The 43,732-nt window shown below is 67.2% G+C and carries 29 protein-coding genes and 1 tRNA gene; 25 read left to right on the top strand and 5 right to left on the bottom strand.

Annotated features, from left to right (window positions below):
* Positions 1-609 precede the first annotated feature (609 nt).
* The 5 genes from KHZ24_02200 (at position 610) to KHZ24_02220 (ending at position 7,339) form a co-directional block, all read left to right on the top strand.
* A complete protein-coding gene (locus tag KHZ24_02200; GenBank protein ID MBS5450014.1) occupies positions 610-1,095 on the top strand; it encodes a (2Fe-2S)-binding protein in 486 nt (161 codons plus the stop codon).
* Positions 1,092-2,660, top strand: a complete 1,569-nt coding sequence (locus tag KHZ24_02205; protein MBS5450015.1) for a DUF1667 domain-containing protein — start codon at positions 1,092-1,094, stop codon at positions 2,658-2,660. Before KHZ24_02200 ends, KHZ24_02205 begins: the two co-directional genes overlap by 4 nt.
* 67 nt (positions 2,661-2,727) lie before the next feature.
* Complete coding sequence (locus tag KHZ24_02210; protein MBS5450016.1) at positions 2,728-4,230, top strand: ABC transporter substrate-binding protein; 1,503 nt, start codon at positions 2,728-2,730, stop codon at positions 4,228-4,230.
* The gene (locus KHZ24_02215) at positions 4,230-5,537 is read left to right on the top strand and encodes a hypothetical protein (GenBank protein MBS5450017.1); all 1,308 of its coding nucleotides are present in this window, start codon (positions 4,230-4,232) and stop codon (positions 5,535-5,537) included. The genes KHZ24_02210 and KHZ24_02215 overlap by 1 nt, the downstream gene beginning before the upstream one ends.
* A gap of 287 nt (positions 5,538-5,824) precedes the next feature.
* Entirely contained in the window at positions 5,825-7,339 is a 1,515-nt protein-coding gene (locus KHZ24_02220; protein MBS5450018.1) for an aldehyde dehydrogenase family protein, read from the top strand.
* A 104-nt stretch (positions 7,340-7,443) separates the two neighbouring features.
* Here KHZ24_02220 and KHZ24_02225 read toward each other — a convergent pair whose 3' ends face one another.
* The gene (locus KHZ24_02225) at positions 7,444-8,901 is read right to left on the bottom strand and encodes a helix-turn-helix transcriptional regulator (protein MBS5450019.1); all 1,458 of its coding nucleotides are present in this window, start codon (positions 8,899-8,901) and stop codon (positions 7,444-7,446) included.
* A gap of 443 nt (positions 8,902-9,344) precedes the next feature.
* On the opposite strand from KHZ24_02225, the gene KHZ24_02230 reads away from it, so the two are divergent.
* The 3 genes from KHZ24_02230 to KHZ24_02240 all read left to right on the top strand — a co-directional run bounded on the left by KHZ24_02230 (position 9,345) and on the right by KHZ24_02240 (position 12,741).
* Positions 9,345-11,006, top strand: a complete 1,662-nt coding sequence (locus KHZ24_02230) for an FAD-binding protein (protein ID MBS5450020.1) — start codon at positions 9,345-9,347, stop codon at positions 11,004-11,006.
* A gap of 213 nt (positions 11,007-11,219) precedes the next feature.
* Complete coding sequence (locus KHZ24_02235) at positions 11,220-11,699, top strand: helix-turn-helix domain-containing protein (GenBank protein ID MBS5450021.1); 480 nt, start codon at positions 11,220-11,222, stop codon at positions 11,697-11,699.
* A 379-nt stretch (positions 11,700-12,078) separates the two neighbouring features.
* On the top strand, positions 12,079-12,741 hold the full coding sequence (locus KHZ24_02240; protein MBS5450022.1) for an HAD family phosphatase: 663 nt from the start codon (positions 12,079-12,081) through the stop codon (positions 12,739-12,741).
* A 658-nt stretch (positions 12,742-13,399) separates the two neighbouring features.
* Here the strand turns inward: KHZ24_02240 and KHZ24_02245 are convergent.
* Together KHZ24_02245 and KHZ24_02250 are read right to left on the bottom strand one after the other, a co-directional pair.
* Positions 13,400-13,486: transfer RNA gene (locus KHZ24_02245), tRNA-Leu, on the bottom strand.
* Positions 13,487-13,609: 123 nt separating this feature from the next.
* Positions 13,610-14,368, bottom strand: a complete 759-nt coding sequence (locus tag KHZ24_02250; protein MBS5450023.1) for a hypothetical protein — start codon at positions 14,366-14,368, stop codon at positions 13,610-13,612.
* Between the two features lie 338 nt (positions 14,369-14,706).
* Here KHZ24_02250 and KHZ24_02255 point away from each other — a divergent pair, with 338 nt between their 5' ends.
* The 6 genes from KHZ24_02255 to pknB all read left to right on the top strand — a co-directional run bounded on the left by KHZ24_02255 (position 14,707) and on the right by pknB (position 25,460).
* Positions 14,707-16,815 carry a serine/threonine protein kinase gene (locus tag KHZ24_02255; protein ID MBS5450024.1) on the top strand — a complete coding sequence of 703 codons (2,109 nt, stop codon included), beginning with the start codon at positions 14,707-14,709 and terminating at the stop codon, positions 16,813-16,815.
* A gap of 3 nt (positions 16,816-16,818) precedes the next feature.
* Positions 16,819-17,733 (top strand): DUF3662 domain-containing protein, encoded by a 915-nt coding sequence (locus KHZ24_02260; protein ID MBS5450025.1) that lies wholly within the window; start codon positions 16,819-16,821, stop codon positions 17,731-17,733.
* Between the two features lie 3 nt (positions 17,734-17,736).
* On the top strand, positions 17,737-18,150 hold the full coding sequence (locus tag KHZ24_02265; GenBank protein MBS5450026.1) for an FHA domain-containing protein: 414 nt from the start codon (positions 17,737-17,739) through the stop codon (positions 18,148-18,150).
* A 797-nt stretch (positions 18,151-18,947) separates the two neighbouring features.
* Entirely contained in the window at positions 18,948-20,267 is a 1,320-nt protein-coding gene (locus tag KHZ24_02270; GenBank protein MBS5450027.1) for a Stp1/IreP family PP2C-type Ser/Thr phosphatase, read from the top strand.
* Between the two features lie 3 nt (positions 20,268-20,270).
* Complete coding sequence (locus KHZ24_02275) at positions 20,271-23,057, top strand: FtsW/RodA/SpoVE family cell cycle protein (protein ID MBS5450028.1); 2,787 nt, start codon at positions 20,271-20,273, stop codon at positions 23,055-23,057.
* Between the two features lie 60 nt (positions 23,058-23,117).
* The gene (gene pknB / locus KHZ24_02280; GenBank protein ID MBS5450029.1) at positions 23,118-25,460 is read left to right on the top strand and encodes a Stk1 family PASTA domain-containing Ser/Thr kinase; all 2,343 of its coding nucleotides are present in this window, start codon (positions 23,118-23,120) and stop codon (positions 25,458-25,460) included.
* Positions 25,461-25,674: 214 nt separating this feature from the next.
* On the opposite strand, the gene KHZ24_02285 is transcribed toward pknB, so the two are convergent.
* On the bottom strand, positions 25,675-26,403 hold the full coding sequence (locus KHZ24_02285) for a hypothetical protein (GenBank protein ID MBS5450030.1): 729 nt from the start codon (positions 26,401-26,403) through the stop codon (positions 25,675-25,677).
* 404 nt (positions 26,404-26,807) lie between these two features.
* Here KHZ24_02285 and KHZ24_02290 point away from each other — a divergent pair, with 404 nt between their 5' ends.
* From KHZ24_02290 to KHZ24_02300, 3 genes are all read left to right on the top strand, one after another.
* Positions 26,808-29,015: an FAD-binding protein gene (locus tag KHZ24_02290; GenBank protein MBS5450031.1), complete on the top strand. Its 2,208-nt coding sequence runs from the start codon at positions 26,808-26,810 to the stop codon at positions 29,013-29,015.
* Between the two features lie 267 nt (positions 29,016-29,282).
* The gene (locus tag KHZ24_02295; GenBank protein MBS5450032.1) at positions 29,283-30,671 is read left to right on the top strand and encodes a hypothetical protein; all 1,389 of its coding nucleotides are present in this window, start codon (positions 29,283-29,285) and stop codon (positions 30,669-30,671) included.
* Positions 30,672-31,184: 513 nt separating this feature from the next.
* On the top strand, positions 31,185-32,561 hold the full coding sequence (locus tag KHZ24_02300) for an MATE family efflux transporter (protein ID MBS5450033.1): 1,377 nt from the start codon (positions 31,185-31,187) through the stop codon (positions 32,559-32,561).
* A 386-nt stretch (positions 32,562-32,947) separates the two neighbouring features.
* Here the strand turns inward: KHZ24_02300 and KHZ24_02305 are convergent, their stop codons facing one another.
* A complete protein-coding gene (locus KHZ24_02305) occupies positions 32,948-34,576 on the bottom strand; it encodes an FAD-binding protein (GenBank protein MBS5450034.1) in 1,629 nt (542 codons plus the stop codon).
* 276 nt (positions 34,577-34,852) lie between these two features.
* On the opposite strand from KHZ24_02305, the gene KHZ24_02310 reads away from it, so the two are divergent.
* The 8 genes from KHZ24_02310 (at position 34,853) to KHZ24_02345 (ending at position 43,712) form a co-directional block, all read left to right on the top strand.
* Positions 34,853-35,692, top strand: coding sequence for a creatininase family protein (locus tag KHZ24_02310; protein ID MBS5450035.1), 840 nt, complete (start codon positions 34,853-34,855; stop codon positions 35,690-35,692).
* A gap of 1 nt (position 35,693) precedes the next feature.
* Positions 35,694-36,554, top strand: coding sequence for a creatininase family protein (locus KHZ24_02315; GenBank protein ID MBS5450036.1), 861 nt, complete (start codon positions 35,694-35,696; stop codon positions 36,552-36,554).
* Between the two features lie 13 nt (positions 36,555-36,567).
* A complete protein-coding gene (locus KHZ24_02320; protein MBS5450037.1) occupies positions 36,568-37,362 on the top strand; it encodes a creatininase family protein in 795 nt (264 codons plus the stop codon).
* 44 nt (positions 37,363-37,406) lie between these two features.
* Positions 37,407-38,489: a M42 family metallopeptidase gene (locus KHZ24_02325; GenBank protein MBS5450038.1), complete on the top strand. Its 1,083-nt coding sequence runs from the start codon at positions 37,407-37,409 to the stop codon at positions 38,487-38,489.
* A gap of 460 nt (positions 38,490-38,949) precedes the next feature.
* A complete protein-coding gene (locus KHZ24_02330; GenBank protein ID MBS5450039.1) occupies positions 38,950-40,521 on the top strand; it encodes an ABC transporter substrate-binding protein in 1,572 nt (523 codons plus the stop codon).
* A 243-nt stretch (positions 40,522-40,764) separates the two neighbouring features.
* Positions 40,765-41,718, top strand: a complete 954-nt coding sequence (locus tag KHZ24_02335) for an ABC transporter permease (GenBank protein MBS5450040.1) — start codon at positions 40,765-40,767, stop codon at positions 41,716-41,718.
* A complete protein-coding gene (locus KHZ24_02340; protein ID MBS5450041.1) occupies positions 41,715-42,605 on the top strand; it encodes an ABC transporter permease in 891 nt (296 codons plus the stop codon). The genes KHZ24_02335 and KHZ24_02340 overlap by 4 nt, the downstream gene beginning before the upstream one ends.
* A gap of 12 nt (positions 42,606-42,617) precedes the next feature.
* Complete coding sequence (locus tag KHZ24_02345) at positions 42,618-43,712, top strand: ABC transporter ATP-binding protein (GenBank protein MBS5450042.1); 1,095 nt, start codon at positions 42,618-42,620, stop codon at positions 43,710-43,712.
* Positions 43,713-43,732: the final 20 nt, after the last annotated feature.

Here is a 43,732-nt window from a genome sequence, read left to right on the forward strand (position 1 = left end):
GCTCTTGAGCCACGCCTCTCGCCCGGAGTCATCTCGGCGATGCTCGCCCCCTCAACCGGCATCGTCTCGCCCTTTGAGCTCGTGCTCGCGCTTGCCCAAAACGCCCAGGCAAACGGCGTCTCCTTCAGATTCGGGGCAAACGTCGTCTCGATCAGCCGGCTCCCCGCGGACGATCCCGAAGGCCCTCGCTGGAGTCTCTCGCTCGATGACGGCACGACCGTGCAGACACGCTTCGTCGTCAACGCGGCCGGCGACCAGGCCGAGCTACTCGACTCCTTCGTTCATCCCCAGGACTACGTCGTTCGCCCTCGCGCCGGAGACTTCGTCGTGTTCGACAAGCAGGTGCCCAAGACGGCGATTCGCCACGTCATCTACCAGGCAGGAGAGCATGACGAGGGAGGGGTGCTGCTCGCTCCCACCGTCTCCGGCAATCTGCTCGCCGGCCCGACGTCACGCAACGTGCGCTCGTTCTCAGATACAGGTGCCTCGCCCGAGGGCTTCGCCCACGTCCTCTCCGTAGCTCGCCATCTCATCCCCTCTCTCGATACGAGGCGCGTCATCACGGGGTTTGCCGGTGTGCGCACCAACATCACCAACGTCAGCAAAGAGATCAAAGACTTCATCGTGCGCACGTCTGCCCCCGGCTTCGTGAGCGCGCTGGGCATCAAGAATCCGGGGCTCACGGCCTCCCCCGCCCTCGCCAAGCGCGCAGTCGCCCTCTTGCGCGAGGAAGGCCTCGTCGCACGCGAACGCACGGGCTGGCTCCCCCAAAGGACGCGCTACGTACCCTTTCTCTCCCGTAGCGAGGAGGAGCAGGCCCGCCTCGCGCGAGAAGACCCGTCGTTCGACCACGTCATATGCCGTTGCGAGCTCGTGACCGAAGGAGACGTGAGGGCCGTCATGCGCGGGCCACTGCCGCCCTCGACCATCGCCGGCATGCGCCGCAGGCTGCGCTGCGGAATGGGCCGCTGCCAGGGCGGCTTCTGTCTGCCTCGCGTCCTGGCCATCATGGCCGACGAGCTGGGCGTCCCTGCCGAACAGGTCCCCTGGGGAGAGGGCGGCGCATCGCTGTCCTCTCGAAAGGTCAAGCGATGAGGGCGGAGGAGGCCGCCATGGCCACAGACGCAAGCATGGACGCAATCGATGTCGTCGTCATCGGCGCAGGCCCGGCGGGGCTCGCCGCAGCGGTTGCCGCAAGGGAGGCGGGGGCACGCGACGTGCTCGTCCTCGAACGAGACGACGCCCCGGGAGGCATTCTCACCCAGTGCGTCCACGACGGCTTTGGCCTGCACCTCTGTCGGCGCTCTCTCACCGGCCCGGAATACGCCGCCCTCTGGGAGGCCCGGGCGCGCGACGCGGGCGCCCGCATCGCCCTGCGCTCCCTCTGCGTCGGCGTCAGCCGCCTTGGCGACGGAAGGCTGTGCGTGGAGGCGGTGGGCCAGGCGCTCGGCGGCCACGTGCGTCTTGTCGCGCGCAGCGTGGTGGTGGCGACGGGGTGTCGCGAGCGCACGCGCGGCCAGCTGCTCATCCCCGGGACGCGTCCTGCCGGCGTCCTGACGGCGGGGTCTGCCCAGCGCATGGTCAACGTCGAGAACCAGCTGCCCGGAGACAAGGCAGTCATCCTTGGGGCCGGCGACATCGGCCTCATCATGGCGCGCAGGCTCACGCTGGAGGGGGCGCAGGTGCGCCTCGTGCTCGGACAAGCCCTCACGGGGTTGTTACGCAACCAGATCCGCTGCGCCCAGGACTTTGGCGTGCCCGTGCTTCCCGGCTGGGGCATCGCCCGCATCCACGGATCCGGCCGGCTCAGCGGTGTCTCCATCGCCCCCATGAGAGAGGACGGCAGCCTCGACCTCGCCCGGCGGCGCTACGTCCGCTGCAACACGCTGCTGCTCGCCTGTGGCCTGATCCCCGAGACCGAGGTGCTGGACGCCTTGGGCGACAGCGATCGCGAGGGCGTGTTCCTGTGCGGCAACGCCGCCGGCCCGCGCGACCTCGTCGACCAGGTGACGCAGCAGGCCCTGCTCGCCGGGGTGCGTGCCGCCGTGCACGCGCGGCCCGAAGCTGCCCGGACATCGGAAGGCGGTACGCCCGGTGCCCTCTCCGACGCGCAGCTTGCCCATCTGCTGCCAGAGGCCGACGGCCGCGCTGCCCTTATGGACATCCCCGACCCCACGGGACGCGCTGGAACCTACCTTGAAGAGAGCGAGGGGCGTCCCCTTTCCCAGCCTGGAGAAACGGGCCCCCGCCCCAGCCCCGGCATAGTCCATGTTCCCTGCACGGCCTGCCCCCGAGGCTGCGTCATCGACGTCCGCCCGGCGACGGCGGGCGAAGAGGCTCAGGTGCTCGCAGGCGCCGGCTGCCCACGAGGGCACCGGGAGGCCCTGAGGGAGCTGACAAACCCGCTGCGCACGTTCACCGGGACAGTGCGGCTCATGGGATCGAACCGACCGCTTCTGTCCGTACGCACCGCGCAGGACGTACCGCGCGAACTTCTGCTTCCCATCGCCCGGGCGTGCCGGCGCATCCGAGCGCACGCCCCCGTACACATCGGGGACGTCGTGAGGGCGGACGTGGCGGGCAGCGGAGTCGACCTCGTGGCGACAGCCGCTGCAGACGAGGTGCCGTCCCGTCCTGAAAGCGGGCCGTCGGGCGCATGACAAACGCGAGGCCCACCGCCCCGGAAGCACCAAACCCCATTCGCTGGTCATACAGAAAGGATGGACAATGAGCATCACGCAATCGAGAGAAATCGTCGGAAGCTCCGTGGGCATCGGGGGATGCGCGAGCGACGGCATCCCAGCTGCCCGCCTGACGCGTCGAAGCCTGGTCAAGTTCGCCGCCGCCATGGCGGTCACGGGGCTTGGCATCGGCGGCCTGGCGCGCGCAGCCGAGGCCTCGTCAAGCCAGCTCGACAAGCAGGCACGCGAGCTCACCGACTACCGCGGACGCACGGTCAGCGTCCCCGCCGAGGCACAGCGCATCGCCATCCTCGACTCGTTCTCGGGAGAAGTCGCCGTCATGATCGGGGTTGCCGAGCGCATCCTCGGGCTCCCGGGAGGCGTCGTCTCGGACAAGATCCTGCAGACAATCTATCCGGGACTCTCCGACGCCACCACGTACTCGGGAGGCTCGGTCAACGCCGAGGACCTCGTCGCACGTGGATGCGACCTCGCCATCGTCCGCGACGCCATGAACGACGACGAGAAGGCCCAGCTCGACCGTGTGAACATCCCCTATGTCATCGTGGGCTATGCCACGGTCGACGAGCAGCTTGACGCCATTCGACTCGTCGGTGAGGCGTGTGGCGGAGACGCTCAGCAGCGCGCCCAGGATCTTGCGACGTTCTATGCCCAGGTTGCCTCTGATGTCGAGGGGCGCGTCGCCGGCCTCGCACAAGACGAGCGCGCAAGCGTCTACCACAGCATCAATGACCCGCTGCTCACCGACGGCAACGAATCGCTGGGCGTCGACTGGATCACGAGGGCGGGGTGCCTCGACGTCTCTGCCGACGAGCCCTCGGGGTCGAACGGGGATTACACCACGACGATCGAGCAGCTCTATATCTGGGAGCCGGACCTCATCGTTTGCAACGAGGCGGAGGCTGCCCAGGAGATTCTCTCTTCCGACGCGTGGGCCGGCCTGGGCGCCGTGTCCCGGGGCGAGGTCCACGTCATCCCGACGGGGGCGACGCGCTGGGGCCAGCGCGGAAGTGCCGAGACGAGCCTTGGCATGCTCTGGCTCGGGTGCACCGTCTACCCCGACCTGTTCGCCGACGTCGACCTGCAGGCCGTCGTGACCGACTACTACGCGAAGTACCTGGGCGTAACGGTTGATGACGCCCTCTATCAGCAGATGATCTCCGGCCAGGGCATCCGCTCGGGAGGCGGCGGGAACGGAAGCGGCAACGGGAGTGGTAATGGCGGCGGGAACGGCTCCGGCGGCGGGCGCGGTAACGGGTCCGGCGGCGGCAACGGAGGCGGTAACGGCTCGGGTGGTGGTAACGGCTCCGGGAACGGAGGAGGCAACGGCTCGGGTGGTAGCAACGGGTCTGGCGGCGGACGGGGCGATGGTTCCGGCGGCGGGAACGGCTCGGGCAACGGAGGCGGGAACGGCTCCGGTGGCGGAAACGGATCGGGGCGCGGTAACGGCTCCGGTGGTGGTAATGGCGGGGGCAACGGCTCCGGCGGTGGCAATGGCGGCGGGAACGGCAACGGAGGCGGAAACTAATGACATTGCCCGGTGGCGATAGTCCTCGCAACTGCGGGAGAAGGAGCGCGGCGGGTGGCGCCAAGAGGGGAGGGGGACGCGACAGCCTCCTGTTCGACCAATCGGCCCGTCCCGACCCCGCCGATGCCCTGCGCGTAATCTGCTGTGTCGACGACACCGACGACCTGTCAGCGACGACGTCGACCGGTGCAGTCGCCGAGGAGATCGCTCGTCTGCTGCCCTCCCTCGGCGGGCGCGTCATGCTCGGCATTACACGCCACCAGCTCCTTCTCGCCCCGGGCGTCCCCTATACCTCGCACAATTCGGCGATGTGCTTTGAGGCACTGATGCCAAGGAGCTCATACGAGCGGTTCATCCCCCAGGCCGAGAGCATTATCCGCACAATGAGCGTCGAGGGCTCCGACCCCGGGATGTGCCTCGTGTGTCGAGATCGCCTGACGTCAGCGATTCCATCCCCCGCGCTTGAAGCGCCAGGGACAGACATGGATGCGATGGACTCCGCGGCCGCCTGTCCGGCCGAGGGGCCCACCGCCCTGGGCGTCGAAGACTTCTTGGCATTCGGCCAGGCCGCCAAGCGTCGCCCATGCACGAAAGAGGAGGCCTACGCCATTGCCGCAGCCTCCGACGCCATCCTCCTGCGCGAATACGGAGGGACCGGGGACGGTGTCATCGGCGCCCTTGCCGGGGCCGCCCTGCGCCTCGCCGGAAACGACGGGCACTTCCGCGGCATGTGGAACCTGGCCGAGCTGTGCGCAACGCCAATCTCCCAGAGCAACGTAGACGGGCGCCAAAAAGGTGCCCAGGCAGCCGCCCATTCGCACTCCGCCCCCGCCATGACGGGGGCATCGGCAGCAACGCTGCCCGCCCTGCTCGTAATCGAGGCGCTTGAACCCCTCGTCGGAGGCCCCGTCGACGTCATCGACCGCAGCGGATCGCCGCTGCCGAGAGAGGTGCCCGTCAGCCTCGTCAAGCGCGCAAAGCCCGTCCTCGCCCACTCGAAGCTCTCATTCATGTGCCGCGTCGAGAATGGGATCGCCTTCCCTCTCGAGAAAGCCGGCCTCGACGACATGGCTGCCTCGAACATCGACGAGCGACTTGGGCTCGACTGCCCGCTATTCGAGCCCGACAACGACCCGGAAGAGCGAGAAATTCGAACTGGCACCGAAGCTGCGGGGTGCATGGGTTGCCTGCATCGTCGCTGGACGGCGAACGGGTTCTCCTGCCTCGCCAAGCCCGGCTCTCACGACGAAGGCCCCTCCCTTGGCGCCCCGAGCCGGCCTGCCGACACCCAAGCGCCCGACTGGTAAGACGCGCCAATCAAGGTGTATCCCCGATACGACGCGAGTCTATTCCTCATGAGAGAAAATAAGACATTGTATATACAAATTATAATCTCTCTAACATAATTTCTTCTCACCTGTGATTGTTATAAGAAAGGAATGTCTTAACGATCAATTAAGGATCACAAGGCTAACTTTTGGGGATATCAGGGGTCAGAGCGCGGGGCAAGCTCGCGCATTCCCATCATCGCGGCGCGCCGCCCGCCTTCTCCACACGCGGCACCGGCGCGTCCTACCCCAGAAGGAGGCCCCCCATGACCGCATTCGCATCCAACCCTGTCGCCCAGGCCCTCGTCGACCGCATCCCCGGCAAGCTCTACATCGGCGGCCAGTGGGTCGACGCCTCCGACGGCGCCACGCTCGACGTGTTCACGCCGGCAACTGGCGCCAAGATCGCCGCAATCGCCGACGCCACACGCGATGACGTCGACCGCGCCGTCGACGTGGCCTGGCAGGCCTTCGAAACGTGGGGCGCCACGGACAAGGCTGAGCGCGCCCGCATCCTCACCCGCGTCGCCGACGTCATCGAGGAGCACGCCGAGGAACTCGCTCAGATCGAGACATACGACAACGGCAAGCCCATCCGCGAGACGCGTGCCATCGACGTCGCCTTCGCGGCCGATCACTTCCGCTACTTCGCCGGGGCTCTACTCGCCGAGACGGGCGAGGCCGACGTGCTGCCTGGCAACATGCTCTCGCTCGTGCTGCGCGAGCCCATCGGCGTCGTCGGCCAGATCGTGCCGTGGAACTTCCCGTTCCTCATGGCGGCGTGGAAGCTGGCGCCCGTGCTGGCCGCCGGCGACTGCACCGTGCTCAAGCCGTCCTCGACGACGAGCCTCTCCGTGCTCGAACTCGCCCGTCTCACGCAGGACATCATCCCCGCCGGCGTGTTCAACGTCGTGACGGGCAGGGGCTCGAAGTCCGGCCAGTATCTGCTCGAGAACAAGCGCCTCTCCAAACTCGCGTTCACCGGCTCCACCGAGGTCGGGCGCACCGTGGCCGAGGCCGCAGCCGACCGGCTCATCCCCGCAACGCTCGAACTGGGCGGCAAGAGCGCCAACATCATCTTCCCCGACGCGAAGTGGGACATGGTGCTCGACGGCGTACAGCTCGGCATCCTGTTCAACCAGGGCCAGGTATGCTGCGCCGGCAGCCGCATCTTCGTGCACGAGGACGTCTACGACAAGTTCATCGAGGACATCGTGCCCGCGTTCCAGAAGGTCAAGGTGGGCTTGCCCTGGGAAGACGACACGCAGATGGGCTCGCAGATCGACGAGCGCCAGCTCAAGAAGATCCTCGGGTACGTCGACATCGCAGTGCAGGAAGGCGGCCGCGTGCTGACGGGCGGGCATCGCGTCACCGACGATGCTCTCGGGGATGGCGCGTTCATGGAACCGACGCTCATCGAGGTGCCGAACAACTCGTGCACCGTGTGCCAGGAGGAGATATTCGGGCCCGTGGCCGTCGTGCAGAAGTTCAGCTCCGAGGACGAGGTCATCGCTCTGGCCAACGACTCCGAGTACGGCCTGGGCGGCGCCGTGTGGACGCGCGACATCAACCGGGCGCTGCGCGTGGCCCGCGGCGTGCGCACGGGACGCATGTGGGTCAACACGTACAACCAGATCCCGTCGGGCGCGCCGTTCGGCGGCTACAAGGCGTCGGGCATCGGGCGCGAGACGCACAAGATGCTGCTCGACAGCTACTCACAGGTGAAGAACGTGATGATCAACCTGAATGAGGAGCCGAGCGGGTTCTACCCGGCAGAATAAGCGACGAGCCAGGGCACGTGACGCGCGGGGTGGCTTCGGGGATCGACTCCGGGGCCACCCCGTGCCCTTTTATGCAAGCGCCCCATCGCGGACGCGGGCCCGCGTCACCTGCCGCGCGTCATGTCGATGAGCTCCTGGCGCGAGTGGATATCGAGCTTGCGGTAGATGCTCTTGACGTGCGACTGCACCGTACCCATCGATATGCTGAGCAGCTCGGCGATCTTGCGCTGGCTGTTGCCGTCTGCCAGCAGCCCCGCCACGGCCAGCTCGCGCTCCGACAGCCCGAATCGCCCGAGGCCGTGCGCGCCTTCCGACCCGCCTCGCTCGGCTGCCTCACCCGCAACGCCAGCAACCTCCGCAGTTCCCGCCTCTCCAGAGAGGTGAACGGGGGCATCTCCCTCCCCCAGCTCCTCGGCCCCAAACGAATGCCCGAAGAACAGCACGGACGCCACGATGAGCGTGAACGCGACACCGCTCGAGAGGACGGGCACGAGGCCGGCCGGCTCGATACCCAGCGCGTTGAGCACGAGCGGCACCATGACGTAACCCAGCAGCGACGACACGGCGTCCACCACGACGAACACCGCGCCGAACGCGCCCACGATCGACATACGCCCGTCGCGCGCCACGTCGACAAGCACGATCCACAGCAGCAGGTCAAGGCAGGTTCGCCCGATGATCACGACCTGCGAGCCCAGGTCGTTCGGCCCCCAGCCCGTCCCGGACAGCAGGAGCAGACCCGCAAAGAACACGATGGTCGCCGCAGGCCAGATGCCCTGCAAAGCCGCCCGGCTCGACGAGCGAAAGAACGTATAGGCAAACAGTAGAGCCGCAAACGCCACGGACAGGGCGTCTTGCGTGCTCATGGCAGGAGCGAGGGGCGCGCCGTTCACATAGCCCGACACGAAGCCGCGCACAACACCGCCCAGGACGAGACAGATCGCAAGTACGGCGATGAGACGGACGGGCAGAGGACGCCGAAAACTCACCGAGTCAGGAGCGTCCCCCGACGTCAGGGGCACCGCCATCCCGCGCGCGGCTGCGAGCCAGCACACAAGGCTCACCAGCGGCAGGCAAGCATTTACGACGAGCCCTGCCGGATCGGGAAGGAACATCACCATGCGCGTCGCCAGGCTCACGATGAACGAGCCCAGGGCCACGAGCGCCGCCGTGCGCGAGCGCATCGACACGTACCACGCCGCCCACAGATAGGTCAGCAGCACGAACACGACGGCGTAGAGCGTCGTGTCGACCAGGGACACGACGAACCCGAGCGCGCTTCCGAGAGATGCCAGCACCTCGATAATCTTCAGAGCAGCCTGTGCGCAAAACACGGCGAGCAGGGGCGCGGCGACGCGCGGGCCTGCCGGTCGCGCCCTGCGCGTCGCAAGCGCGCGACTCCCCACCACGACGAGAAGCGCGCACGCCAAGTAGACGCTATACCATGCGACGGACTCCCCCGTCGTCGCATCGTGTCCCGCCAGGCTGTAGAACAGCGCATTGCGGCGCAGCAACGGCCAGTACAGAGCCGCGCCCATAAACGCAGCGACTGCTGCTGCCATACGCATCGGAGCGCGCGCGGACACCGCGGAACTCCCGCCGACCACACGCCTCTCGCGGCCCGTGCTATCCGGCTCGTCCACCTCGCCCACGCCCGTTTCCCTCATCCTTGATCCCCCGTACAAACTTGGTCCTGAGCTGGGATAACGAATGCAATACCTTGTTTTATAGCATTGCGGCGACGCGGCGCCTCCCACAAATCCCGCGAATTATGGGGGATGGCGCAACGCCGCCAGCCTACCGTTGAGATCACGCGGCGAGCCAACGCGGCCTGGGGCCTGACGCCCCGCCCACGAGCAGGCTCCCGCACGCACCACACGCAAGGCGGGCACATCGTAAGGGAATGCGCCCGCAGCCTCCCCAGCATCGCATCGGGGGATTACCCGCCAAGACGTGCGGGCGTCCGCGGTGGGGGCGAGGCGCGACACTCGAAAGGGGTATCACCATGGCTACGATCACGCGCAGGCAGATGGTCAAGGGTGCGGCACTCGGCGCCGCGACGATGGGCGCGCTCGGCGTTGCCGGCACCGCGCTGGCCGACGAGGCCGCAAGCTTCGACGAGGAGTACGACGTCGTCGTCCTGGGCATGGGCGCCGCCGGCATGGTCGCCGCCATCGCCGCCTACGAGGAGGGCGCCAAGGTCCTGCTGTGCGAGAAGGCCCCCGAGGGTGAGATCAGCGGCAACACCCGCTTCGCCGGCCAGAACATCCTGTCCACCGACGATGCCGACGCGTTCTACGCCTACCTCACCGGCCTCATGGGCAACTACAAGAACTACGACGCCGAGTGCCTGCGCGCATACGCCGACGAGGCCGCGCAGAACTGGGACTGGAGCGTCAACGTCCTGGGCATCGACCCGGCCAAGGCCTGCCCCGAGGAGGAGTCCGGCATCGGCACGCCCAACCACCCCACGTGGGTCTACAAGGAGGACGCGTGGCACATGGGCCGCGGCGGCTGGGTGCCGATGTGGAACGAGTTCCCCGAGCTCGAGGGCAACGAGGCGAGCCTGAACATCCTGTTCAACGCCACCGAGTTTGATATGTCCTACTACAACACGCTCGTCGAGAACGTCCAGAAGCGCTCGGGCGACAACCTGACCGTGTGGTACGCCGCCCCCGGCAAGGAGCTCATCCAGAACGAGGACGGCTCCATCGCCGGCGTCGTCATCGAGAAGGACGGTGCGGAGGTTCGCGTCGCGGCCAAGGGCGGCGTCTGCATGTGCACGGGCGGCTTCGAGAGCAACCCGGCCATGATCTCGAGCTTTGCGCAGCTCCCCTATCTGTATCCTCGCGCCGGCGCCTACAACGAGGGCGACGGCATCAAGATGTGCCAGGGCGTGGGCGCCCAGATGTGGCACATGTCCAACCTCTCCGGCCTGGGCTTCGGCTATCACGCCGAGGGCGCTGCGACGGCCGTGAGCGTGTCCGGCGGCAAGCGCGGCATCTACGTCGGGCCCGTCGGCGGCCGCTTCATGAACGAGGCGTCCCAGTCGCGTCACGGCCGCGTGAGCTTCGGCGGCGCCTGGAACATGACGCCCATGCCCATGCCCGCCTACCTCATCGTTGACGCCGACCACATCGCCGACCCGCTGGCCACCGGCTTCTCCGAGGGCAACGCCGACGAGATCGCCTCGGGCGCCATCCTGTCCGGCGAGACGATCGAGGAGCTGGCCGAGGCCATCCGCGCCACCGGCAAGGCGCCGAACTTCAACGCTAACGGCGAGCTCGACGACGCGCTGGCCAAGTACAACGCCCACGTCGAGGCCGGCGAGACCGACGACTTCGGCCGCGAGTGCACCGAGGCCGTGAAGACGGGCCCGTTCTATGCGCTCGAGCTGTGCCCCACGCTGCTCAACACGCAGGGCGGTGCGCGCCACAACGCCAAGGCGCAGATCCTCGACACGAAGAACATGCCCATCGAGGGCCTGTTCAGCGGTGGCGAGTTCGGCTCCATCTTCCCCGACATGTACAACGGCGGCGGCAACCTCGGCGAGACGATGATCTTCGGTCGCGTCGCCGGTCGAAACGCCGCCCTGCGCGCCAAGGGCGAGTTCGAGAGCGCAACCGAGCCCGCCGTCCTCGTTGACGAGGAAGAGGCCGCGAAGTAACCCGCCTTCCCCAGGCGTTCGCACGACCCCCTCTGGCCGCGCCCCCTTCCTTGCCGCCCCGATACGATTTGGTGTCGCATCGGTTACGACGAGGTCGGGGGCGCGGCCTTTCTCCTAGGAGAAGACTATGGTGAGCGCGTTGTTGGCTGCCCTACCCGGATCGATACGGGCGACAGCGCCATCCACGTGTGCAAGGGGGTCGTCTTCATGAGCATGACACCGATGAACAACGCCGACTATCTGACCCATCTCCAGCATGGCGAGGAGCTCCAAGCGCTCAAGGACGCCAAGAAGGCCAAGGGCTACACCTGGCAAGAGCTCGCCGACAAGGTGGGCGTCAACAAAGTGTGGCTGGCCTCGGCTTTCGACGGACAGCAGTACGTGCCCGAGGAGTATTGCGCCAAGCTCGCCGAGGCCCTGGGCGTGCCCGAGTCCGCGACGCTGTTCCTCTCCGAGCATCCCTACAAGGGCAACACCGACCCGATCCTCTACCGCCTGCACGAGGTCATCGACACGTACGGGCCAGCGATCAAGAGCATCATCCACGAGCAGGGTGGCAATGCCATCATGAGCGCCATCGACTTCGGGCTGGACTGCGACGTCATAACCGACGACGAGGGCAACCACCGCGTCATCATCAAGCTCGACGGAAAGCTGCTCGCCTACGCGAAGAAGGGGACGTATCCCTGGTAAGGGAAGCACCCGTCGATTCGAAGGAAGCGCGTCGCCCCTTCTAGCGGGAGGGCGGCGCGCTTCTTTGTTTCGAGCCTTTTGCCGGGCGGCTCTAGCAAACCTGCAGAAAAATGGGGCGAGGCTGACCTAAAATCGAGCTCGTGAATACCTGCGGAGTCGGATAGGGCACATGGCGGCCTCCTGACCCGCAGTTTCTCTAGCAGGTTCATACCGCTGGACACGGAATCCGGCCTGTCGGGAGAATGCAGGCGTTCACGACCTCGTTTTCTGGCCGCAATCTCGCCGTCGAGCGACAAAACGCGCGAGCAGGCGAACGCGAAAGGCGCAAACGAGAGCGAGTTACGAGTCTCATTGGCCCCGGAAAGGCGGTTCATCCCAGATGTCGCTCATGGACTACACGATCGGCCTCGTGTTCTTCGACGTGGACAGCGCGCTCGTGCGCGGCGTCAGCTCGAGTCGCTATCTGGCGCAAAAGCTGGGCAACCGCAAGCAGATGCTCGAGGCCGAGGCCGCCCTTGAGCGCGAGGAGATCGACAAGGCGGAGTTCTACCGCATCGACGCCGCAGCCTGGAAGCGCCACAAGCCCGAAGAGGTGCGCGCCTGGCTCGACGACATGCCGCTCATGGACGGCATCGAGGAGGTCACCGACTGGTGCCGCCGTCACGGCCTGGCACCGTACGTCTCATCGCTGGCGTGGAACTTCGTGGGCAACTACCTGGCAGAGCGCTTTGGCTTCGAGGGATGCTGCGGGCCAGAGCTCGAGGAGCGGGCGGGCATGTTCTCGGGCCGCGTCGCGCACCTGTTTGACGCAGACGACAAGCTCGTCTATGCACAAGGGCTGTGCGAGAAGCTCTACATCGAGCCCCGGGCGTGTGCGGCTGTGGGCGACGGGCGTTCCGACCTGCCGCTCTTCGGGTTCGTTGGGTGCCCGATCGCCTTCAACGCCAGCAACGTCGTCAAGGCGCAGGCCCGCTTCTCCGCCCGCAGCACCGATCTACGCGACATCCTCCCCTACCTGCAGGAGTGGGAGCGCGAGCTGTAGAGGGGAGCGCCGGCGTCCGCAGGGGCCATCCCCGCAAAGCGACCCCTGCCGCCCGGCCCTAAGAGGCCCGCTCGGCAGTGACCGCCCATCCTGCAGGGCCCGGCCATCCCGCGAGGCCGCCCGACAAGGTCGCTCTCCCGGCAGGCCCGCTCGGCAGGGGCCGCCTACCCCGCAAGGCCCGCCCATCCTGCAGGCCCGACCATCCCGCAAGGCCGCCCGACCCGCAGGGGCCGCCCACCCGGCAGGACCCGGCCGTCCTGCAAGGCCGCCCGACAAGGTCAGCTTTTTCGTTTGTGCCAGGTTTTGCAAAATCGAGCGCCGGAATTGTCCCCGATTCACGGTTATGCAAGGTTTGCGGGGCAGCTTTTCAACACGCATCCGTGAGCAACCAGGAAAACCGCAGGCAGGAGAGCTGCCTGCTCCGAGCCCGTCTTATCCCGGGCGTGAAAAAGCCGCGCAAACCTCGCACATCCGAAATCTGCGCCCATTTCCGGGGCCGTCTTTTGCAAAACCTGGCATAACCGCAGAATGTGGCCAGGATTTTGGGCGAGAGATGGAATCCCCCCATCTTCCCCCAAGTCGAACCCGCACAACAAAAAACGTCTCCGCAGGCTTTCGGCTGTAAGCCGTTTACCTGCGGAGACGTCTTCGTCTCAGGTGGTGCGGGCGAAAGGACTTGAACCTTCATGGGGTTGCCCCCACATGGACCTGAACCATGCGCGTCTGCCAATTCCGCCACGCCCGCGTGAGACAAGAATTTACTACGACGTCGTCACCCTGTCCAGGAACAGGCACAAATAACCCGAAATATGGAGAGAAGAACACAAACTTGCCCCTAATACGCGCACGAATACCCCGACGAGCCAACCTACGCCACGCCCAAGGCCTGCTCCGCCTGAAGCATCGCAGCATCCATAGCGTCAAGCGCAGCCTTCGCGGCGCCGGCCGTCGAGTACAGGCGCCCCACTGCAAGCATGTCACCCGACTTGAACGCGCGAACATCTTCGACAAGCTGGCCCACCTGGTCGCAGAACTCGGCGCAGCTCTCGTTCGCGTCGTTCATACTTTGCCGGGCTCCCGACGGCAATATCGACGACGGCGCGTTCGCCAGGGCCGTCGCGCGCAGATTCGTCGCGTTGGCACTGACCGTCGCCAACGTCGTGTCGTCGAGCGCCGTCAGCATGTCCGTTGCCGTGCGGCTACCGCCGGAAACGCCCTCGATCATCGTTGCATCGACGTCCGTACCAGCAAACACTCGCTGTACTGGCGCAGCTACGGCATCCTTCCACGTTTGGTACGCCGCGCCCTGCTCGGGATCGGCAAAGCTGGAGGCAGTCGTTTGGCCTCCGCTCCCTGCCCCGAACAGTCCGCTCAAGTCAGGCAGGCTGAGACCCGCGCCCGAGCCGGACGTCGCCTCAGCCGCACCGCTAACGAGAGGCGAGGTGTTCACCAGATCGTCAATCGCGGCCTTTATCGCGTCGACACCGCCCTCGAACGACGCGCTGAGCTCGCCGAACCCCTCGCGCACCGCCGCGCTTCCGAGCGTGTATACCGCGGATACGACACCGAGCACAACCACGACACTCAGCAGAATGCTCGTGATAATGGAGAGCACCTTGTACACCATATGAATCGCCTCCTTCGCCTGCCGACTATAGCATGCGACCGTGGCGCCCCCGTGCCGGCCGGCTCCCGCGGCCACCGGCCCGCCTACGCTTCATCGAATGCGGGCTAACTCGCATGTGTTTTCGTAGCTAGTCCAAAAAAGGATCAGTTTTCCTGCGGTTTTATCTTTCATGTTCCCCATGCGAAGATTAAGCAACGCGAGTCAGCCCGCACTCGACGGCGGGGAGGACGCGGCCTGGGAGCAGCCTGCAGCTCGGAAGCGACCCCGGCCCGCGGGAGCAACTTGCTCGCGGGGTACAATGACCGGAAGCTCGTCCCCGGCAAGAAAGGCCCATCGCCATGTCCGCAGCTCGGGCCGCCGCCCGCCCCGCATACCCCGCCCCCGACGCCGACGCCTTCGACCCGCAGGCAGACGCCGCCAGCCTCGTGCTCGGCCGCTATCGCGTGCTCGAGGAGCGCGGCAAGGGGGGCTTCGGCACAGTGTCGGTCTGCTGGGATCCTCGCCTCATGCGCCGCGTCGCCATCAAGGTCATCCCCCTGCACCCCGCCACCCCCTCCGCAGGGCCGTCGGGCAAAGCAAGGAAAGGCATGCCGACAAGCCCCTCGGATCCAGGAGACGCCGAGCAGGCCCGGGCAGACGCCCTGCTGCGCGCTGCCCTCGCCGAGACGCGCACGGCAAGTGTGCTCCCCCACCCCAACATTGTCTCGATGCTCGACTTCGAGGCCGACGCCGACAACGCCTACATCATCATGGAGTGCGTCGAGGGCGCGAGCCTCGCCGAGCTGCTCGACGCGACCGACGACGGCCTGCTCACCCCCGACGAGGCCGCCGCCGTCGCAGATGCCGTGGGCGACGCGCTGGCCTTCGCCCACGAAAACGGCGTGCTTCACCTCGACATCAAGCCCGACAACATCCTCATCGACGCCTCAGGGCGCGTGCGTCTGGCCGACTTCGGCATGGCGACGCTCTCGACGGCCACCGGCTACAGCAACGCCGTCGGTGGCACGATCGGCTACATGCCACCCGAACAGCTCCAAGCCGGCCAGGTCGACGTGCGCACCGACGTGTTCGCCTTCGCCGCCGTCATGTACGAGGCGCTCACCGGCACGCGGCCCTTCGCGGCACCCAGCGTCAAAAAGTCGCTCGAGCTCGTCTGCGGGCAGCTTGCCGATCCGTGCGCCCTGAACGAGGACGTCACCCCCCAAGCGGCAGACGCCCTGCTCACCGCCCTCGATCCCGACCCGGAAGTACGCCCCACGAGCGTGCGCGCCTTCGCAGACGAGCTGCTCGCCGGCCTGGGAAGCCTCCGCGCTGGCAGGCAGTCGCTCGCCGCCCTCGTCGCCGACGTCACGTGCGACGAGGCGGAGCCCGCCGATGACGAGGGGGGCGTCCCCGCCGAACCCGGCGCATACGACGACGAGCTCGGCCCTCTCGGCCGTTCCCACCCCCGCCTCGCCAGCTGGCTCATGCGCGGCCTGGCGGGCTTCGCGGCAGGCTGGGTCGCGGCCCTCGTGGCGCTCGCCTGCGTCGGCGCGCCCGCTGGTACCGACGCGGGCCCCACCAGCACGACCACCAGCTCAGATCCCATCGTTGCGGCAGCCTCCGCCACCAGTCAGGCAACCGCCCCCGCCGCAGGCGCGGACGCCACCCCCGCCAGCACGAACCCCGTCCCAGCCAGCGCCTCCCCCTTGCCCGCCGGCACCACGACCGCCCTCGTCGTCGGCCTCGTCGTCTTCGTCGTCGGCACGGCTGCCCCCCAGCTCGCCGGCGCCCTCGCCGTCGCTTCCCTCGTCGTAGGCTGCCTCGCGCTGCGCCAGTGGGCGCTCGCCGTCGCCGTGCTCGCGCTTGGCATCGCGTGGTGGCTGTTCGTCGTGCGCCGCGAGCCCCTCGGCACGGGCACCCCACTCGCCGGCGCCATCGGGGCGCAGCTCGCCAGCCCACTGCCCCCCGTTCTCGCTGCCCTGTTGCTCACCCCCGCACGCGCCGCGGCTTCGGCGGCGTTCGCTCTCACCGTCGGCCTCACGATCGCCGCACTCGCCGGCACCTCGAGCCTGAGCGCCACCAGCCTCGCAAGCCTGGCGGCCACAAGCCCCGCACAGGCCACGAGCGCGCTGATCGCCCTGCTCTCCGACCCCCTCACATGGGTGCGCGGAGCGGGCTGGGCCGCCGCGGCTGCCGCTGGCGCAGGCCTGTGCGCCCAGGGCGGCAAGACCCGCTGCTACCTGGGAATCCTGTCGTCGTCAGCCATCCTGATATTGTTTCAGCTCGTTATTTCGCGTATGGAAAATGGCGGGTTATGGGCCGCTCCCGCAGCTCAGGAGGTTGTTAGCATCATCGCCTCTTCTATACTTGCATATATTGTCGTTGCTTTGCTGGGCACGCCGCGCTCCCTGTTCACCGAGGAAGCCGTCGCGCCCGATGACGATTTAGCCAGAGAGGACCTCTAGCCCATGAGTTTCTTCGACATCCTCGAGGGTCGCATGCAGCAGCTGTTCGAAGGCAACCGCATGCTTGCCCCGCTTCCCTTCAAGAAGCTGGCCAAGTCGGCCGTGCACGAGATGAAGCGCAACGCGGTCAAGATCGACGGACGCCACCTGGCTCCGACGCTCTACACCGTGCTCGTGAACCCGGGTGACGATCAGGCCATGGCCGCGCTCTACCAGGATGTCACCAACGAGCTCGTCGACTTCCTCGCCCACGAGGCGCAGGCCGACGGCCTCGAGCTCACGGGCGAACCCATCGTGCGCTTCATCGCCGAGCCGAACATCAAGCCGGGCAAGGCCGACGTCATCGCCGAGGTCGTGACGCCCGACGTCCTCGAGGAGATCCGCATCGAGGAATCGGCCTACGCTGAGCAGCACGTCAGCGCAGCCGGCGGCACCGCGCGCCCCGTGGCAGCAGCGCCCGCCGTTCCGCAGCAGGCCGCGCCCCTGCATGGCGCCCAGCCCGCGATCCCGGCCATCCCCGCAAACCCCACCCAAGCGCAGGCCCGAACCATGCGCATGGCAGGCGCCCCCGTCGTAGGTGGCAACGCTCCTGCCGGTATGGCGCCCCTGCCTGTGCCCGCATCCGGCCCCTCGGCAGCATGCCAGCTTACGGATACCAGCACGGGTCGCACGTGGCGCATCAGCACCGGATCCACCGTCATCGGCCGCGAGGAGGCCTCGGCCGACCTCGTGCTCGCCGACAGCAACGTTAGCCGCCGCCACGCCGAGCTCGCCCGCGCGGACGCCGGCTGGACGATCGCCGACCTCGGCTCGACGAATGGCACGCGCGTCAACGGCCAGCGCGTCACGTCGCAGGTGCTGCACTCGGGCGACGTCATAACCCTCGGCCTCGTCGAGCTCCAGTTCAGGGAGCTGTAACCCATGCCCGCCGTCGTGCTCTTCATCGGGCGCGTGCTGCTCGTCGTCCTGCTCTTCGTGTTCCTGTTTGCCATCATGAAGACGGGCGTCGGCCTCGTGAAGGGGCAGCGCAGCGACGCAGCCGTGTGGAGCGTCGACATCATCGACGGGCCCAATGAGGTCAAAGGCGAGCACGTGGACATCCTCGGCCCCATCGTCGTGGGCCGATCACCAGGCGCGGACATCGTGCTGCCCGGCGCCTATGTCTCGGGGCGCCATGCGCGCTTCTCTCCGCAGGGTCCAGCCCTCGTGGCCGAGGACCTCAACTCGATGAACGGCACGCTCGCCAACGGGCACGCCATCGTGGGGCCCACCGTGCTCCATGACGGCGACCTCGTCCAGATAGGCGACGCCGTGATGAGGGTGACGCGACAATGAGCGACACATCGGACACCCGCCACACGCCGCGGCACTTCGCCCCGCGCGATGACGAAACCCAGAGCGCCGGTCCCGTTCCCGCTCCCCAGCACGCATATCCAATCCCGGCATCCGATGACGCGGTAACACCGTCGGATGCCGCCGCATACCTGTCCGACTACGAGCGTCTGCGTCTGCTTGACGACTCCGGCCCCCTGCCGGCCGTCCACCTGGCAGCGCCTACACCGCAGGGCTCCGTGACCCCCGCGAGCCCGGCGGAACCTGCCAGCTCGGCCCCCGCTCCCGCAGCTCACGCCGCCCCGGCGACACCCGCAGACGCGAGCCCCGTCCCAACATCCCCGGCGAGCACGTCAGACAACGCCCCGGCAGCGCCATCCGACGCCGAGCCCCCTGCCGCACCTGCGCGCCCTGATGACGCCCCGGCAGCCGAGCCCGAGCCCGAGGCCCAGCCCGCCGCGGCGGCTGCGGCCGCCGACGCCACACCCGCCGCAGGCAACACCGGCGCGGACGACGCCAACGACGAGCAAGACGCCCTGGCCGCGCTCGCAAGTGACGCGGGCGTCGGCGAGGTCGAGGCTCCGTCTGAGGAGGCGCTCACAGCCGAGATCCGGCTGGACGCCGACGCTCCCCGAGCTGGCACGCCCATCGTGCACCGCGTCACGCACCAGACGCTGACGCCCGAGCCGGCTTCCGACGACGGAGACGACACCCTTCCGCTCGACATGTCGCAGTACGCGGGCAACGCCGGGAACCCCGCCCCATCGCCCGACGAGCTTGACCACATAGAGGTGGCGGCCATGGCGACGGCGGGCAACCCCTCGCAAACCATGCCGTTCGCCCCCGTCAAGCCGACGTCGCGCGACAGCGTGTCCGCCTCGACGCGCCTGTCGGGCGCCGCGCGATCCACGGGCGCCCTTGCGTGGGGCTCGCGCACGGACGTCGGCCGCGTTCGCGAGCACAATGAGGACTCCTACCTCGTCAACTTCCCGCTGTTCGCCGTCGCCGACGGCATGGGCGGCCATGCGGCGGGCGAGGTCGCGAGCACGATAGCTGTCTCGTCGCTGGCGGAGGCCGGCCTCACGAAGCCCGACCCCGACGCGCTGGGCGCCGCCATCGAAGCGGCAAACATCGCCGTGCTCGACGGCGTCGACGAGGGCATCGGCCGCCCCGGCATGGGCACGACGTGCACGGCTGTCGTCATCGACGGAACGCGTATGGCCGTCGGCCACGTGGGCGACTCACGCGCCTACCTGCTGCACGAGGGCAAGCTGCTGCGCGTCACGCACGACCACTCGTTCGTGGAGGAGCTCGTCGAAGCCGGCGAGATCACGCCCGAGGAGGCGCGCGTCCACCCGAGCCGCTCCATCATCACGCGCGCGCTGGGCAGCGAGCGCTCAATGCACGCCGACTCGTTCCTTGTCGACGTCACGTTGGGCGACCGCATCCTGCTGTGCTCCGACGGCCTGTCGTCCATGATCTCCGACGACGTCATCGAAGAGGCCATGGTCACCTCGCCGGCCCCACAGGCCTGCGCCGACCGTCTCGTCGACCTCGCCCTGGGAGCCGGTGGCCTCGACAACGTCACCGTCATCGTCATCGACGTCAAAGACGACGGCATCGAGCGTCATGCCCTGCTCAACCGCATACGCAACGTCGCGCTGTGGCTCGTCGCCGTCGTGGCCGTGCTCGTCGCCATCCTGGTGGGCATCATGGTCTACGCCGACCACACGTGGTACCTCACAGACCGGGACGGCTATGTCACGCTCTACAAGGGCATACCGGGCGACTACCCGCTCGTCACGCTGTCCGAAGAGATCGAGCAGACAAACATCCGCACCTCCCAGCTGTCCGAGACGGTCGAGGAGCGCCTGAGCCGCGGCATATCGTTCGGCTCGGAAGACGCTGCGCGCGCCGTGCTCGAGCGCTACCGCGCACAGCTCGCCGCCAACGAGAGCGACGGCGTCGTCGTGGGCCCCATCGCGAGCTCCCAGGCCGACGACACCTCCTCGTCCGAGGACAACGTCGTCAACGCCGCAGAGCTCATGCCGTCGCAGGCCGAGCCCGACCAGGCACAGGCCCCCTCGGACGGCCCGGCTAACGCCGGCCAGGACGCCTAGCCCATGGGCCGCCGTCGCAACACAGAGCTGCTCCTGCTGCTCGCCGGCGCCGTGCCGGTGTTCCTGCTGTATGCGATGTACGTCGCGCAGCAAGGCGGCGCGCTCACGGCGCAGGCTCTCATCGTGCCCATCGGCCTGTCGGTGGCGTTTGCGGCAGCCCACGTGGCGACGCGCTTCCTCGCCCCGGGCGCCGACCCCGCCATCATGCCCATCGTGTTCGTGCTGTCGGGCATCGGCATAACGTTCGTGACACGCCTGGCGCCCGAGGCCGCGACGCGGCAGGTCATCTGGCTGTTCATCGGCGTCGCGGCCATGGTCGTCACGCTGCTCGTCGTGCGCAACCTCGAAAAGCTCGCGCGCTACAAGTACACGTTTGGCATATTCGGCATCGCCTGTCTGCTGCTCCCGATGTTCGTGGGCTTCGAGTCGGGCGGCAGCAAGCTGTGGGTGAACTTTTTCGGGCTGTTTTCGTTCCAGCCCGGCGAGGTCGCCAAAGTGCTCGTCGTCATATTCCTGGCGAGCTTCCTGTCGGAGAACCGCGAGCTACTCGCCATAGCGAACCACCAGGTGCTCGGCCTGCGCATCCCCCGGCTCACGATGCTGCTGCCGCTGCTCATCATGTGGGTCATCTCTCTGCTCATCGTCGTGTACGAGCGAGACCTGGGCAGCGCCCTGCTGTTCTTCGTCATATTCCTCGTCATGCTGTACGTGGCGACGGGGCGCCTGTTCTACCCGCTCGTGGCCGCGGTGCTGCTCGCCATCGGCGGTGTGCTCGCCTATCACTTCTTCGGGCACGTGCGCACGCGCGTGTCCATCTGGCTCGACCCGTTCGCCGACCCCAGCGGCAGCGGCCTGCAGATCGTGCAATCGCTCTACTCGTTGGCCGACGGCGGCCTGTTCGGCACGGGCATCGGCCAAGGCATGCCGACGCTCATCCCCGTCGTCGAGAGTGACTTCATCTTCTCGGCCATCGGCGAGGAGATGGGCCTGCTCGGCGCCTCCGCGGTGCTCTTCCTGTTCATGCTGTTCACCGTGCGCGGCTTCCTCACGGCCGCGCGCGCTAAGAGCGACCTGGCCGCGTTCATGGCCGTCGGCCTGACGAGCGCCATCTCGTTTCAGGCGTTCCTCATCGTCGGCGGCGTCACGAAGCTCATCCCGCTGACCGGCGTCACGCTGCCGTTCATGAGCCAGGGCGGCTCGTCGCTGCTCGCCAGCTTCGTCATCGTCGGGCTGCTGCTGCGCTGCGGTGACGAGGGCACGGGTACGCAGGTCGAGATCGACGGCAGCGGCGTGTCGGCCCGCGGCATGGGCGGCGGCCTGCACCTGAGCACGCCCGAGAGCGGCGTTCTGGGCAGGCGCGCGCTGTCGAAGCGCCTCACGGTGCTCACGGCCTTGTTCACGCTGCTGTTCGCCGCCCTCATCGCCAACCTGTTCTACGTCCAGGTCGTCAAAGCCGACGAGCTGCAGAACAACCCCGCGAACAACCACACGATCGCCCGCAAGGCATACGTCGACCGCGGCTCCATCATCACGTCGGACGGCGTGACGCTCGCCGAGAGCGTGCGCCAGGCCGACGGAACGTACGTGCGCAGCTACCCGCAGGGCTCGCTCGCGTCGCACACGGTGGGCTACCTCTCGACGCGCTACGGCTCGACGGGCATCGAGAGCGCCTACGACACCGTGCTCACCGGCTCATCGAACTACGACACCTGGGAGAGCGCGCTCAACAAGATCGCCGGCGCCAGCACGACGGGCGATGACGTCGTGCTCACGGTCGACGCGCGCATCCAGGCGGCGGCGGAGGCGGCGCTGCAGGGCTACGTCGGCGCGATCGTCGTGCTCGACCCGCAGACGGGTGCCGTGCTGGCCAAGGCCTCCTCGCCCACGTATGCCAACAGCGACCTCGACAACCTGCTTGCTAACGGCGGCGAGAACAGCCCGCTGCTCGACCGCACGACACAGGCGCTCTACACGCCCGGCTCCACGTTCAAGGCAGTCACGCTCGCCGCTGCGCTCGAGAGCGGCGTGGCGACGCTCGACACCGTCTACGACGCACCGGCGTCCCTCGACATCGGCGGCGCCGCCGTCACGAACATCAACGGCGACGACTACGGCCAGCTCGACCTGCGCACGGCGTTTGCCTACTCCGCCAACACGGTGTTTGGCCAGATCGCCACGCAGGTCGGCCCGCAGGCGCTCGTCAACATGGCGCGCGCGTTTGGCTACGGCACGTCCGTGGGCATGGGCTTCACAACGCTGCCCTCGCTCATGCCCGACCCGTCGGAGATGACGGAGTGGGAGACGGCCTGGGCGGGCGCCGGCCAGCCCGTCGGATCGCACCCGAGCCCCGCGGGCCCCCAGTCCACCGTCATGCAGAACGCCATGGTGGCAGCTGCCATCGCAAACGGCGGCGTCGTCATGGAGCCCTACGTCGTCGAGAGCATCACCGACGCGAACGGCACCGTGCTCAACGCGACGACGCCCCACGCGCTCGGCCAGGCTGTCTCGCCCGCAACGGCGCAGGCTGTCGGCGAGGCCATGCTCACGACCGTCAACGAGGGCACGGGCAGCGCGGCTTCCGTCGCCGGGGTCGACGTCGCGGGCAAGACGGGCACGGCCGAGACGGGCGAGGAAAACCCCGACGCCTGGTTCATCGGATACGCACCGTACGAGAATCCCACCGTGGCTATCGCCGTCGTTGTCGAAAATGACGCCGAGCATGCCGCGACCTCCATTGCAGGCAATGTGTTGCAGTCGGCACTGGCCGCGCTTTCGGCGCAGGGGGACTAGCATGGCAACATACGAAGCTCAAACGCAGCAGCGCACACAGTTCAGGAAGGGAGCCCTCCCATGGCGATAGAGAGAGGAACGGTGTTCGGCGGCCGCTACGTGGTGCAGTCGCAGGTGGGCACCGGTGGCATGGCAACCGTATACCGCGGCATGGACCAAACGCTCGATCGCCTCGTCGCGATCAAGGTCATGCTGTCGCGCTACGCGTCCGACCCGTCGTTCGCTGCGCGCTTCAAGCAGGAGGCCCAGGCGGCCGCAGCCCTGCAGAGCCCCTACATCGTGAGCGTGTACGACTGGGGCAAGGAGGGTGACACCTACTACATCGTCATGGAGTACCTGCGCGGCACCGACCTCAAGACGGGCATCCGTAGCCACGGTGCGCTCGCCCCGCGCAAGGTGGCGCAGATCGGCGCACAGGTGTGCTCGGCGCTGTCAGTGGCCCACGCGCACGAGATCATCCACCGCGACATCAAGCCGCAGAACATCATGATCCAGCCGAACGGCGACGCCAAGGTCATGGACTTCGGCATCGCCCGCTCCAAGAACTCGCACCTCACGCAGACGAACTCCGTGCTCGGCACCGCGCACTATGTCTCGCCCGAGCAGGCGCAGGGCAAGGAGCTCGGCCCCACGAGCGACCTGTACTCGCTGGGCGTCGTCATGTACGAGGCGTCGACCGGCAAGCTGCCCTTTGACGGCGACGACGCCGTGAGCGTGGCGCTCAAGCAGGTCAACGAGGAGCCGGTTCCACCGAGCGAGATCAACCCCAACGTGGATGACAACCTCGAGGCCATCATCATGAAGTGCATGGCCAAGGATCCCGGCGAGCGCTTCCAGAGCGCAGACGAACTGCGTCGCGTGCTCAACAACTACATCATGGGCCGCCCGCTGAACCTGGGCACGACGACGCGCGTCATGAGCCCCTCGGCAACGCAGACGACCGTCATGCAGGGCGGCGCCACCGGCACGACGCCGCTGCGCGGCCAGACCGAACCCACGCGCCGCATCGCCAGCACGCAGGCCATGAACCGCGCCGTCGGCATGAACAGCGCGGCGGGACCCGTCGGCAGCGGGCGCGGGGGCGCCGGCGGCAGGGGCGGATCGAGCGGCTCCATGACGCAGGAGCGCCAGGGTCTGCCCGGGCCCGCCATCGCCGGCATCGTCGCCGTCGTCATCATCGCGCTCGTCCTTGTCATCGTCTTCGCCCTGCGCGGTTGCGCCGGCGGCACGAACACGCCGGGCGTGAACGGCACGGACACGACGGGCGTCGCAGCATCCAGCACGACCGACACCAAGACGTCCACGAGCACCGAGACCGTCAAGGTTCCCTCGGTCACGGGCAAGACCGTTGACGCGGCGCGCTCTGAGCTCCAGGCGGCCGGCCTCGACGTGGGCACGACGTCCCAGCAGGCCAGCGACAGCGTGCCCAAGGACCAGATCATCAGCCAGAACCCGACGGCCAACAGCACGGTCAACAAGGGCTCCAAGATCAACGTCGTCGTATCCACCGGCCCGACGAACGCAGCCCTGCCGTCGCTGACCGTGGGCATGAGCGAGGCCGACGCCGTCAAGGCGCTCGAGGCCGCTGGCTTCAAGGCGCGCCACGACAGCAACCTCGACGACTTCAGCGATCAGGCAGCCGAGGGCACGTTCCTCAAGCTCAACCCGGCTCAGGCGAACAGCACGTCCATCGCCAAGGGCACGGAGATCACGTACGGCCTGTCCAAGGGTGCGCAGACGGTAAGCGTGCCCTACGGCCTCGTGGGTGCCACGTGGGACGAGGCGAACAGCGCGCTTTCGAACGCCCAGCTCACCGCCGTGCAGAACCTCGTCGACGACGATCACGTGGCCCAGGGCTCCGTCGTCTCCGTCGAGCCCGGCGAGGGCACGGAGGGGCTTGCCCCGTGGAGCAGCGTGACGGTCAACGTCTCGAACGGCCCGTCCTCGGTCACGATCCCGACGGGCCTTGAAGGCTCGAGCTACGACTCCGTGGCAGCGCAGCTGTCGAGCCTGGGTCTGAACGTCAGCGCGCAGCACGAGTACAGCAGCACTGCCGCGGCAGGCACCGTCACGTGGGTGGGCAGCGCCGGCCAGCAGGTGTCGAAGGGCACGACGGTCAACGTCGGCGTCTCGGACGGCCCCGAGCCTACGCCCCAGATAACGGTGCCGGATGTAAGAAACTGGTCGAGTGACTCCGCGGCATACGCCATCTCGGAAGAAGGCCTCACGCCCAACGTCATCACAGGCGACGCAGCCCCGAGCGCCAATGCCGAGGGCATCGTCTACGCCGTCGAGCCAGGCGCGGGCTCGTCCGTCGACCAGGGCAGCACGGTCACGATCTATGTGTATGGCCCGTACGTCGACTCGTCGGGCGGCAACACAGAAGCCCAGGCCGAGGCCTAAAGCACCGTACATACCAGGGCACAGCAACGCGGCCCGGACGGAGAGCGACTCCGCCCGGGCCGCGTTTTCTTTTGAGAGCGCAGGCCGCTGCACACGAAGGCCCATCTACCAGCAGGGGCGCTTGGCCCCGCCCATGCGGAAAGACCAAGCGCCCCTAAAAACAGCGTCGCGCATGATGGCTGAGCCGGGGATAAGCCTGGCCCAGGGAACGCAGCTACGCCAGACGAATGGCCAGCGTAACGTTGGTGCCCGCCTTGGGCAGGACGGTGGCGTCGCCCGTAAACGTGACGTCGGAACCCACGGACGCGTCGGAGATGAGTGCCGTCGAGCTGCTCGTCAGCGCAACGATGTCGCCCGTGGGATCCTCGTTGCCGTCGCGCGAGCCGCTCACCGCAAAGTCCGGCGTCCACGTGCCGGCAGAGGGCACGAGGCACTGCTCGATCGGCTTCTCGTCCTCCTTGCCCCACTGCAGCGTCAGCGTGACCTTGGCGCCCTGCTCAGCACCGATGGTCTGCAGGCCCTCCCACGTCTCCAGGTCGGTGTTGATGGAGCGCAGCACGCACTTCGTGCCGTCAGAGGAGCTCTCGAAAGCGGTGAGCACCTGCGATGCCTGGGCCGTCGTGGCATCGGTCACCTGCAGCGCGAGGAACACGGCCTTGTTCTTGCGGTCAACGACCATCGGCAGCTCCGTCGAGACGGCGGCCGCCTTCGAGGCGTTCGTCGCAGCGGCGTCTTTTGCCGAAGAGGAGGCCTTAGCGGCGTCCTTCGCAGAAGAGGCGGCCTCCGACTTGGCAGCGGCCTTTACCTCGCCGTCATGCGAGGCGCTGGCAGCCTCGGCGGCAAACGAGGGGCGAACGAACAGGCTGCCCAGCGCCATGCCGGCAGCAGCGACGCCCAGACCCAGGAACTCGCGACGAGACACGCCCTCGGACTTGTTCTCCATGATGATCCCTCTCTCACGATCGCGTTGAATTAGCCGGCGCGTTTCTGGCGCGCTAGCCCGTGCCGAGACGTGCCCGGCATCCGAGCGCCCACTGTACGCGCGGGATATCCCCTGCTTTAGGTAATCAGAGGCGGATGGAAGGTATTCGAAAGCAAACTCTCACGCACGGGAGATGAGTCGGGGTTCTGCAGTGGCGCGAGAACGCACGCCCTCGGCAGAACATCAGGCCCGGATGGGCGCTCACCCGTTTTGGCATCGGCGTCCTCGCAGCTCAGGCGCGGCATGTCGCAAGATAACCCGTTTCGTCACTCCCCCATGCGTATGCTGGGATGCGACGAGGACGGGCTCTGGATACGCACAAGCGCGCCCGGAACCCTCCCGCATATCCACGAGAGGAGCTTTGCATGAGCGATTCCACGATGAGCCGCCGCACGTTCGTTGCCGGCGCCTCGGCCATGGCTGCGCTGGCGTTTGCTGGCACCGCGCTGGCCGAGGAGGCCCCGGCTGGTTCGGCCGCAGGCGATGCGCCCGCCGAGGGCGGTGCGCCCGCAGGCGAGGGAGGCCCGGGCGCCGGCGGCCCCGGCGGCCCCGGCGGTGGCCCTGGCGGCCCTGGTGGCGGCGCCCCGAAGGACATCGAGGCCGCAAAGGCCGCCGCAAAGGCCGAGGGTCGCACGTTCGGCTACGCCGGCGCGGGTGACTGGCTGGGCGAGCCCGAGCAGGTCACCGTGGCCCGCGAGGTCAACGACTTCGACGTCGTCGTCATCGGCGGTGGACACGCCGGCGTTCAGGCCACGCTCGCCGCGGCCGAGGCCGGCGCCAAGGTCGCCCTGTGCGAGAAGAACTTCGCGATGACGTTCCTCGGCGAGGACATCGCCGCCTGGAACCCGCAGTTCAACATCGACGCCGGCTTCCCGCAGTACAACCTGGGCGAGGTCATCGACGAGTTCACGACCCGCACCGGCGGCCGTGTGAGCCAGGAGGTTCTCGCCGCATACGTCAACAACTCGGGCGAGTGCCTCGACCACATGATCGCGTGCATGAAGGACGTCGTCGAGGACGCCGATGCCAAGGCCGCGTTCGACCAGCTCGTCACCGACACGATGTTCTCGAACGAGTACGTCGCCGGCGGCACGTACGAGCAGGAGCCCGACGCGTCGTTCTACACGTACGACGTCACGCGCAACGGCAAGATCATCGTCCAGGCCATGTTCGACGCCGACAAGGTGCACGAGCTGACGGACGGCATCGACTGGGCCTCCATCGCCGTCGACCCGAACTGCGAGACGACGGAGGAGGGCTATCAGGCCGGCTACCAGGCCCTCTACGACACGCTCGCCTCGTTCTACGACAACAACAACCAGTGCCTCGACCACACGGGCTACCCCAAGCAGCCCGGCACGAAGACGTGGGCCACGACCGTTCAGTTCATGGGCCACTTCCACGGCCGCGAGGGCCACGGCGGCGTCGCGGCGTCCTCGAGCCTCGGCACCGTGCAGATGGCCTGCCTCACGAAGGCCGTGCAGGCCGGCGCCCAGGTGTTCATGGGCTACAAGGGCAACCAGCTCGTCCAGGACGCCGACGGCAAGGTGACGGGCGTCATCTGCTACGACGCCGACGCCGATGAGTACGTGCAGTTCAACTGCAAGGCCGTCATCAGCTGCGGCGGCGGCTACGTGCAGAACTCCGACATGTGCTGGGCGCTGCTCAACGAGCTCATGGAGAAGTACGAGCGCACGGGCGGCCTCAAGGAGGACTTCAACGGCGGCGGCATGGCGGCGTCGGCCGACGGCTCGTCCACGAAGATGCTCTGCTGGGCCGGCGGCTTCATCGAGCCCTCGCCCCGCGGCCACATGAGCCTGGGCGGCGGCCCCTCCGGCACGTGGGGCGCCAACTGCCACCTGTGGCTCGACGAGAACATGCAGCGCTTCTGCAACGAAGGCAACATCACGGCGGCCGGCAGCGCCTGCGCCCGCAAGACGGGCACGTGCTACGGCGTGCTGGGCGGCGATTACCTCAAGCACATCGCGAGCTGCGGCCTCGAGCACACGGGCCCCAACTTCGGCCGCCCCGAATACATCATGGACATGATGTACGACATCGAGACCGGCGCGATGGACAGCCAGATCAGCGTCACCGGCATGACGACGGCCGAGCGCATGGGCGGCGGCATCTTCAAGGCCTCGAGCCTCGAGAAGCTGGCCGAGCTCATGGGCATCGCCGACGTCGAGGGCTTCGTCGCGGCTGTCAACGCCTACAACGAGCTGTGCTACGGCTGCCAGGACGGCACGTACACATGCGACCCGCAGTTCGGCAAGAAGGCCGAGGCCATGATCCCGATCGAGGGGCCGACGTACTACGGCTTCTCCGGCTCACTGGGCGAGAGGGGCTCCGCGCCCTCCATGGTCACGATGTCGGGCGTCATGACCGACAAAGACCTGTGCGTCGTCAACGCCGACGGTGCCCCGATCGCCGGCCTGTACTGCGCCGGCAACGACCTGGGCGGCCGCTACGGCACTGGCTACTGCACGCCTGCCGCCGGCAACTCCATCGGCATGGCCGTAACGCACGGCCGCGTGGCCGGCAAGTCCGCCGCCGCTTACCTGGGGCTGTAAGGCGCACGAGCTCCGAAGGCGCGCTACACTAGGCACGTCACCCCAGGCCGCCCGGCATCCGGGAACTCCTTCCGGGCCGGGCGGCCTTTCGGTCTTGACCTGGGTCTTGACCTTGGTTTTGACCTTGACCCACGAGGCGTCACAGTGCACCAGATGCAAGGCGCGGCGGAGCGACGCGTATTGAAATACGCGAGCTCCGCCGCAACGCAGCAGATGGCGTGCTGTGATCGCCTCGGGAGCAGTAAACGTAAGGGGATTCGATAAGCCATGCGGGGTTACCTCTACTGGTCTGCTTACAACAACATCGTCGAGACGTTCCATATGGATGCTGCACCTGGCCGGCTCATGAACGGCGACGCAACGTCGTGCGGCAACGCGCTGGCCATGGCCTCGCGTGACGCGAAGGCGACCCCCGAGCTGTTCCTGTCGGCCGTGCGGCAGTTCCTCTCGACGGCAGACGCCCGGACGTGCTCTGTGACCTGCGACGATCCCTCGTGTCGCGAGTATGCGCTCGGCTTCGAGGTGCACCGCAGCGGCGAATTCCTCTATGTAACGCGCTCGCGTGGCGACGAGCGGCTGCAGCCGGGCATGCGCATCGTGGCCGTCGGGCGCAACACGATCCCCTTCCTGCTCAAAGATACGGCTCAGGAGATATTCTGGGGCCGCGACACCGATCGCGAAGATTGGGATCTGGCACTGCGCATGTTCAACGACATCGACGTCTTTCCCGGCGACGGCAGCGTCGAGCGCCTCGACCTGCGCCGCTTCCCTGCAGACGCAGCGCCCAAGCAAACCGGGACGCCCATCTCCCTGCGCGAGGTGACACCCGGCGTCACCCTCCTTACGCTGCGGCGCCTCGACGATGCCGACACGCTGGTTGCAGCGCTCGGCACGGGCCGCGAGCTGCTCTCGCGCTGCGATAGTCTCGTGCTTGACCTGCGCAGATGCGAGGGCAAGGCCGACCCGGCGAGCTACCTGGCGCTGCTCCCCTACCTGGTGGACGCCGACATGCCCGCGCGGGAGCTGTTCCCCGACGAGCGCATCCACACGATCTACTCCAAGGCAAACGCCGAGCGACTTCTCGCCCCGCTGCTTGCGGCACGGGAGCGCATGCTCAACACGAACGCGACCAGCACTGCCGCGGATCCGGCCGTCCCGAACCTCTCCCTCGTCGACGAGCTCATCGCCGATATCCGCGCCAAGGAGGCGCAGGTGCTCGAGGCCAAGCGCGCCGTCACCGGCCTGCAGGAACGCCGAGCCGCCAGCGAGATCACCGAGGTGGTGCCCTCCCCCTTCGGCAGCGAGCAGGTCGCAGTTGCAGCAGGGACACCGCAGCGCGTAGCAATCCTGCTGGACACGACAACGGGCATCGGGGCAGAGCGCCTCGCCGCGGCCGTCATGGGCCAGCGCAAGGTGCAGCTCGTGGGCCGCGCCACGCCGGGCGCCGTCGACTACGCCAACTACCTGAGCGTCGAGTATCCCGACATCCGCGCACGTTTCATCTACCCCATCAGCCGCACCGAGGCCAACCAGGAAGGTCGCGGATCCGCCCGCACGGGTCTGCCGCTCAACGTCCACGTTCCGTTCTCGCCTGAGGAGTGCACCCGCGACACCACTCTCGCGGCCGCCCTTGAAGCGCTGGAGACGTCGAACTAGGAGTCTCGACCGGTCGGGGCGCAGCTTCTTGCAGCCGGCGTCCCAGTCTCGGCCAGGAATCATCCTTGTGTATGGGGGGGTCATGGCGCCGCGTTCTCACACAGCGCCACGCAGCAGCAAAACAGCAGGTAAGATTCGCACGAGGGGACCTCGGCGGGACAAGGCGGCGCCAGGCCCCATACACGCGGCCGATTCCTGGCCACAATACGGCGCTTTCCTGACAGGACGACCTTTGCGGGCCCGAATCGAGCCGATGCCCGTCCCCTCCCCTGCGTGAAGCCGCCCGCATTGCCCGCCCGCAGGCGCCTGCCCCACGCGTGACGATTCGGCGCATCCGAGCCGCGCTCTCCCGTCACCGTCCCGCCCGTCTATGGTAGGCTGGCACGTGCAATGGATTCGCGCTTGCATTGCCGCGGCGGTTCTGGTGATCGCCGCAGATGGCCCGGCCCGCGTGTCACGACCGCGCCGCCGCCCCATCTCTCGCGCGCCGCATCGTTTTGCCTGAGGTTTCCCATGCATCAGACATCTCCGCACGACCCGTCCGCCAAGCAATCTCGCCTTGGCCTCATCCATGCCAGCCAGCTCAAGCAGTATCTCGGCTACGTGCTGCCCTCCATGGCGGCGCTCATGCTCTCGAGCGTGTTCATCATCCTCGACGGCGTGTTCGTCGGGCACGCCGTGGGCGACGCAGGCATGGCCGGCATCAACGTCGCCTTCCCGATGATCACGCTCGTCAACGCCATCTCGATGGGCATCGGCATGGGAGGCGCCGTCATCTCGTCCATCGAGCGCGGCAAGGGCGACGAGCAGGCCGCCTTGCGCGCAACCGGCAACGTCTTCCTCGTCCTGGGCATCGTCGGCATCCCGCTCGCCCTGACCATGGCCGCCGTCGCCGAGCCCGTGTGCGCCCTCATGGGCGGCTCGGGCCAGACGCTCACCGAGGCTGTCCACTTCGTGCGCGCCGTCGCCATCGGCACGCCGTTCCAGGCTATCTCGCTCGGCAGCATCGCGCTCGTGCGCAACCGCGGAGATGTGCGCTACGCCATGGTCGTGCAGATCATCACGACGAGCATCAACATCGTGCTCGACTTCCTGTTCGTATTCGAGCTGGGCTTCGGCACGTTCGGCGCCGGCCTGGCCACCGTGTTCGGCCAGGTGTTCTCGTTCTGCGCCTACGTGCGCTACTTCACGCGCCCCAAGAATCGCATCCCCCGCGCCGCGTTCAAGCCCCACGGCGTCACGCTCTCGCACATGGTCAAGCTGGGCCTCGCGCCGTTCGGACTGTTCCTACTGCCTGACGTCACGACCGTCGTCATCAACGTCAACGCCAATGCTGCAGGTGGCGAGACCGCCGTGGCCGCGTTCGCCGCGATGGCTTACGTCGGCTACATCGTGCTCATGCTCATGCAGGGCGTGGCCGACGGTAGCCAACCCCTCGTGAGCCTCTGCCACGGCAAGGGCGACCACGACCAGGTGCAGCGTCTGCGCAACACGAACTACGCAGCGGCATGCGGACTCGGCCTCGTGGGGCTCGTCGTACTCGTGCTCATGCGCGACGCGGTGCCGGGGCTGTTCGGAACGTCCGAGGCAACGGCAGCCGTCGTCGTGGGTGCGCTGCCGCTCTACGCACTCGCATTCGTGTTCTACGGGTTCACGCACGTGAGCATGTCGTACTTCTACGCCACGGACAACGCACGGGCCTCGAACTTCCTCGTGTACGGCGAGGCCGTCGTTATCGTCATCGTGGCAGCAGTGCTCACAGCAACGATGGGGATCACCGGCACGTGGCTGGCCGTTGCGGCAGCGCAGGTGCTGCTCAGCGCCATCGCCATCGTCGAGCTCTGGGCCGTCGAGCACAGCCGTCGCGCCCGCATGGGCGCTGGGAAGTAAGCGCGCGCCGCCTCACGCTCAGGATTCGACCGCCTTTCAGATGGCAATCTGCCAAGAAAGGGCTCTAGTGCGGTGTTTTGGAAGGCCGCCTGGCAAGAAAACCTTCTAGTGCGGTGCGCCCAGGCGACAGAAGGCCCAATTTCGCCGGAAGTGCGTCGGACGACTTCGACCTTCACGTCAAAACCCCAGGTCCTCTCAAAAAGTTAGCTAATGCCGCATCAGAGAGGACCGCACTAGTGTCGATTCTTGCCAGCACCCCACAGAAAGTGCCGCACTTAGGGCCATTCTTGCCACCGGCCCCATCAAGAGGGCAGGCATGCAACAAGAATCCGCAGCCGGCCCGGGCCAGCCCGAAGATGTGACGGGCCCTGCACCCCAAGCAAACCCTACGTGGATCGTTTCGAGCGCAAAAGGGGCCTGACCCCTGCAAACCCGGAGCCAGGCCCCTCGCGAAACCGGGCGCCGCACGGTCTCCATGCCGTGCGGCGTCCGCAAGACATGCTACCGAGCGGCGGCCTACGGCCGGCAATGCGGCCGAACGTCATGCCGTCGGCGATGGAGCTACCCGAGCCGGGGTACTCGCCGTAGATGCCGCACGACGTGCGGCCCGCGGCGTACAGGCCGGGGATGACATTGCCATCCAGATCGATGACCTCGGAGTTCGTGTTGATCTTCAGGCCGCCGAGCGTATGGAAGCCCATCATCTTGCACGAGCAGTCGTACGCGTAGAACGGGCCCGCCTCGATCTTCTTGAGGTACTCGGGCTCCTTGCCGTAGTCGACGTCCTCTCCGGCATCGACCAGCGCGTTGTAGCGCTCGACGGACGCCATCAGCGTGTCGGCGTGACAGCCGATCTTCTCGGCCAGCTCTTCGAGCGTGTCGGCCTCGGCGACCGGCTCGTACTCCTGCACGCCGAGCGCGTCGGCCGTGTTCTCGTGCATGGCGGCGTCGATGATGACCCAGCTAGCCTCGGGCGTGCGCTTCTCGACGCCGCGGCCGATCCACGTGCCGTAGCTCGCCTCGGCCATGAAGCGGGCGCCGCGCGCATCCACAACGATTCCGCACGGCATGTCGCCGAAGCGATAGAGGAACAGCTGCATGTTGATGATGGACATGTTCTTGACGGCGGCGCCGACGCGCATGCCCATCTTGATGCCGTCGCCCTGGTCGTTCGGCACGCCCGTGCGGCCCGAGGCCTGCAGCGCCAGCGGGTCGGCCTGCTCAAGCAGGACGTCGTTGTGCGTGAACGCGCCGCACGACAGCACGACGCCCTTGTTGGCCTTGACGGCGACCTGCTTGCCCTCGGCGTCTTCGGCCAGCACGCCGATGACTGCGCCGTCCGCGTCGGTCACGAGCGACGTGCCGCGCGTCTCGTACAGCACGGTGGCCTGCTCGTCGACGATCTTCTCGAGCGGCTCGAACATGCCCATGCCACCACCAACGGGAGTGTGACCACGTGGGGCAGGCGTAGCAACGGCCGCGTACTCGCCGTTGCGCTCGTTACCCGAGTAGTTCAGGCACACGCCCTTGGGCGCGACGACGGCATGCACCTCGGTGTCGGCCGTGCCCTCGAACTTGACGCCGTGCGCGACGAGCCAGTCATACAGGTCGGGCGACTCATCGCAGAACTTCTTGATGATGTCAGGGTCGGCCATCGGGCCAGTGGCCTTGCTCACATAGGCATACATGTTCTCGGTCGAGTCCTCGATGCCGAGATCCTTCTGCAGCTGCGTGCCACCCATGTAGAGCAAGCCGCCCGAGATGACGGTCGAGCCGCCGCCGCGTCCGTTGGCCTCGATAACGCACACGCTCGCGCCCTCCTCGAGCGCCGCAACAGCAGCGGCCGAGCCGCCCGCGCCCAGGCCCACGATGACGACGTCGGCCTCCTGGTCCCACGTGGGCTCGGCCTCGCTGGCACGGGCCGTCGAGGCGAGGGCGCCAGCCGCGCCCAGGCCTGCGGCGACACCGGCTGCGCCTGTCATGAAGGCACGGCGAGAAATGGCGTTGTTCTCCATGCGAATCCCCTTTCTTCAGACGGGAGAGACGATTCCCTCCCTGCGCCCCGCAGGCGAAGGCGACGCCGGGTCCCCACCCAGTTGCCACGCGGCCTACGCACGCCGGACGTCATTTCTTTTGTACCCCGCGCCATCTCGTTTCGCCATCGTCCATAGCGTATGACCAGCCTCATCCCTCCTCATACCGTCAGGATTGCGCCGAGAGCGCGCCGGGCCGCCCCTCATGTGTATACAATCGCTTCAGCCACATCACCCGAACGCCCGAGGAGGCATCGCATGTTCCTTGAACGCTGCACCTGGCCGCGCGTGCAGAAGTACTTCGCCGACGGCAACGACCTCGTCATCCTGACGATCGGATCCACGGAGGAGCACGGCCGCCACAACCCGCTCGGCACAGACACGCTTGCGCCCAACCTGCTGCTCGACAAGATCGAGGCGGCGGACTCCGAGCACGTGCTCATCGCCCCGACGCTGCCGTTTGGCGCCGCCGACGACCTGCTCGGCTATCCCGGCGGCCTGTCCATCGGCTACAGCCTGCTCTACCAGATCGTCAAGCGCCTGACCGACCAGCTGTGGGACTACGGCGCGCGCCGCTTCGTGCTGCTCAACGGCCACGGCCCCAACATCAAGCCGCTGTCGCAGGTCGCCGAGGAGCTCGACCGCCGCGGGGGCCGTTGCGCCCTCATCAACTGGTGGCTCATGGCAGGCGAGATCAACCCGGCGTGGGCAGGCGGCCACGGCGCCGGCGAGGAAACGTCGGCCATGCTTGCCGTCGACCCTGCGCTCGTCGACCTGAGCGAGTACGGCGAGATGGGCCTCGTCAACGACGTTAGCGAGAACCTGCCGAGCGACGGCTGGGGCAAAGTCGTCTACAAGGGTGTCCACGTCGATATGCCGCGCGACGCCGTGCGCTACGCGAGCAACGGCTGGATCGGGCCCGACCACGTACGCACGGCCTCCAAGGAGTGGGGCGACGAGATGATGCAGGCCACGGCCGACTTCATCGTCGACTTCCTCGGCGAGCTGCGCCGCACGCCGCTGCCCACGCCGCTGCCCGTCCGCAGCGCCGGTCAGCCCGGCACGTTCGCAGACTTCATGCCGAGCAAGGAGGCCTAGCATGCGTCTCGCTCGCAGAACGTGGCCCGAGGTAAGCGCGTATTTCGCCCAGGGCAACGACACGGTCATCATCGGCGTCGGCTCCCTCGAGTGCCACGGGCGCCACAATCCGCTCGGCACGGACACGATGGCGCCCGATGCCCTCGTCGACCTCATCGAGCAGCAGGACCCCGGCGTGCTCATCGCCCCGACGCTGCCCTACGGCGCCACGGACGACCTCGTGGGCTTCCCCGGCACCGTCAGCCTCGGCGTTCAGGGCCTCATCGACGTCATGACGCACATCACCGACGACCTGTACGGCTACGGCGCCCGTCGCTTCGTGTTCCTCAACGGGCACGGCGGCAACGTGAAGTCGCTCTCCGTCGTCGCGGCCGCACTCAACCGTCGCGGTTGCCTCGCCTGCGTCATGAACTGGTGGCGCATGGCCCCGCAGATCGACCCGGCCTGGGGCGGCGGCCACGGTGGCGCTATGGAGACGTCGGCGAACCTGGCCATCGATCCGGACTCCGTGAAGATGGACGACGTGGCCGACGAGAACCTGCGTCCCGACCTCGATCCCGAGATGCCGTCAACCGGCTGGTACTCCGTGCGCTTCGACGGCGTCGACGTCGACTTCCCGCGCGACCTTGTGCGCTTCGCCAGCAACGGCTGGGTGGCCGAGGGCTTCGAGGACCATCCCGCCCACTCGAGCGCCGAGCGCGGCCACGCCATGCTGCAGGGCACGGCCGACTACATCGTGCGCTTCCTGCGCAAGTTCCGCACGATGGCCCTGCCCGAGCCGCTCGAGGGCGCCAACGAGCTCGCCAAGGCCGACGCCTACATGGCCGCCCACCCCGGCGTCCACGCCGAGCCCGAAGCGTAGGAAGGAGACGGCCATGCGTCTTGAGCGCTCAACCTGGCCCGCCGTGCAGCGCTACTTCGCCGCGCACGACACCGTCATGCTGCTGTTCGGCTCCACCGAGCAGCACGGCACGCACAACCCGCTCGGCACGGACACGTTCGCGCCCCAGAAGCTCTCGGAGCTCGTCGAGGCCAAGCTGCCCGACCTGCTCATCGCGCCCGCCCTGCCGTTCGGCTCCACGAGCCGCTTCGAGGACTTCCCCGGCACGATCAGCCTCGGCGACCGCATCCTGTCCGACGTCGTGAACAAGGTCTGCGACGACCTGCGCCGCCACGGTGCCCGCCACTTCGTGTTCGTCAACGGGCACGGCGGCAACTCGAAGGTCCTCATGGAGGCCGCCGTCGCCCTGGCGCGCAAAGGCTGCCTCGCTGCCCAGCTCGACTGGTGGAAGATGGTCCGCGACTTCAAGCCCGAGTGGGCCGGCGGGCACGGCGGCGCCCAGGAGACGTCGGCCAACCTCTACATCGATCCCACGATGGTCGACATGGACGCCGTCGAGGACATGAACCTCGTGAGCGACCTGGGCGAGGAGATTCCCACGACGCACTTCTGCACCGTCGAGTACAAGGGCGTCTCCGTCGAGGTGCCCCGCCCGACAAGCTACATCACGGACAACGGCTGGATCGGTCCCGACCATCCTCGCACGGCCAGCGCCGCGTGGGGCGAGGAGATGCTGAACGCCGTCGCCGACTGGATGGTCGACTTCATCGGCGCGTTCTCAAAGGCCCCGCTCCCCACGCCCGAATCCGCCGAGCTGCCGCTGCGATAGACTGAGCTGTCCCGCGTTCCCCACTTGAAAGGAGCCACATCCCCATGCAGTTTGATGATGCCGAGGTCGTCGCGCTCGTCGAGGCCCTCTCCAACGCCAAGAGCCCCTCGGGCTTCGAGGAGGAGGCCGTCGCCGCGCTGCGCGCCTTCGCCGAGCCCTTCGCGACCGTCGAGGAGAACTCCCTGCGCTGCGCCTTCGTCACGCCGAAGAACTTCACCGGCACAAAGCCGGTCGTCATGCTCGACGCCCACGGCGACGAGGTCGGCATGATGGTCAAGTCCATCCGCGACAACGGCTGTCTGTCGTTCGTCACGCTGGGCGGCATCAACGACGCCGTGCTCACCGGCGAGAAGGTCTACGTCCACACGCTCGACGACCAGTGGATCCCCGGCGTCATCGGCCTCAAGCCGCCGCATTTCATGAGCGCAGCCGAGAAGGCCTCCGGCGCGCACGGCGAGCTGCTCATCGACGTGGGTGCCACCTCGCGCGACGAGGCCCTCGCCGACTTCCGCGTGGCCGTTGGCGAGCCCGTCGTGTTCGCGACCCGCATGGAGTACGACGCCAAGCACCGCATCGCGTTCGGCAAGGCGTTCGACTGCCGCGTCGGTGCCGCCGCCATGCTGCTGGCCCTGCGCGAGCTCTCGAAGATGGACGACCTACCCGTCGACGTCGTGGCCGCCCTATCCTCGCAGGAAGAGGTCGGCGAGCGCGGCGTCGCCACGAGCGTGCGCCACTTCAAGCCCACGGCGTGCTACATGTTCGAGGGCGCTCCGGCCGACGACACGTTCACGCAGCCGGCCGACATCCAGTGCGCGCTCAAGAAGGGCCCGATGTTCCGCTTCTACGACTGCTGCATGGTGACGCATCCACGCTACCAGCGCTTCGTGCTCAACGTCGCCGCCAAGGCCGGCCTGCCCGCCCAGGGCGCCGTCCGCACCGGCGGTGGCACGGACGGCGGCGTCGCCCACGTCATGGACAACGGCATCCCGTGCGTCGTCTCGGGTGTGCCGACGCGCTACATCCACGCCGGCTGCGCCATCGCCTCGCTCGACGACATCGAGAACTCCGCGCGTCTGTGCGTCGAGGTCATGAAGTCGCTCACGCCCAACGTCCTCGCGAGCTTCTAAAAGCGCGCGATATCCGAGCACACGCGTTTCCGCCGCCCTTCTACCGCGCTCGCGGTGGGAGGGCGGCGCGCTTTTGTCGGCCCTCCGCAGATTTCCGGCCAGAAACCTGGCTCGTGAATATCCCCCATGGCAGGATCCGCGCCGCAAACACTCGCTAGCGGGACGCGACCTGGGCCTTTGCCGGGCCCCTTGCGCTATCGGGAATGCGGCCCATACACAGCTCGCGCTTCTGTCCAAAAAAAGCCGCCTCGCCGGCACAAAGTCCCTCCCCTCTTTGTTTCCGAACGGTCACGAGATACCGCATACGAATCGCTTTCCACTGCTCGCCGCTTTATCATGGGATAGTACGTATTGTGGGGTTAAGCTGGGCTTACCTTGCCATCTTGCCCGTGAGGTCGCTTGACCGCAGCACGATATACCCCACGCAATGGCATCTGTTCGCCACAGGGAGGAGACAACCATGGATCAGCTCCAGCTCAGCCGCCGGTCGTTCGTCAAGGCGTCTGCGAGCCTGGCCGCCCTCGGCCTGCTTGCCCCGCTAGCCAACCTCGGCGTCACGACCGCTCACGCCGACGAGGGCGGCACGCGCCTCGTCCTGGGTCGCTCGGTCGACTCGGACAACCTCGACCCGGTGACCTGCATCGGCAACCAGAACATCTTCGTGTTCAACCTCATCGTCGAGGGCCTCGTCAAGACGTCTGACGACGGCAAGTCCATCGAGCCGTGCCTGGCCGAGAGCTGGGAGGTCTCCGACGACAGCAAGACGTACACGTTCAAGCTGAAGGAGGGCCTGAAGTTCTCCGACGGCTCCGACGTCACGGCTGCCGACTGGCAGTGGACGTTCGACCGCGCCATGCAGTCGCCCGACTCGCACTGGTACTCCTGCGTCGAGAACCTCGAGAAGGTCGAGTGCCCCGACGACACCACGGTCATCGTGACGACGAAGGAGGCCGCCGCCTCGACGCTGGCCAACCTCTCCATCTTCGAGATCGGCGTGCAGTCCAAGGCCTACTTCGACCAGGTGGGCGCCGACAAGTACGTCGACGGCCCCATCGGCACCGGCCCCTTCAAGCTCGTCGAGTGGAAGAAGGGCGAGTACATCACGTTCCAGGCCAACGAGAACTATCGCGAGTCCGGCCTGCCGCTGGCCAAGGAAATCGAGCTCAAGGTCGTCGGCGACGACAACGCCCGCCTCATCCAGCTCCAGGGCGGCGACATCGACATCGCCGAGAACATCCCGTTCTCCACGATGGCCCAGCTCGCCAACGACCCGAGCGTCACGCCGCACCCCGACGCGTCCACGATGGTCTACTGGCTGTCGCTCAACACGAAGAACGAGTACCTGTCCAACGAGAAGGTGCGCCAGGCCCTGTTCAAGGCCACCGACGCCCAGCAGATCGTCGACATGGTCTCCTATGGCTACGCCCAGACGGCCGGCACGGTCATCTCGCCGAGCTCCGAGTACTGCGACACGTCGCTGCAGGCCCCGAAGGCCGACATCGAGGCCGCGAAGAAGCTGCTCGAGGAGGCCGGCTATCCCGGCGGCGGCTTCTCGCTGCGCCTGCTGATGCGCGGTGGCAACGCCACGAACGAGCAGATCTCCGTCGTCCTGCAGTCCCAGTGGAGCCAGATCGGCGTCACTCTGCAGATCGACTCGCGCGAGGCCACGGCCTACAGCGCCGCCCGTCAGGAGATGGATCTCGACCTCATCATCTCCGGCTGGTCGGACGACGTGCCCGATCCCACGTCGCTCATGCAGTTCATCTTCGACTTCGACACGAACTGCGGCTACTACTCGAACTTCGAGCAGCCTGAGGACATGCAGCAGCTCAACGACCAGGCCACGATCGAGCTTGACGTCGAGAAGCGCAAGGACCTCTACAAGCAGATCCAGCAGGGCTTCGCTGCTCAGGGCATCTACATCCCGCTCATGACGATCCCGTGGCAGAACTGCATCCGCAAGGAGGTCACCGGCTTCGTTCAGACGCCGCTGGGCAACTACCGCTTCGAGAACCTTACGAAGACCGCGTAGACAATCATCCAATGACACCATGCTGGGCGGCCGGGCCGTTTAGCATAAGGTAGACATCGGGGGCCGCAGTTCGACGATCCTGTCGTGCCGCGGCCCCTCAGCTGTCCCAAGGCACAGACGTGCGGCGGGGCAGTTTGGTATCGTAGGGAGGCAGGGTGGCCCCAAGGGGAGGGCGGCTCTGCCTCGAAGTCGCAGGTATGGCCCCGCGGGGCCAGGACAGGCATCAAGGAAGGGAGGGATGACGTGGAGACGCTTCGCTACGTTCTCAAGCGCGTGCTGCAGATGATTCCGGTGCTTGCCATTTCTATCATCGCGATATTTCTGCTGATGCGCCTGCTGCCCGGCGATGCAGCCCTGGCCACGCTCGGCGACAAGATCGAGCCGCGGGTCTATGAGGCCCTCAAGGAGCAGATGGGTCTCAACGAGTCTCTGTTCACCCAGTTCACGATCTATATCTCGAACATGTTCCAGGGCGACCTGGGCTCCTCGACCATCTACAAGGTCCCGGTGACGGAGCTGCTGGCCAATCGCATGCTCGTGACGGTGTGCCTGGCACTCACGGCCACGGTCATGACCGTCCTCATCGCGCTGCCGCTGGGCTATCTGGCCGGCGCCAAGAAGGACAAGCTGCCCGACGTCGTCGTGCGCTTCATTGCGCTGTTCGGCCTTGCAGCGCCCTCGTTCTGGATCGGCCTCATGGTGCTCATCATCTTCGGCGTGGGCCTTGGCTGGTTCCCCACGTCGGGCTGGGGCAAGACGTGGCCCGAGCACATCTGGTCGCTCATTCTGCCGGGATTCACGCTCGCGTTCGGCTCGGCCGCCATCCTCATCCGCAACGTGCGCAACAACGTCGTTGACGCCCGCATGGCGGACTACGTGGACTTCGGCCGCTCCAAGGGCCTGCGCCCCTGGGTCATCTCGACGGGCTACGTGCTGCGCAACGCCCTCATCCCCACGGCAACGCTGCTGGCCATGCGCATCGTGGGCATGCTGTCGGGCTCGGTCATCATCGAGAACATCTTCGGCCTGCCGGGCATCGGCGCCCTGCTGGTGCAGGCGGTCACGGGCCGCGACTACGCCGTCGTGCAGGGATGCGTGCTCGTATTCGTCATCATCACGCTCGTCGTGAACCTGCTGACGGACATCCTGTACTCCGTGCTCGACCACCGCATCAAGCTGGGAGGTGATGAGGCATGAGCTCGCAGCAGACTCCCGCTATCACGGCCGAGGCTCCCAAGCCCGCCAAGGCATCCAAGACCGGCAAGCGCAAGGTCGCTCTCTGGCGCCGCAGCCCCAGCCTGATCGTCGGCGCCGCCATCGTCCTGCTCGCCTGCGTCGTGGCCGCGTTCCCGCAGCTGTTCACCTCTCAGAACCCGCTGCAGATCAACCCGGCCGCCATGCTGCAGCCCCCGAGCGCCGAGCATCTGTTCGGCACGGACAACTTCGGCTACGACGTGTTCACGCGCGTCATCTACGCCACGCGCCTCGACCTGCTCATCGGCGTGGGCTCCGTGGCGCTGCCGTTCGTTCTCGGCTCGCTGCTCGGCCTGCTTGCCGGCTACTACGGCGGCAAGTTCGACACGTTCATCATGCGCGTGCTCGACATCTTCATGGCGTTCCCGTTCATGGTTCTGGCCATCGCCATCGTCGCCATCCTGGGCAACGGCGTGTCCAACCTGCTCATCGCCATGTGGATCGTCAGCTGGCCGCCCTACACGCGTCTTGTGCGCTCCGAGGTGCTCGTCGCCAAGAACTCCGAGTACGTGCAGGCCGCCAAGACGCTGGGCTACTCCGACGCGACGATCATCTTCCGTCACATCCTGCCCAACGTCATCTCGAGCTCCGTCGTGTACGGCGCCTCCGACATCGTCATGTGCATCATGACGGCCGCGTCGCTGAGCTTCCTGGGCATGGGCGTGCCCGCGCCGACGCCCGAGTGGGGTGCCATCATCAGCGCAGGCAAGGGCTTCATCTCGACGGCCTGGTGGATCACCGCGCTGCCCGGCCTCGTCATGGTCGTCGTGGGACTGGGCTTCTCTCTGCTCGGCGACGGCCTCAACGACCTGCTGCGAACGAAAGACTAGGAGGTGGCGACGATGACCAACGAACCCAAGAGCCCCATCCTCGAGGTCTCCCACCTCTCTATGCACTACGTGTCCCGCAGCGAGACCGTGCGCGCCGTGGAAGACGTCACATTCTCCATCGGGCAGGGCGAGACGTTCGGACTCGTCGGTGAGTCGGGCTGCGGCAAGTCGACGACGGCCCGCACGCTCATCCGCCTCATCCCCGAGACGGGGCGCATCGTCAGCGGCTCCATCTCGTACAAGGGCCGCGACGTCGCCAAGATGTCCCAGCGCGAGCTGCGCGAGATCCGCGGGCAAGAGATCGGCATGATCTTCCAGGACCCGATGACGTCGCTCAACCCGGTGACGCCCGTGCGCAAGCAGTTCTACGAGACGCTGCGCATGCAAGGCATGAACAAGCAGCAGATGCACGACCGCGCCGTCGAGCTGCTCAGGCTCGTGGGCATCCCCGAGCCTGAGGCTCGTCTGGCGACGTACGTGCACGAGCTGTCAGGCGGCATGCGCCAGCGCGTCATGATCGCCATCGCCCTGGCGTCCAACCCGAAGCTGCTGCTGGCCGACGAGCCGACGACGGCCCTGGACGTGACGATCCAGAACCAGATCATCTGCCTGCTGAACGACCTGCGCGCACAGCTGGGCATGAGCATCCTGCTCGTGACGCACGACCTGGGCGTCGTCAACGAGATGTGCGACCACGTGGCCGTCATGTACGCCGGCTACATCGTGGAGCAATCCGACACGCGCAGCCTGCTGCACGACCCGCACCACCCCTACACGTTCGGTCTCATCCGCTCGCTGCCCTCCGAACGCGACACGCGCGCGCGACTCGACCCCATTCCCGGCATGCCGCCGAATCTGTCGCGCGTCATCGAGGGCTGCCCGTTTGCGCCGCGCTGCCCGTTTGCCACGAAGGCGTGCCATGCGGTGCTGCCCGAGATGGACGACCTCAGCGGCAGGTCCAGCCACCTCGTGCGCTGCCATCACGCCGATCCGGCCGACCGCTCTCGCGTCACGAGCGACGCCGCGAAGAAGTGGCTGGGCGAGCACGGTCTGTCAACGGAGAAGGACGAGCTCGATGCCCCCGTCCTCGAGGGAGGTGTCGCATGAGCGATCAGAAGAAGACAGGC

The organism is Coriobacteriia bacterium (genome assembly GCA_018368455.1).
Lineage (GTDB): Bacteria > Actinomycetota > Coriobacteriia > Coriobacteriales > UMGS124 > JAGZEG01.

What these genes read in the sequence shown, in the direction of transcription:
- KHZ24_02205 (MBS5450015.1), top strand. Translation starts at nt 1,092, where the DNA reads ATGAGGGCGGAGGAGGCCGCCATGGCCACAGACGCAAGCATGGACGCA.
- KHZ24_02210 (MBS5450016.1), top strand. Translation starts at nt 2,728, where the DNA reads ATGAGCATCACGCAATCGAGAGAAATCGTCGGAAGCTCCGTGGGCATC.
- KHZ24_02215 (MBS5450017.1), top strand. Translation starts at nt 4,230, where the DNA reads ATGACATTGCCCGGTGGCGATAGTCCTCGCAACTGCGGGAGAAGGAGC.
- KHZ24_02220 (MBS5450018.1), top strand. Translation starts at nt 5,825, where the DNA reads ATGACCGCATTCGCATCCAACCCTGTCGCCCAGGCCCTCGTCGACCGC.
- KHZ24_02225 (MBS5450019.1), bottom strand. Translation starts at nt 8,901, where the DNA reads ATGGCAGCAGCAGTCGCTGCGTTTATGGGCGCGGCTCTGTACTGGCCG.
- KHZ24_02230 (MBS5450020.1), top strand. Translation starts at nt 9,345, where the DNA reads ATGGCTACGATCACGCGCAGGCAGATGGTCAAGGGTGCGGCACTCGGC.
- KHZ24_02235 (MBS5450021.1), top strand. Translation starts at nt 11,220, where the DNA reads ATGACACCGATGAACAACGCCGACTATCTGACCCATCTCCAGCATGGC.
- KHZ24_02240 (MBS5450022.1), top strand. Translation starts at nt 12,079, where the DNA reads ATGTCGCTCATGGACTACACGATCGGCCTCGTGTTCTTCGACGTGGAC.
- KHZ24_02250 (MBS5450023.1), bottom strand. Translation starts at nt 14,368, where the DNA reads ATGGTGTACAAGGTGCTCTCCATTATCACGAGCATTCTGCTGAGTGTC.
- KHZ24_02255 (MBS5450024.1), top strand. Translation starts at nt 14,707, where the DNA reads ATGTCCGCAGCTCGGGCCGCCGCCCGCCCCGCATACCCCGCCCCCGAC.
- KHZ24_02260 (MBS5450025.1), top strand. Translation starts at nt 16,819, where the DNA reads ATGAGTTTCTTCGACATCCTCGAGGGTCGCATGCAGCAGCTGTTCGAA.
- KHZ24_02265 (MBS5450026.1), top strand. Translation starts at nt 17,737, where the DNA reads ATGCCCGCCGTCGTGCTCTTCATCGGGCGCGTGCTGCTCGTCGTCCTG.
- KHZ24_02270 (MBS5450027.1), top strand. Translation starts at nt 18,948, where the DNA reads ATGGCGACGGCGGGCAACCCCTCGCAAACCATGCCGTTCGCCCCCGTC.
- KHZ24_02275 (MBS5450028.1), top strand. Translation starts at nt 20,271, where the DNA reads ATGGGCCGCCGTCGCAACACAGAGCTGCTCCTGCTGCTCGCCGGCGCC.
- pknB (MBS5450029.1), top strand. Translation starts at nt 23,118, where the DNA reads ATGGCGATAGAGAGAGGAACGGTGTTCGGCGGCCGCTACGTGGTGCAG.
- KHZ24_02285 (MBS5450030.1), bottom strand. Translation starts at nt 26,403, where the DNA reads ATGGAGAACAAGTCCGAGGGCGTGTCTCGTCGCGAGTTCCTGGGTCTG.
- KHZ24_02290 (MBS5450031.1), top strand. Translation starts at nt 26,808, where the DNA reads ATGAGCGATTCCACGATGAGCCGCCGCACGTTCGTTGCCGGCGCCTCG.
- KHZ24_02295 (MBS5450032.1), top strand. Translation starts at nt 29,283, where the DNA reads ATGCGGGGTTACCTCTACTGGTCTGCTTACAACAACATCGTCGAGACG.
- KHZ24_02300 (MBS5450033.1), top strand. Translation starts at nt 31,185, where the DNA reads ATGCATCAGACATCTCCGCACGACCCGTCCGCCAAGCAATCTCGCCTT.
- KHZ24_02305 (MBS5450034.1), bottom strand. Translation starts at nt 34,576, where the DNA reads ATGGAGAACAACGCCATTTCTCGCCGTGCCTTCATGACAGGCGCAGCC.
- KHZ24_02310 (MBS5450035.1), top strand. Translation starts at nt 34,853, where the DNA reads ATGTTCCTTGAACGCTGCACCTGGCCGCGCGTGCAGAAGTACTTCGCC.
- KHZ24_02315 (MBS5450036.1), top strand. Translation starts at nt 35,694, where the DNA reads ATGCGTCTCGCTCGCAGAACGTGGCCCGAGGTAAGCGCGTATTTCGCC.
- KHZ24_02320 (MBS5450037.1), top strand. Translation starts at nt 36,568, where the DNA reads ATGCGTCTTGAGCGCTCAACCTGGCCCGCCGTGCAGCGCTACTTCGCC.
- KHZ24_02325 (MBS5450038.1), top strand. Translation starts at nt 37,407, where the DNA reads ATGCAGTTTGATGATGCCGAGGTCGTCGCGCTCGTCGAGGCCCTCTCC.
- KHZ24_02330 (MBS5450039.1), top strand. Translation starts at nt 38,950, where the DNA reads ATGGATCAGCTCCAGCTCAGCCGCCGGTCGTTCGTCAAGGCGTCTGCG.
- KHZ24_02340 (MBS5450041.1), top strand. Translation starts at nt 41,715, where the DNA reads ATGAGCTCGCAGCAGACTCCCGCTATCACGGCCGAGGCTCCCAAGCCC.
- KHZ24_02345 (MBS5450042.1), top strand. Translation starts at nt 42,618, where the DNA reads ATGACCAACGAACCCAAGAGCCCCATCCTCGAGGTCTCCCACCTCTCT.